This is a genomic window from Mucilaginibacter sp., from assembly GCF_025359345.1.
GTDB lineage: Bacteria > Bacteroidota > Bacteroidia > Sphingobacteriales > Sphingobacteriaceae > Mucilaginibacter.
Window position 1 is genome coordinate 1 of record NZ_JANYGQ010000027.1, and the last position, 57,671, is coordinate 57,671.

Consider the following 57,671-nt stretch of genomic DNA (forward strand, 5'->3'; position numbering starts at 1 on the left):
CATCCTTATCTGACCCAATGGGCGGCGATTTTAATTACACTGAAGCTTTTAATAGCCTTGATCTTGAAGCAGTAAAAACAGACCTGCATGCCCTTATGACCGATTCGCAGGATTGGTGGCCGGCAGATTTTGGGCATTACGGCGGCCTGTTCATCAGGATGGCATGGCACAGTTCCGGTACTTATCGTATTACAGATGGCCGTGGTGGTGGCGGCGCGGGCCTGCAACGTTTTGCGCCGCTTAACAGCTGGCCCGACAATGCGAACCTCGATAAGGCACGCCTGCTGCTTTGGCCGATAAAAAAGAAATATGGTAAGAAACTTTCGTGGGCCGATTTGATGATACTTGCGGGTAATTGCGCACTGGAGTCGATGGGGTTTGAGACCTTTGGTTTTGGTGGTGGACGCGCGGATGTTTGGGAGCCATCGGAAGATGTGTACTGGGGTGCTGAAACGGAATGGCTGGGCGATAAGCGTTATACCAGTAACCGGGAGTTGGAAAACCCACTTGCTGCTGTGCAGATGGGCTTGATTTACGTTAACCCGGAGGGACCCAACGGAAACCCCGACCCACTGGCATCAGCCCGCGACATCCGCGAAACGTTTGGCCGCATGGCGATGGACGACGAAGAAACCGTAGCACTGATTGCGGGCGGACACAGTTTTGGTAAAACCCACGGCGCTGCTGATCCAGGTAAATATGTTGACAAAGAACCCGCAGGTGCAGGTATAGTTGAGCAAGGCCTCGGCTGGAAAAACAGCTACGGCAGCGGTAATGCAGGCGATACCATAACCAGTGGCTTAGAAGGTGCATGGACTACCACACCTACAAAGTGGAGTAATAACTATTTTGAAAACTTATTTGGTTTTGAATGGGAACTAACGAAGAGCCCTGCCGGTGCAAATCAATGGAAACCGAAGGATAATGCAGGATCAGGTACCGTTCCTGATGCTCACGACCCGGCAAAGCGCCACGCACCGTTTATGCTTACTACAGATATTGCCTTACGGGTAGATCCTACTTACGAACAGATATCGCGTCGTTTTCTGGCGAACCCCGACCAGTTTGCAGATGCTTTTGCCCGCGCATGGTTTAAACTAACGCACCGCGATATGGGGCCACGTGCCCGCTACCTTGGTCCGGAAGTGCCTGCGGAAGAACTGATCTGGCAGGACCCGATCCCGGCAGTTACGCATGAACTAATTGATGAACAGGATATAGCTGCACTGAAAAGTAAGATATTGGCCTCGGGACTTTCGGTATCTCAGCTCGTGTCAACCGCATGGGCTTCGGCATCAACCTTCCGTGGGTCTGATAAACGCGGCGGCGCAAATGGGGCACGCATCCGCCTCGACCCGCAGAGGGATTGGGAAGTAAACAACCCGGGCCAACTGGCCAAAGTGTTAGGAGCACTTGAAGGTATTCAAAATGAATTTAACAGCGCACAGCAAGGCGGTAAGCGCGTATCGCTGGCTGATTTGATTGTTTTGGGCGGATCCGCTGGAGTTGAACAAGCTGCAAAGAATGCCGGGCATGACGTGAGCGTGCCGTTCACACCGGGGCGTACAGATGCATCGCAGGAGCAAACGGATGTTGAGTCGTTCGGTGTAATGGAACCGGGTGCAGATGGGTTCCGCAATTATTTGAAGAACCACCATATTGCAGCATCAGAGGCTATGCTGGTTGATAAAGCACAGCTTTTGACCCTAACAGCACCCGAAATGACGGTGCTGGTTGGCGGTATGCGCGTACTGGGTACAAATTTCAACCAATCTCAACACGGCGTATTCACTAAACGCCCGGGTGCGCTTACTAACGACTTTTTTGCGAATCTGATAGATTTTAACACGAAGTGGAGCGCAATATCTGACGCGCAGGACTTTTTTGAAGGACACGACCGTAAGACAAATGAACTGAAATGGATAGGCACCCGTGCCGACCTGATCTTCGGTTCAAACTCCGAGCTTCGCGCCCTGGCCGAGGTTTATGCGTGCGACGATTCGCAGGAGCAGTTTGTAAACGATTTTGTTGCTGCATGGGTTAAAGTGATGAACCTTGACCGCTTTGACCTTGCTTAATTTAAGCAGCGGTTTATAAAATTATAATAGGTGGCCTGGCAACGGGGCACCTATTTTGTATATGGCAGATAGTGTAAGTTGACCTGTCCATTCCATTACCTGATACGTTAAAACCACTTAGCGACTATCAGCGGGATATTTGTTTTGTTACGATATTGTTAAATTTTAAAAGGCAGATTTACAGACCGGGTTTATTTATTATTTTTAGGTTTTAAACGGCTTTGGTCCTCACCCCTGGCCACGCGCTATCAGCATGTGGCAACGTCCAACACCATTTGTATTGATTAACAAGGATTTATATAATCCATTATTTACAAGCCGAAACGAATCTTTATTTTTTAATTAACATAAACAAATCTACCAATGAGCACAATCAAAGTAAAAGACGGAACCGAAATTTATTATAAGGATTGGGGAACCGGGCAACCGCTATTTTTTCATCATGGCTGGCCGCTATCTGGCGATGACTGGGATGCGCAAATGATGTTTTTCCTTGCGCAGGGTTTCAGGGTTATTGCCCATGATCGCCGCGGGCACGGCAGATCAAGTCAAACGGCCGAGGGACATGACATGGATACCTACGCAGCTGATGTAGCTGAGCTTACCCATGCGCTCGATTTAAAAGATGCGGTGCACATTGGCCACTCTACTGGCGGTGGTGAAGTTATCCGTTATGTTGCAAAGCATGGAAAGGGCCGCGTAGCCAAAGCAGTTCTGATTAGTGCAGTTACCCCAATAATGGCTAAAACTGAAAGCAACCCTGACGGTATCCCAATGTCGATATTCGACGAAATACGCGAAGGCACAGCATCGCACCGCCCGCAATATTTCCAGGATTTTACCATGCCATTTTATGGATTTAACCGTGAAGGAGCGAAAGTATCGCAGGGAATTAGAGATAACTGGTGGCGCCAGGGCATGATGGGCGCTATAAAAGCACATTATGATTGTATTAAGGCTTTTTCGGAAACCGATTTTACAGAAGACCTTAAAAGCGTAGATATCCCTGTATTGGTTATGCACGGCGAGGATGACCAGATCGTTCCCTTCCCGCTTACAGGCGTAAAAGCAGCGAAGCTTTTGAAGAATGGGAAACTTATTTCCTACCCGGGCTTTCCTCATGGAATGCCGACAACAGAAGCTGCAACCATAAATAAAGATCTTTTGGCTTTTATTAAATCATAGTAATAAGAAAATTACCGTTCCGGATAACGAGGGTAATAAGCGCTTTTGTTAACGGGTAAAAATTAACGCCTTGAAAATTATATTTCAAGGCGTTATGTATTTTCTATAAACAGCGGATACATAAAAGCAGTTGGTCAATCTATCGGCCCGGCTTTATTGCGCCCGTTGATACTAACAGCCTGTTAGTTGAAAATAAACCCATTTACATTGAAGCAATTTGTAGCATGATAAAATAAGCTGCATCTTTATTTGAGATAAGCCTGGTGTATTAATTAAAAGCTTTAGAACGCAACATGTATTTTACCGCTATTCCGGACCATTCCAAACCGGGTTTTGATGAACAATTGCATTTCAGCAAGTTCAAAAAGCATAACATAATTTTCAATGCGCTCAGTAGTTATGGACATTGCGACAAACACGTGGGTTGCCTGTCGTTTAAAACCGTATTAACCGGCGAAGAATGGTATGGTGTAAACAATAACCGGCTTGCTATCAGGCCGGGGCAATTTCTTGTTTTAAACGATGACCAAACTTACTCCTGTAATATAGCCGGCAACGAAAAAGTGAGAAGTTTTTCGGTCTTTTTTGAAAATGAATTTGCTGCATCGGTGCTTCAGGATACCCTTACCAGTGAAGGTGGGCTGCTGGATAATTATGCCCTTACCAACTCAACACTGCCCGAGTTTTTTCAAACGCTTAATAATTTCGACCTGGAATTGCAGCAACATTTGTCGGGCCTTATTGCATCCCTCGAAAACTTTGGATACGTTGCTGCAATGATGGATGAATCCCTTGTTTTTTTGTTACGTTATTTGCTGCGTGTACACAATAAAGATAGGAGTCGTTCAAATCATGTGCAGGCAATTAAATCGAGTACAAAAACGGAGTTGTACAAACGGCTATGTATTGCCAAAGATATCCTGCATTCATCGTTTATGGAAAACCCCGGCCTTGATTTTATAGGTGCTTCGGCTTGTTTATCAGTTCCCCAGCTGGTAAGGCAGTTTAAGGCTGTTTTTCACGTTACCCCCTATCAATATCTTATCCGCATCAAACTTGAGCACGCGGCCCGTTTGCTGAAACATACCAACAATCCTATTCATTCGGTCACCTGGATGTGCGGCTTCGAAGATACCAGCGCTTTTTGCCGGGCATTTAAATCGCAATATGGCCTTAGTCCCGTTGGTTTCAGAACACAGGTTTGATAAATTGAGCATCCCGGCACACTTCTCAAGCTACTTCAAATATAGTTGATGATTGCAAAATACTTTTTCTCTCATCTATATCGCGTTAAACAAGACACTGCTCAATTAAGACCAGCGCTCTGCATCCGACTAGTCTTTTTCTATCGACGTTCGCCCGGCAAACCATAGCTTAGTGTATTTTATGTGTTTTTGGAAAATTGTTTTAGCTGAACGATAAAAAATATTAATTGCCGCGAAATAAATACAGGCTCCAGGAAATTTTTGTGGGAATTAGCACATTTAAAGCTAGATATGTAAAATATCAGCGCAGCACTTCGACATTATTTAAAAAGATAAAAGGGTTCGCGGAAGGCCCGGGTGACATGTTTGCGGTATGGTTAAAATAGGGTAAGTGTAAATAGCATAAAAAAAATAATTTTATAGATGAATTTTTTTTGTGGTTGACAAACAAATTTTTGCATAGCTTTAGCAAACCAATTTCCGGACCTAATGTGTTATAAAACTCTCACCGATACTCAGTTGGCCGACCTTCTTCACGAAGGCGACGAAGGGGCATTTAACGAGATTTATAAGCGTTTTTGGAAGAAAATTTACAACGAATCGTATAAGCGTTTAAAGGATGCTGAATTAGCCGAAGATGTTGTACAAGATGTTTTTGCCGACCTTTGGATAAAAAGAGCGGGCAGGAATATTGAAAACTTAGCGGCCTATCTGGTTAGTGCAACGCGCTACCAGGTATTTATGCTGTATAAAAAGAATAATAATCAGCCATTTTTTGAGTGTCCGTTAGAATATTTGAACCATCCGTCCCTTTTTGCCGACTCTGTTTATGAAGTTCGGGAATTGAAAGATTGTATAAACGAATGGATGAGTATGCAGCCTGAAAAAAGACGGGAAGTTTTCCGGTTAAAATTTATCGAAGACAAGTCGACAAAAGAAATTGGCGAAGTATTAAATATCTCTCAAAAAACTGTTCAAAATCAGTATACAACTTCCTTGCATAGCCTGCGGTCAACCTTAAGTAAATTACTATTGGTACTATTGTTTTTATTTGCCCGGTAAGGTATCTCCCCTTACTAATTAAAAAAAGTTTTTCGGACATGGGATATTGTACCGGTTTTATATACTGTTATATATAGTTAGTGTTTTCAATATTGTATGCTATCAATGCATATGACACTAAAATTTAAGTTTTGCACTGTAATACGTGAGATATATTGCAGGTTTAGTTGATTGATTAACACGAGGGGCTGCTTATGCGGCCCCTTGTTTGTTTAAAACGACTTTATATTAAAGTTAACTTAACAGTTTGGTAATATTTTTTTGGGCTTGGGATATTTTCCGGTATTTATATACTGTATTGTATAGAGTTGATAAACTATGTCTTCACAACTGACAAAAGAATTCCTGAAATTAAAAAAGAAGTTTCTGAACGGAACGGCTTCGCCTGCTGAAATTGAATTGCTTGAGCAATATTATGAGCTCTTTGCCAATGAAGAGGAAGCAACCAGCCAACTAACCGAACCGGAAATAGTAAGGCTGGAAGAGTCTTTGAAAGAAGGCATCGCCTATCGTATTGCAGCAAACGCCAGGCAATCAATCCCATTTTATAAACGGACTTTAACACGTGCCGCTGCAATATTGGTTTTTGCGTCTGTTGGGTTGTATTTATTATATAATCATTATCCCGGGCGCCCGCAGCAGATCGTAAATAATAAGATATACAAGAACGACATAGCCCCCGGTGGCAATAAGGCAATTTTAACACTTGCAGACGGATCAAAACTGGTATTAAATAATAGTAAGAATGGCGCCCTTGCAACACAGGCTGGTATACAGATAGTTAAACAGGACAGTACGCTTTCGTACAAAGCAACGGCCGGGAGTAAAAGCCAGGCCGCTTATAATACCATCACTACCCCTTATGGTGGGCAATATCAACTGGTACTTGCCGATGGAACAAAAGTTTGGTTAAATGCAGCCTCGTCCTTAAGATACCCAACTTCATTTACCGGTAAAGACAGAAGTGTCGAACTGACCGGTGAAGCCTATTTTGAAGTAGCTAAAAATAAGAATCAGCCGTTTAATGTAAAAACAGCCACGCAGACTGTGCAGGTATTAGGCACACATTTTAACGTAAATGCCTACAGCGACGAAAAGGCCGTTAAAACCACCCTGCTGGAAGGCAGTGTTAAAGTTTCTTCGGCTACCGCGAATGTAATGATCAGTCCTGGCCAGCAATCGGCCCTTGCCAAAAACGGGTTATTTTTGATAGACAAAGATTTGGATACCGACGAAATAGTGGCCTGGAAGAATGGCGTATTTCAGTTTAACGAGGCCGACATTCAAACTATTATGCGGCAGATTGCCCGGTGGTATAATATTGATGTTGAATTTAAAGGAACTATACCTGCAAACACCTATCACGGAAAAATATCGCGCAATTCAAATGTGTCGCAGGTGCTAAAAATACTTGAATTGAGCGGAATTAATTTTACTATAGAAGGGAGGAAGATTACCGTAAAATCATAACTGGTAAAACATAAAGCTAGCGGCCAGGTCCGATAGCTTTTGCCAGCAAAAAAGCCGAAAGTGTTCGAGCACTTCCGGCAGTCCGGCTGGGAAATTTAAATGATATTTTGCTACTCATTATCTAACCCAAAACCAAACAAATGTATGGAAATTTCTACTATTTATCCGTTGCGGTGTAACTACCCACGGCTTAAAAAGCTCATGTTGGTTATGAAACTAACTATTACCCTAATTATTGCAGCGTGTCTTCATCTAAGTGCAAGTACTTTCGGCCAGAACATAACGATAGCCGAGAAAAACACGAAGCTCGAGAAAGTCCTCAATCAAATTGAGAAACAAAGTGGCTATACTTTTTGGTATAACACCGAACTGATCAAAAAGTCGCCCAAAATTTCCCTGGACGTAAAAAATGCTACGCTAGACCAAGCCTTAACCTTGTGCCTTAAAAACCTACCGTTAACCTATGCAATTGTTCAAAACACAATTGTGATTAAGGCAAAGCAGGTCAATAGTCTTGTTGCTGTCACGGAGCAGGTGGCGCCGGCAAAAATCACCGGGACGGTGGTTGACGAAAAAGGTATGCCCTTACCCGGGGCATCGGTAAAAGTAAAAGGGACAAATGCAGGGACCGTTACTGATGTAAAAGGTGTATTTAATATCGACGCACAGGATAATAGTGTTTTGGTTGTAAGCTACATTGGCTATAAAACCAAAGAAGTAACCCTTGCCGGCAATACATCATTAACTATTACGCTTACACCTTCAGATGGATTGAGTGAAGTGGTAGTAACTGCACTTGGCATCAAACGCGAAGCCAGGTCATTAGGATATTCGGATCAAAAAGTTTCCGGAGCAGATATCATCAAGGCCGATCCGCCAAATATTTCCGGCGGGCTTATCGGAAAAGTTTCGGGCCTGAATATTTCGGTACCCAATGGCGTAGAAGGCAGTTCCAGCCGTATAATTATCCGTGGTAATAACAATTTATTGGGCAACAACCAGCCGTTGATTGTGGTAGACGGGGTAATGATTGACAACGAAACTATTTTGCCCGGTGGTGTCAATATGAGTACAGAAAACCTGTTGGGACGGCGTAATGACGTTAGTCAAAGCCAACCGGTAGATTATGGTTCCTTTTTGAACACGGTTAATCCAAACGATTTGGAAAGTGTTAACGTGTTGAAAGGGCCTACTGCTGCGGCATTATACGGTGCAAGAGGTGCTAACGGTGTAATCTTGATTACCACCAAAAAAGGTTCCAAGCAAAAAGGCCTTGGGCTATCCTATAACTTTACCGACCGCTGGAACGATCCGTACCGTTTTGTAAAACTGCAGGACGAATATGGCAGCGGTATGACGCAGGCCTTATATTCGGCCGATGCTCCGTTTTTGAAAGACGCTAATGGCAACAACCGGCAGTTTAACGAAAACGACCAGTACGGCTCTGACTATGGTAATATTCCTGGCGGCGGTGCTTTTTATAATTATATCGGCTTCCCGGGCGATGGCGCTTCATGGGGCCCTAAAATGTCGGGCCAGCCATTGGTTTGGTGGGATGGTGTTACAAGACCTTATACCGGTAATTCCAACATTTTTAAAAGTTATTATAAAACAGGCCAAACAAGAACACACAATTTGTCTTTTTCGGGTGGTGGTGATATAGGTACGCTGCGCGTTTCTTACACGCGTACTGACAATGATGCGATAACTTATAACAGCAATTCAGCTCAAAATGCATTTAACATCGGATCATCTATTAATGTAAGTAACAAGGTAAAAGTAGAGGCAACGGTAAGCTATACAAATGTAAGCCGGTTAAATGCCCCCAATATTTACGGTGAGCCGAATGGTGTGGGATATATTACCACTTACGGATTGCCTGCTGATTACAAGCCACTGGAAAGAGGTTTAACCTTTAACCCGGATGGGTCACAAAACCAGCTGGTGCTTAATAATGCACCTTACCCAAGCCAGGGTGTACAAAACTACTGGTGGAACACACTTGAAAACAATACCACATTTACCCAAAATCAATTGATAGGTTCGGTGAGATTAATTGCTGACATCCTTCCCTGGTTAAATGCTACAGCGCACACTGGTATTAATTATTACACCAACCAGTTTGAAACCAAAAATACCCCAACCGATGTAACAGGATTAAATGGCAAGTACTCCAATGATTTATCAAATGTAAAAACGGTAAATACGGATGCGTTGTTAACTGCACATAAGAAAGATCTGTTTAAAGATATTGACGGCAGCATAAGCGTAGGCGCCAGTAATTATCACAACCAGATGTATGATCTATCTGCATATAATAATGGCCCGTTTGCCGTACCTTTCCTTTATAACCTGTCTAACTATACGGGCTCAAATGTTTATAAGCCAACTGAAAACAGGCTTGAAAGCGAGATCAATTCAGTATATGGTCTCCTGAACCTATCCTATAAAAAATACTTGTTTTTAGAAGTTACTGAAAGAAACGATTGGTCCTCTACGTTGCCTGCCTCAAACAGGTCTTTTTCGTACCCGTCGGCCAGCTTGAGTTTTGTATTTACCGATGCATTTAAAATGGATGCTGTAAAAAACTGGTTAAGTTTTGGAAAGATACGTATTGCTGATGCATCAAGCGCCAATGGCACAGTACCTTATCAAACCGTTTTTAACTATAATCAATCCACATTTGGTGGGCAATCTACCCTCACCGTTCCTGGCATTTTGCCAACGCCGGTGGCACCGCAAACGTCCAAATCAGTCGAGGTTGGGGCAGAGCTTGGGTTTTTTGATAACAGGATAGACTTAAACGTTAGCTATTATAATATCAGCTCTTATAACCAGATATTGCCGATCAATGTTGCCAATTCTTCGGGTGCAGGAGGTATCACTATTAATACAGGCTCGCTGCAAAACCGCGGTATTGAGTTTACGATAAACGCCAAAGCAATAAGTTCAAAAAACTTTAGCTGGGATATTGGCTTAAACGGTGCGCACAACAGCAATAAAGTGGTTTCACTTTCTCCTGGTGTCGACCAGATTCCGTTGGGTACCTGGTTTGGTGGCAATGGCGTTAATATGAATGCACACGTAGGCGATCAATATGGTACCATTTATGGTTACGATTATAAATATTTAAATGGCCAGAAAGTAGTTAATTTGATTTATGGTGATGGGACCAATACTGGTAACGGCCCTGTAATTGGTGCACAATATGCGACTACGCCCAACTATGTAAAAATAGGCAATGCAACGCCTACACTTACCGGTGGTTTATCCAACACATTTCAATACAAAAACTTCAGCCTGTATGTGCTTGCCGATTTCAAAATTGGGGGACAGATATGGTCGGCTGATTATTCCTCGTTTATGGGCCAGGGCCAGGCGCCCGAAACTCTTGTGGAGCGTAACGGCGGCGGATTACCAATCACTTATCCCGATGGAACCAAAGGGAATAACGGTGTGATACTGCAAGGTGTTACCCCTAACGGCCAAGCCAACACCGCTGTTGTAAATTCATGGTGGAAATATGCCGGTAATTATCAGTCGTGGAGCAACATACCTATGGTAAGGAGCAATGGTATATTTACCAACAGCTGGGCGAAAATGCGGGAGGTGAACCTTTCCTACAGGGTGCCTGAAAGCGTCATCAAACACACCAAAATATTGCAGGGCTTAACGCTGTCATTAATAGGCCGTGATTTGTTTTACATCTTCACCAAGTTGCCTGATAACTTGAACCCGGAAAGCTTGACCGGTACCGGCAATATGCAGGGTATCCAATGGAACCAATTGCCAGGTGTAAGGTCTTTCGCTTTCTCCATAAAATCTAATTTTTAATAAAAGAATTTACTTATCAACTTAATAATAATTGATATGAATCGTAAAAGAAATATTATATTGAAAGGGATGGGTTTTATCATGATGCTTGTTGCAGTTAGCTCCTGTACCAAAAAATTTGATACCATCAATACGCCGCCATTTGGCTCACCTATAGCCAATGTGCAGCAGTTATTTACCGGCTTTGAATCGAACCTGCAACTGGGCGACCCCCAGGTTAGCTACAACAGCTGGGTATATCCTATTACCCAGCAGGGCGTGGTGTATACCAAGGCCGATTATGTATATGGCACAGACGGGAGCGAAAACTGGAATTCGTTTTACAATAACCTGTCTAACTACAATTCCCTGATGGGGGTAATTGCTGCCAGTAAAGACCCTGCTATTTACACTAATGTAACAGCAATGGCAAAAGTATTAAAGGCATACCAGGCCGTTAAACTGTCAAATATGTACGGTGCTATGCCATATTCGGAAGCTGGCAAGGCGCTTTACTACAGCCCGACCAACAAAGGGGTGCTAACACCTAAATATGATAGCCAGCAAGCAGTATACCTTTCCTGCCTGGCCGATCTTAAGTGGGCTGTTGATCATTTAAGCGCTACAGATGCTAACCAATATTCTATGGGAAGTGGCGATGTATTGCTGCAGAATAATATAAGCCAGTGGATTGAATTTGCTAATTCACTCCGCCTGCGTGTGGCGCTCACCATGTATGATAAGGACCAGGCAGATGCCGCACCGCAGATTACCGAGGCGTTAAACAAACCTTTGTTGGATGCAGATAACATCAATGTGGGTTTCTATCCGGGTACCAATGTGCCTAATATGAACCTGGAGGCCAGGCAATATTCTTTTGGCACCGAATGCCGCCTGCGCATGGGCACTACCATGTGGCAATTGATGAGCAGTACCAATGCTACCGATGGCAGCGGTATATTTGACCCAAGATGCAGCATATTTTTTGAGCCAAATAATGCCGGGGAATGGAACCCGTTTCCACAAAATCCAACAACTTCAACGCCGCACGAATTTGGATCGCCGTATAATTCAACAAGGGATAATGACTGGTTGGATAAAGATAATGGTACAACCAACCTGTATGCAAACTTTAATTATTTTTGGGCCAGGGATGTAACTATGCCGGAGTTGTTTATGACAACTTCAGAAGTGCATTTCATGAAGGCAGAAGCTTATTTACGGGGCATAGGCACAACCGTTAATGTGGGGACGGCTATGAACGAATATATTGCCGGCATCAAGTCATCAGTAACGTTCTGGACAGATAAGGCTATCTATGCTACTCATAACAATGCAAGTATTGCGTCGATCGGTGCACATCCATGGGCTACCAGCCAACCAAGCGATGCAGCTATGAGTGCCTTTTTAGCCAATCCGGTAGTTGCTTTTGATGCGGGCAGCAGTGCCCACGCGCTAAAACAAATTTATGCGCAGGAGTGGATCGATATGTTCCGCCAGCCATGGGAAGCATGGACGCTGATGAAAAGGACCGGCCAAACACCTGCTGATCCTAATAACGCTGCGGGATATACGACTACCTATGGCAGCTATAACCGCTACCAGTACCCCAGCACTGAGCAAACCTATAATTTTGCTAACTGGCAGGCAGCAACGAGCGGCGGCGACCTAATCAGCACCAAAGTATGGATAGCGAAATAAGAAACCCGTAATAGATTGACATTTTTGTCTGTCAATTTTTTAAGAATTAATTAAATAAAAAAACCAGCCCGGGAAATTTCCCCGGCTGGTTTTTTTGTGGGCGGGTTAAGTGATTAGGCGGTTGTTTTTTAAAACAATTTAGCTAAATTTATTTCAAATAAACCTTGTCGTGAAAAAACCAATCCTTATCCTGCTCCTGGCGTTATTCAGTTTAAATTTGCTGGCAGAAACGTCCGCAATAAAACCTGATACCGTAATTGATGTTTACCTTGATGGCAACAAAAAAGAAAAATCCGCAGCAATAAGCGATATCCTTGTTGTAAGCATTGCGCATGTAAACGGGCTGTTAGCCACGCAAAATGGTGTAAAACAAGTGAGGCTGTTTATCAATAGCATCGAGATAGAAGGCTCGGTGCCTGTCGGCTGGTATTTGCACGGCGATGGCGCCGAGCTTAAGTTCTTGCTTAAGCGCACCGATTTGAACAATAAAACATGGAACATGTTGCTCGGTTATCCTGCGATCGGCGGCCAGTTTTTCAGGCTGCCATTGAGTATCAGTATAGGCCTTACCGGGCAAAGCGCGCAGGCAACCAAAATCGATTCTTTCCAGTTTGTACGCATCGACCGGGGTTGGTTTTGGACATGCCTGGCTGTAATACTCATCTATTTTGGGGTGCTGTTAAGATTTGCAACCGCGACACCCATGTTGCGCGATACCCCTGCGGACCTTACCCCGCTGGGCATTCCGGGCTTATCTGCCGGCAATGCACCTTACAGCCTTGGGAAGGTGCAGATGGCCTTTTGGTTTTCCATCGTGTTAGCCTCCTATATTTTTATCTGGCTGATAACCGACAATTATGAGCTGATAACCTCCGGAACCCTGGTGCTGATTGGCATTGGCGCTGGTACCGGGCTGGGTGCTGTAGGCATTAACAATAACAAGGCGGATAAGACAATAAAACACATACAGGATTTACAGGCACAGCAGGCCGACTTAAGGCAAGCGACGGATTTGTTGAAAGCAGCGCTGCCCGCTGCGGGGGTAGAGGCAATGATCGGGTACAATAATTTCCTGGATTGCCAGCTGACATCAAATATCAACAATCTCATAGATGGCCTGAAAACAGGTAAAGAGAATTTTATCAGCGATATACTTACCGACGAGAATGGCGTGAGCTTTCACCGCCTGCAGATGGTTGTTTTTACAACCGTGCTGGGCTTTGTATTCGTTTACACTGTTTATGCAACCCTCACTATGCCCGACTTTTCGGCGACGTTACTGACCATGCAGGGTATAACCGCAGGGACTTATCTTGGGTTTAAGATACCGGAGAAGCAGGGGTGAGGGGTGGATAATTGCCAAAAAACGTTGCTGTTCACAGTGAAACATATAGAACAGGGTGGAACAGCAAATAGTCAATACCTATTGGTAAAAAGTGCATTTACAATGCGATATGCTGGTTTTTACGTTAAAACCCACCACTAAAAATGTAAAAAGTGCTGACAAAACAGTGTCAGCATTCCATCGTTTTTAATGCCGAACTTTGCATTTTCACGGATACATGTTGGTTGAAGATTGCCGTAGGAATGTCGCCAACGGTGGTAAGGAACTGGCGGGTTTGCGAGCTATACTAATCTTCATGCCTCCTCTTCCAAAAAACCGACTCTTTCCAACGCATTTCCTGGCGGTAAAAGGTTTTTTTGTGGTTGATATAATGGCTCCAAATTTGGTCGATCTGGTATGTATAAGCATTTTGGAAATGGGCCATGTTTTTTGAACCGGGGGTTTCTATCAGCCCGAACACGATCAGCATCTCTGCGAGTTGCATAGCACCGGCCATTGCATTAAACATCCCCTGTGAAGATAGCGGGTCGAAACTTATGGCGGCATCGCCCAATGCCGCCCATTGTTGCCCCGCAACCTGGTTTAAGCGCGTTGAATTGGCAGCAACGGTTTGATGAAATTCAATATCGCCCTGGTTCCTTTCAATAATTTTCGCCATTTCGCTATTGGCTTGTGCGAGCTTAATAAATTGGCTTACATTTTTTATTTCCCGGCGGTCGATTAAGTCCGAATCGGTTTGCAGGGCAAGCATCCGCTTGTTATTGGGTAAAGGCGCGCTATACCACCATCCCAGTTCGCCCGCTGAAATTGTACTCATTTTATTTTGCTCAAAATCGGGCAACGTGGCCCAACAAGCGATCAGTTTATCGAAGTGCTGGCGCTGAATACCTAATTTTCTCGCAAAATGAGATTGCCGGCCACTTGCGTCAATTAAAAATTTTGCCCTGTAACAGTAGTCCTTAGATTTTGATGCTTCACCAACGGGTTCAGCAGTGATATGCCAGCGAAGGTTTTCATAATGCGCGTCATGTAACTTAGCCGGCCAAACACAATTTACGCCCCTGTTTAATGCTGCTTTACGCAGATAGGTTTCAAAGGCCCGGCGGTCCAAATGCCAGCCAAAGCCATCCGGGTTTCGCAAATGGTCTGCAATTTGGACTTGCTCTTTCCCCCAGTAAGATCGTGTCCCGATATTTTTCAGATGTGGGCTTTGCCTGCCAGGCAGAATGGCGTTTTCCAAACCTTCCAATAAGTCGAGCTGTTTGAGGATCCTGCGGGCCGCAGGAGGCAGGCATTCTCCAATTCGCTCAACAGGCTGGTCCAGCTTATCAATCAGCACCACGTGATACGATTTGGCGAGGGCGATAGCGGCAATACAGCCAGCCACACCCCCGCCAATAATCACAACATCAACATCGTTGTTTATTTCGGTATTCATAAAAATTACGGGTATGCCCCGTTTTTATTTAGGTATGTACCTCGAAAAACGGTTTAGTTTCTCTGTTACGCCTATATTCGCCCCTGTAACTACATGATGTTTCATGGCTAAAGGTTTCGCGGCTTTTGGAGCCTTGGAACCTAATAAGGTCAGCAGTTTTTGAACGGTTGGCGTCAACTTGAAATCATCGCTCAGTTCCTGTTCAACCAATGAAATTAAGTTACTTTTTGCACTGATTATTAAGTCTTGTTCGTTCAGCAAGTCCTTATGCGATAGATCGCTAACTGCTGTATGCAAAAGATGCTGTAAGTTTTTGCCAAGCGATTCTTTACTGTTTAATATACCTTCCAGTTCTTTCAGCGCCGCAGTAAGCAATGCAGCTTCCTGTTTTGCATTTGGTGTTATACCCACCTGCATTTTTGGCGGAAAGTTCGGATCGTTGGGCACCCCCGGACGGGGTTGAACCACGGCAAGTTTGTCAAAGTACTTCACCATACTGTTAATCTGGTTCGTGTAATTAGGGTCTTCCCCGTCCAGCGGCAAATCATCAAGCCATTCTTTACGGTAGGCAAATGCCTGTTTACGGGTTTCTTCCGATAAGGCGGGGTCTATTGATTCTTTGTAACGTTCTTCACTTAAGATATTATTAGGTACCCTGGCCGGCCAGAATGTTGGCAGGTACGGATCGTAGGCAGACGTATACCCGTCCCGGCAACTCGCCGTATCCGTTTGCCACGGAATGGCCATCCATCGTGTAATGCCACCGGCAACTTGTCCGCCCAGTAAAGGGCCCTTTGCCAAAGTAAACACATCGCTGTTCATAACCAGCCCGTAATAAGACGAATTTACAGGCGGTGTTTTCGGGGCATGTTTAAGCCGGAAGGCCGACATATACATACCGGCAGTCCGCATCGGCCAAGTCATTTCACATCCCGGGTGGAAGGCGTCTGCCAGGCAAAATTCCATCGCTGCTCTCGTAAGCATATCCGGTTGCTCGGCTACAGGTAATTTATCAATGGTAACAGGTTCCGGAACATGAGGGCAACCGGTCATGTCCACAAAGTCTGCGTCAAAGTCGCCTTTAACCCACTGATCAATAAATTCCAGTTGCAATTTGGATAATGTTGAATGCTGCCTTACCGACCCCATGGAAGGGATACTGATAGCATCACCATACATCCATGGCCACAGCTGCGGCGCCTCGGCACCCGAAACTTCGTACCGACGGAAGTTATTCGAGATCGTACGCCGCATCTCCATATTGGCAGGGGAGGGGTCGTTTAATTTCACCATCCATTTTGCCGTTGTATAATCAAATTGACCACCCCAGCCAAAAGCTGCCCCGAACCCGGCATTAACCCATTGAAGGTTCGTCATTCGCTGAAAAATAGGCAGGATATCTTTTGTAAAGGAAGGCCGGGCCGGCCTGTGAAGCATTCCGGCGTTAATCGCTACATCTCTCATTAAATCCCACATGGTACGAACCGATTTCTGCATGGGCGCATAATCAGGTGGCGCGCAAATTACCCACGCAGGGTCGACCTTAAGCTTAACGCCATTGTACTCAACCTCTGCAGTAACGGGGCCATCAGAAATATCGTCATACCACCCTTCATTATTTGCGAAGGTAATAGCGATATCTCCGTCTATATTTTTTGATACCCCGTGGCCACCCAGCATAACCAGGCGTCCCTTTTCATCCGTACGCATCTCCCCGAGATAAACAGTCTCTTCCTGGAACTTGCCCACAAAAGGATGCCCGCTATCAACATTCGGCTGGCCGATTAGCTGGTTCCCCCCATCGATAATAAGCGAATTCCTGTCGGCAACATTAATATTCCGCAGCATGGAGGGCGGAGCCGTGACAGCATCCGGAATATCCAGGGCCATTTGAAATTGGTACCACGATGACTTTTGGTTTGCCAAATGAGCATGCCAAACAATTTTAGCGTTATCGGCAGTCAATTCTTTTATTGCTTTTCCTGCCGCATTAAAACCGTAAATCCTAAACTGGGCTGCCTGGCGCTTTAGGGCCCCTGTTTGGTCCCTGTAAGCATAATCGTCCATTTTTTGTTCGGGCTCTGTAACAAGGGGGCCGATGAAATATTCTTCATCGCTATTCCCAACCCGCATCACCCCGATAGGAGGGTATATCCCCGCCGTAACAATGCAGTCGCCGTTTTCGTCTGTATTTCCTTCAAAAGGCACGTTAATGATAAGGGGCTCCTGTAGTTGCTGGCCGTTGGCCTGGTGGCGAGCTTCAGAGCTTGCAGCATAAACTTCTTTACGGGTTTGGGCAATCGACCCAAGCGGTTCATGCTGAGGCAATGTCCTCCAGATATTAAACGCCAGGATACTTCCAAATTCAGCCTGCCCTATGGCACAGATATCCTGTTTTGGGAATTCCAGTTCGGCAATACATATATAAGGGCTTTCTTCCACGCTCCATACATCCTGGGCATCATTAAGGGGCATGGTTGCATCATTTGTGCGCAGTTGTATCTCAAATCGAAACCTTGCAGCCTTGCTGCGCAGCCGTTGTTGTAAATCAAGGGCCAGGTAATTGTTATCATTAAAAGGCGTTCCACGATCCTCATCTTCCGGAACCAGGCGGTATTTAACAATATTTTCCTCACCCAATTTAAAAGGAAGAATTGCCCAATAGCCTGCGCTTAAACAACTCGCTTCAACTTTTGTCATCGCGTTTAGAATATTCGAGAGTTTCGGATGCTTATTGATGTAAGAATCGTAGTCGTGGTCAATTACGCCGGCGGTTGTAAAGCTGCACATCTGCTGCGCGTCGCGGGCAAAAAAGCGGTCGATGTTTTGGAAGATAAAATCTGCGTTAGTGCCATCGCCGAATAATTTGGGGCCTTCAACACCAAATAATTTTAGGCCGAGTCCCAGTGTGGAGTGCAAGTCGGGCGATGTTGGGGTGGTATCACTCGAAAAACGTACGGCACATTCGTAAGCGTCACCGGCAAAAATTCCAACCTTAAATTCGGGCCTTATATCTTTTTTTATCCTGAACGTGCCGTAAGCGATGCCATGTTGCTTACGGAAAACCGCCCGTTCAGCAGGCTTTTGCCCATTTTCGATTTTTGTTTTTTGCCCCATTTCAACAAACATCTCTTTGAGGCGCTGGGTAACAATTTTTATATCACCATCGCTGTCCCAACAGGTAACATCATTTGCCGTGGATCCGCTGTTTGCAGCTTTAACTTTATGCTTGTCTGATGCACCGGCGTCCGGCGTACTGGTCTTTTTGGGGTTGTTTGATTTTTCAGTCATGTGATTGCTTATTTAGTTTAGGGTTTATAATTTGTGTACAAGGTTTTCAGTCAAAAATATATGCACGCGGATCGCCTGTTTAATGCCAGCCGGGGTTATTAAAAATGTAAATCATGGTCTTGTTTTAAAAGACAACTTCCGGCCGTTTAGAACTTAATTTATCATACAGGAGCATAAAAATTACACCAGCCTGAGATGATATTTATAAGAAATAAAATGCGCGAAATTTGTGATTTATGTGATTTTTAAGGTTTAGATTTTACTTTATAAATGTAGAAAAATTATTGACAAGAACAATGCTGCAAATTAAATCCTCTCAAAAAAATCTTAGGACTTCGACTAAGAATTTCGCGGGATGGAACGTACATGCGACGGCCTGCATTCGCATAGACGGCGGCGATTCAAAAAGGTCGCATTTTAATTTACTGTTGCGCCAAATCCAACAAGTTATGGTTTACCGCGTAATCATGCTGCTGTTTTGTAAGGTAAATTACATCGTTCGAGTATCGAAGTTGGTAGAACTTTCCCGGTAAACTATTTTCATCGCCTAAATTTTTCATGAATGCCGGAAAACCGGGATCAAACCATCCGTTTGCAGAGTGGAATATATGCGAATGAATTTTACCCTTAGATAGATATTGCAATTTTACCGTGCCGTTGATTTTTCTTTGGCTGATTTTTGTTGGAGCAAATGCGCCATGCGTAATTTGGGCCAGGTGGTTTAGTAAATTAACATAAGGGTGACGCGGATTCATAAAAGAGGAATATAAAGGATAAACTACTCCCGGAAAATTGACCAGCAATTCATCGATCGAATATAGATCATCAGCCTCAGCATTATCAATTGCTTTGCTGATTTGCTCGTCTGAAAGATGTGCAAAAAGGCCAATCTTTCGCCATTGGGTTATGGTACTATCTACCTTTGCCGATGTTAGCGTGGTATCATGGCTGTCCATGCTTACAAACATGTAAGACAAAACAGGCTCCTTCATGAATATTTCAGCTTGTTCTCCGCTTAGGGCGATAAGGGCGAAGTGGTGAAAATCGTCGCCAGGGTTGCTGCCGGCGCTAAACATGACACTGTGCAGTCGGAGTGGTGATTGCTGATCGGTTAAGATTTTATTAAAGATACGGTAAAAGTCTGCTATGAAAATGTCCTTAGGGCTGATTTTTGCCTGCTTGTTTTTGAATGTATTAATTGGGAGGCTTGTGTGTTTATAAGTTCGCCCGTTGCAAACTAAACTGACTTTCAACCGGACTCCGGGTATGGAAAATGAGGTGTCCGGAATTGTGGTATAGCTAAAATTAGTAAAATTAAGGCCGGGTACTATTGATGCGATGTCGCGGTGCATTTGCTCCAGCCAAACGTCCGGGTCGTCAGGATATTTTGACGGATCAAACACCCGGTCCAATTTGCAATAGTTATTCAACTGCAATGCCGACTCTATTTTGCCATTTTTGATGTCGTTCTTCAATCGCGTAAAAGACGAATCAGCAATGATGCCATTTTTGTGCAAATCTTCGGCAACCGGCAACAATTTGTCGGGCGCCAGCCATTCCAGGCGGGCACTCATTTCTGTCAGCGTACCGATCAACTGCATTTCAGCCACGTACCGGCCACTATCGATGCCTTTTAACGTGTAAGCATAAACCCGGTCTGTAAGCAACCCAGCCTTTTTGATTTTCTCGAGTAAGTGGCGGAGCGATGTGTTGACGCTATCCTGGTTTTTTTTCGTGAGATTACTTTCACTATAGGAATACATTATACCGGTCCTACGCGGATTTATATGAAACGTCTTTTGTATCATAATGCTTTCCAATCCCCTGAGGATTGCAACACGATCAGAAGCGTGGCCAGAATATTTGAATGCTTTTTGGAGCGCAGGTCGCTGGTTGGCGGACATAACACCATATTTAACAAGGCTGTCGATAATTGCCTTGCGCGACTGCCCGCAAACCCTGTTAAACAGGATACAAAAACAGATCAGGACGATAAGGTAACGTTTCATAGCAGCAATGAAGATAAACATTGTCGTGCGATTTATCAATGAACAGGCCGCTTCACGAATGAAATTTACTGCGTCGTCGTGCAGTTGTTCGGACATATCGATAAGTATTGACCGGTCAACTAAAATGGGGTGACGGGGTTATAGCGGTGGCTGGTAAATTATTTGCTCGTGATAGTTCCCATTTTTGCGTATTCTACGTCATTGGGTTCCCACAATTCTATCTTGTTACCTTCCGGATCCATCAGGTGTACAAAACTGCCGTAACTGGCTTTTTCCACCGAGTCCGTGGTCATAATACCTGCGGCTTTCAGCTTCACTAAAAGTTGAGCCAGCCCCTCCACCCGGTAATTAATCATGAATTGCTTTTCTGAGGGCTGGAAGTATTTGGTGGTTTCCTTAAAGGGCGCCCATAATGTGAACCCTTTTTTCGTGCTGTCGGTACCCTGGTGCCATTCAAAATTGGTACCGCTTTGCACCATGCGCATACCCAGGTTTTTCTCATACCATGTTTTTAACGCAGCCGGATCTTTAGCTTTAAAAAAGATTCCGCCGATGCCGGTTACCCGCGGACCGGTGTTTGGCGGAGAGGTTATGCCTCTGAAACCATAACCCAGCAGAAATGCAACCAGCAAAAATAACGCAAGGATTAATTTTTTCATGATATGTTGATTTAAAGCCTAAATATAATCATTTCATTTATTCCGAATCAGCAGTACCGGAAAAGTCAAAGCTTCGTGATATAGCGCGAAATTTATTTCAAAATGAGACTAAAATAGCTATTGTAGGCAACTGGTATCTCTTCGCAATATTTTTGTTGCAAGGTCTAATTCTCCTACCGCTTCATCGCTAAATCGCTTCAAGGCTTCTGTCTTCAAATTTGATAACTCAGCTTTACCAAGGGTCTTAATATAGTCTCCTTCTTCCTGGCTTAATTTGCTATGTGCCATAACTTCCTTAGCAAATTTCCTGACGTCTTTGCTTAAAGATTTGTCGTCAATTGCCGCTTTAATTAATTCATCCCCTTTGCAACTGTAAACAAACCATAAGGTGAAAAGTATTGATCGTTGAGCAGTGGGGCTTGATGTCTTAAAAACCGAGATTAAATCGTCCACATAAGATGTCGTCTTTTGCGGCAGCAGCATATAGGTAAGTGCGTATCCCTGGTCGAAAGTAAAGACATGTTGCGGGAGAAAAAATAAAAATTTATCATCATTTAAAATCTTTAAAGCCGCAGCGGTTACGTTAGTCCCTTCGTTAGCCAGTTGGTTTAACATCCTGATATACATTTCGGGGTTTAAATCTTCCAGGTCGGCTTTCACGATTGCCTGGGCAATTAAATTTCTGTCGGCGCTTTTATCAGACAGGGCCAACAAAAGGGAACAGCCGTCATAATAAAAATATGGATTGTGTCCGTTTGCAGCCAATTCACTCCGCAGTTGAGGTAAATATTGTGCAGTATCATTTTTAATTTTATCAAAAAGTTTGTCCATCACCGGGAATTTTGCTTGTTGTTCGGCTTTGGAAAGCTTGCTTGGTTTGAAATTATAGGTGTTATCAATTTCTACCTTAAGCGATTGTCCTAACGCAAATGTGTTAATGAAGATAAAACCCAACAATAGTTTGATGCGCATATAGTTAACAATTATTTCGACTGGTGAAAAGGTAGCCGGGATATCCAAAAATAAGAAAAAGCTCAGCTATCACAAGGCTGGATATCTCGCGGCCGCGAAAAGGAAATGCTTGCACAGCCGTTGAGCAATCCTTTGCATAATGTCGCAGTATAGTTAGCGTTAACATGTGATATGCCGGTTGATAGCCTAACCCTTGTAAAAGATAAATTTCTGTTTATGCAGAGGGATCAATCACAGGACTTCCGGAATTTGCAGGGTATCAACATATTAAATCCTGATTAATTTATACCCAATGCAAAAAACTCTTAAATTTAGCATCTTCTTAATACATAAATATAGGTATGCCGATATTCATGGATGTTCATATTGTTCCGGGTGTAAAAGCAAAAGACGTTGCTGAGGCGCACCGGCTGGACTTGTTTCACCAGCACGAACATGGCTGCAACTGCATGACCTATTGGATTGATGAAGCCCGTGAAAGTATTTTCTGCCTTATCGAGGCGCCGGATAAAGATGCAGTGGTCGAAATGCATAGCAAAGCACATGGCCTTACCCCCAATAAAATTATTGAAGTGGATAGTAACCTGGTTGAAGCTTTCCTGGGGCGTATCTATGACCCTTCCGATGCAGCGGTCACAAATGAAGGGTTAAAAGTTTTTGCCGACCCATCTTTCCGGATATTATTGGTTACAAAAATGATTGATCCTGTTTTGCTGAAGCATCAATTCGGCGATGAAATAGCGGGCGAATTGTTAAGCACGCATTCCGCAATTATCCGGAAAAATATTTCACAACATGGTGGACGGGAAGTTGAATATGAAGGGAGCGGTTTTGTGGTTTCATTTTCTTCAGCTTCCCAAGCGGTGGCGTGTGCGTTGTCAATCCGTAAAGAAATGCCGGATTCCATTTCAAAACCAATTGATTTGAAGTTAGCGGTAAACGCAGGTGAACCGGTTGAGCACAGCGACCACCTGTTTGGCGAAACCATTCAATTCGCATCAAACATGTGCCGTATTGCAAAAGAAGGAACGATAGCCATAGCATCAGCTGTAAAAGAATTGATCGCGGATGACCTTTTCCGGAAAGATCGAAAGTATTTCCTGAACCTTTTGCCGCAGGATGAGCATTTATTGAAATTATTGTTCAGCAAGCTGGAAGAGAACTGGCAGGACGCAGATTTTAATATTTCGGACTACTGTACGGCAACTGCCATGAGTGCCTCGCAATTGTACCGGAAAACAGTAGCCCTCACAAGCCTGCCGCCCAATTCGCTTGTACAGGATTTTAGGTTGCATAAAGCAAAAGAACTGATGCGGAAACGGAATTACAACATTGCACAGGTAACTTTCGATTCTGGCTTTACCAGTGCTTCTTATTTCACCAAGTGTTTTAAAAAGAAATACGGGCTCCTGCCCATGACCTATCTCGAGCGGCTATCGTAAAATCCCACCCCCGATTAAATTTTACCACTTATTGACGGATTTGTTTCATACAGATTGCCATTTATTGAATGATTTGTTATAGCCCCCGCTTTTTGCCGGCAATATCTTTGATTATTCATTAATCCTTAAATCTAAATGTTATGAAACACATCAAAAACAACATCCTGCTTCTAGCCATTGTCCTGCTTAGCAGCATGACCGCCATGGCACAAACAACCACAGTAACAGACGCTTCATCAAAACCAAATTCAACAAAAATGAAAACTTATCTTATCGAACGCGACATCCCTAACGCAGGGAAATTAACCCCTGAACAGTTAAAAGCTATTTCACAAAAATCATGTAGTGTGCTACAAAACATGGGCCCAAAAATTCAATGGTTACAGAGCTATGTAACCGGCGACAAGATCTTCTGTGTTTACAAAGCAGAGAACGAGGACCTCATCCGCGAACATGCTAAAGAGGGAGGATTTCCTGCCAATGTGATTACCGAAATTAATACAACCATCAGCCCGGCAACGGCTAAAGAGTAATTAAACCGCAGCAATAATTTTTAAGACCCGCCTCGTGCGGGTTTTTATTTTATATGGTATTCGGTTTTAACTTCCACCCCTTTGGCAAGCGTCTGATATACCACGCAATATCTTTCGGTGAGTTTTTTGAGCGCCGTAATTTGCTCTTCGCCAGCATCTGTATCCAGGTCAAATTCCAGGCGTATGGTTTTAAAACCCACAGGGGCTTCTTTACTTACACCTAAAGTGCCTCTGAAATCCAGGTCGCCTTCTGCCCGCACGGTCCCGCTTTTTATGTTCACTTCAATGGCTGTTGCCACTGCCTGCAGGGTAACACCTGCACAAGCCACCAGAGCTTCCAGCAGCATGTCGCCCGAGCATGCAAGCATACCTGTGCCACCTGTGGCGGGATGCAGCCCCGCTTCCACAATAGCTTTGCCGGTTTCTACTTTACAGGAAATCCCTTCGCCGATTTTGCCTTCTGCTTTTAAGGTGATGATTGCCGACTCCGGCTGCTCACGATATTTATCTTTGAGCGGGGCCTGCAGGTTTTTGAGTTCTGTTACATTCATAATTACAAGTTTAATAAAAAACCAGTAAGCTGCATTGTAAAATATGCCAGGCTGCGCCGGCCTCAATTTTTGTTATACTATTTTTCATAAGGAAACTCCCCAATATAGTTACCCGCAGGGGCATAGTTGGCCACCACGTAGATGTCGCCATTTGAGGCAATTGCCACGCCCAGGCCAACCTGGGTTGTGTTTTTCCAGATCATTTGGGTGTAGTGGCCCACCCCGCCGCTGCCGGTGAACTTACCGTATTTATAATCTTTTATTTCGCTGTACCAGCTCAAAGAGGCATCCATAGGGGTGTAGCTGCCGGAGCCCATAAAAATATTCTCGCCGTTTTGGTTATTTGGCCGGTGCGAAAAGGTATTTGTGCTGGCCAGATGATCGGCCCATTGCTGGGCGTAGGCGGCAAGTTCTTTGCTCCAGGTAAGCGGAGGCACGCCTACTTCTTTTCGTACCAGGTTATGGTGGTCCAGTACTTTTTGGGCATCGGCCGAAGATATTTTGGAGCCGGTGGTGTCTATTTTGCTTTGGGCGTAGGAGAGGGTTGAGATCAGGAGGAAAGCTACAAGGATGAGTTTGTTCATGGGAGATGTTTTTTGAAGTTTTGTAATTAAAGATAGTGATTTTGAGGCTGATGGCAACGTGAGGAATTTTAAGCGGCGGTGGTTTTTTTCGCAAAGCGTTCCATTTTTACACGCGGAACACCAGGAACGCTGTGGAACATGCTGATTATCAGAGTTTTTAATTTCTGCCCTTGTTGGTGTTATCACCACGGGTGTTGGGAAGACTCATTTTGTCATTCTGAGCAGAGCGAAGAATCTTCTACGGGCGATATAAACGCGGGACAGGTATAGCGGCGACCTATCAACTTTATAAGATTCTTCACTACGTTCAGAATGACAAAAGGTTTTTTTTAAATCTTCCCAACACCTATGGTATTGTCACCAACAAGCAGGATGAATATTGTGGCGTATTTGCGCCGCCCAGTTTACGGTTTTTTACTCAATACCAATTGCGGCATAAACCTTTGACCAATTTGATAGGAAAATTTACCAAAATCAAATACAAGCGTATTGTCTTCTCCCGGTACCCCTTTTTGCGCCCCCGATGCTATCTGGTTGAAAACCGCTGCGGCTTTAATTACCAGGGCCGGATCTGCGATTGGAAGATTATGTGCGGGTAATACACGTTTCGACATAGCAGCAAAGTGCGACATGATGTTTATGCTTTTTTTATAGGCTTTCAAATCTGTGCTATCGCCCGACAGTAAAATAGGGCCCTCATAAAAGCTGTCGCCGCACCAAAAATCGCCGGCTTGTTTATCGTAAAGGCAAATCGCGTCGGGGGTATGCCCGGGTGTGGCTATCACCTGTAATTTTCGTGAACCAAGGTCTATCATATAGCCGTCACTAATAAACTTCGAAACTTTAAAGGGCTTGATAGAATAATGAGCGGTATCTGCACGGGGCAGGCGGGACAAGCAAAATGAAGCCGGGCGTACTTCCCATTTTACTTCCTGGTGCTGATATCCCCTGGCCGAGTTGTTGCGCGTGTAGTTGGTATTCATGGCCAAAACATGGCCGAACTCGCTGTTGCCGCCGATATGGTCGGGGTGGGTATGCGAATTAAGCACCGTTACGGGTAGTTTGGTTAGTTCCTTTACCACAAACGATATCGAGTCGAGCCCCATGCCCGTATCGAATAATAAGGCTTTATCTTTACCTAAAATCAGGTAGCCAATGGTTTCCTCCCAATTATACGGTTCGTCAATGGCGTAAGTGTTGTGCCCAACGTTGTAAACCTTAAACCAGGGCCTCGATGTTTTGATCTCCGCTAATTTTTCAAGTCCGCGCCGCAGGGGCCGGTCGCACCAGCTTTCAGCAGGCGGTGCTTTGTGGCTAAATATATTAAAGCTGAACGCCGGAACAATGAAAATCAAAAGCGTGATTATGACCAGGGGATGGTAAGTGTTTTTAGTCGTCATAGCTACCAAATATAATATTTTATACTGCTGTTTAATTATTTCAATGCCTTAACTTTCTCATTTTGAGCTTTCTTTTGGCCTGCCCGCGCCAGGGGGTAGCACAGTAAAATTTTGATGACATATTCGTAAATTCTCTGCAAACTATTGTAAATTTGATAAGAACAACAATTATTCAGTCAAAACCATCCGCCATGTTAAAGAAATATTATTGCTTATCTGTTTTAATTTTCAGCTTTTTACTCCTGGTAGCCCGGTCGGGCTTTGCCCAATCGACAATGTTGTCAAAAGGAGATGCAGCGCCCGTATTTAACGCCCAGGCCAGCCTGGCCGGCAGTGCCTTTGATTTTTCATTAAAAACAGCCCTTGCGAAAGGGGCCGTTGTCATTTATTTCTATCCTTCTGCGTATACCGGCGGGTGCGATGCGGAAGCACATGCCTTCGCCGAACTCAGCGATAAATTTGCCGCAGCTAAAGCTACCATTATCGGTGTATCTGCCGACGATATCCAGCGGCTGAATACATTTTCTTCCGATCCGAATTACTGTGCTGGCAAGTTCGCCGTAGCTTCAGACGCCGAAGGCAAAATTGCGGCATCATACGGCCTTACAATGGGAGCGGCAAAGCTCGGGATCAAAGACGTGCGCGGCATGGATCTTACACACGGTTTCATCCCGCGGACCACTTTTGTCATTGATAAAAGTGGTAAAGTTGTAGCTGTCTTTTCCTCACAAACCGATCACATTTCAGCTACCGACCATGTTGAAAAGTCGCTGGCGATTGTAAAAGGGCTATAATTAATATCATTAAGTTAAGCTTTTTAGTTAGCCCTCTTTACGCGCAGCGAAGAGAGGGCAGCTCCAGCGAAGCGTCGAGCGGGTGAGTCCTCTTGAAGCGGCGTTAACGCCAATGCATTAGCGCCAATGCATTGACTGCAATTTTTGCTTAAGTTAATGGCATTTGGATTATAATACGCAGTGCTTATTTTTTGCTTTTCGAAAAAGCCAATAAAAAGTTGCTGCCCTCTTTCCTTGAATAGCGTACCAGCAACGCGCTTATAATGGCCACTACACACAAAGCAAGCATTAATTCCAAACCGCTGCTAAAGCTTCCGGTTGCCTTTCGCAAGGTACCCAGCACGATCATTCCGGCGCTGCCTGCCAGTTCGTCAATCATAATTACTATGCCTAAAACCGAGCCGTAGCGTTTGCCGCAATAAATACTGGCAACCCACACCTGTATGATGGTGAACGCCCCGCCAAAACCAAACCCCGCAATTAAGGCAAACGCCTTCAATAAAAAGATACTTGCGGTTAAAGTGTTCAGCATAAAAAAACCGGCAGCCATAATGCAAATAGCCGACACCATGATATACTCTTTTGTGATCCTGTCGCTCAGGTAGCCAAAAAACAATTTGCCGGCTATCGCCATCACCGAAAAATACCCCAGCAATGCTGCCGCCGTGGCGGGAGTTTGCCCCAGATCTTTCATAACAAACCCGTGATTTTGAAGATATCCTTTTATACAAAACCACAATATGGCGGTTACTATAAGTACCAGGTAAAACGTATGGGAACGAAAAGCGTCGCTGAGGGACAGGTCGGGTTTACCGGGTAGTGTATTGGGCCTTTCGGGGAAATGGGCTCCATCGGGAACAGTGCCGATTGCAGCAGGTTCCGCTTTGATTAATAATAATGGGGGGAGCAGGAGTATTGCCGACATAATGCCCAAAAACATGCAGGCCTTTTGCCATTCGGAACCCGCCGTTACCGCAATGCGGGGGAAAATGATGCCGCCCAGGCTCGACCCTAATATCACAATGCCGGTGGCCAGGCCTTTGTAATGATGAAACCATTTATTTACCAGGTACATGAAAGAAATAATACCGGCCAGCGACATACAAATGCCGTATAATACATAAAACACGCACAATGCGCTATAGCTGGTAATATAGGCCTGCAAAAATATTAACCCCGTAGCCCCGAAAGCGCCAATCGCAATAATTGTACGCGGGTTCCACCTGTCGAGCAGCCAGCCGACAAAGGGCGAAGTAACGGCGATGGTTACAAACATGAGCGTAGGCAGGAACGCAGCGCTCTGCGGATCGAGGCCAAAGGATTTGATTTGCAGGGGCCGCATTACCGTTAAAGCATAAGCACCCACACCATTGGTCGTAGCGTACATCAGCGTCAAACCCGCCAGCATGAACCAGCCGTAGAAAACATTTTTCATAGGTGCTAAAAAAAATTTAATGAGATTTGAGCCCTAAGATAGGATTTAGGGCGAGCTTTAGCTGTGCTAAATTAAATCATTCAGGTTGTTTAAAGAGGTGTCGGAGGGTTGAGGGGGATTATGAGCTTAAGAAGCATTCCCTGCCGGCAAAGCGTTCCATTTTTACACGCGGAACACCCGGAAATACTGTGGAACATGCTGATTATCAGAAGTATTTAGTTTTAGCTGTTTATAATATGTTGATAGTCAGACTTTTAATTTAGGGTTTACAGACAGGGTTAACAGTATACCCCGGCACATTGGTAAATGCCTGATATCCAAAATATTATAAAAATAAAGGGCTTTACACCTGTAAACCCGCCGCTCCCGCCGGCGTTTTCTTTTTGCGCTGCCGCCCCGATCTATCGGGGTGGCCCGCTGACAGGTAACAAAGCGACAGGTTGTCAACAGGCTAATCAGCAATACTTGAAAATTACAAATTCAACATCATAAAAGTAGCCCGCCTTTTAACAAAGCGGGCTACTTTTATATCGCACCAGGGAGAGGAACCGAAAGTGACCCCAATATTTTGTTCGCCCGGTGCGCCTGTTATACTTTTTACTGGTTAAGCAGGTGTAACAACTCCGGTAATCAAGTCGACTAAGTAAGACGCTCCCGGGGTAAAGGTAACCTTAGCCTTATGTTTGCCTAAGTAAACAATAGTGCCGTAATAGGTTGCAACCTGTTCTTGATAGTTTGTCTGCGGGCCATACAACTTAGTGGTTGTTTTGAAACTCGTGGTTCCGGTGGTAATGTCGGCCGCTCCTGAAGCAAAGTTTACTTTAAGGCCTGCCAAATAATAAACCGAAGTTGTGGACATTGTTGAGGGCGCTTCAATATTCTTTGTTTCAACAAACGCGCTTAGCGAACCATCCATAGAGACAAGCTTATAGGTTTGGTCAAGCGCTTTCACCGCGTAGTATTGCGTGATGGCGTAAGTATCAAAAACGAAAAAACTATGGTTTGCCACATTTACCAGGCTGTCGCGAACCTGGTACCCGTTAACCTGTCCTGCATCGCAGGTGAAAGTAAAATGAAGATTTTCGAAATGTGTTTTAATAGTATCAGTGATGGGGTTTGTACCGGTTTTTGTATTGTAGGTGGTATCGATAACAGTACCACATAAAGCAGGTATGCTGTTGAGCACCCTGTTGTTTCCGCCGGCATGGGTAATATAAGGTGAAGTTATACCTTTGTTTACATCGGCCCCGCCGTATTGCCCGGTAATCGACTTATAAAATTGCGTGCCTATAGTGCTGCTCAGCGTTTTGTAATCGGTAGCATCTTTAGTGGTGTTGCCTGCCGAAGGAACACCCTGCTTTTTACACGATGCGTAGAAAAACACGACAGCCGACAATACAAATAATGTGCGTAGAAATTTTAGTTTCATATCCAGGGTATTAAGGGGCTAATTTCCCCGTGCAATGGTAGTCAATTTAAAGCGCATTATTTTAAAAAAGCCGGTTGTTGGTGCTGTTAGCGCAACATTCCACTAAAAAGTGCATTTATTTTTTAGCCAAGGCAATCCCCCCTCAGGCGCGAGTATGCCGCGCAGGCCTTAGAGGTGGGGTACTCGTGACTCGATGAATATTAGGTTTACATTACCTGCGGTAAAAATTAAAAGAACGCCTATCAAACTTTGCTATCAATTTGCCTGATGAGCTAAAGCTACATTTTTTGTTTGCGTTAATAAAATGGTTTAAATAAAAAAAGCCCGCCTTGTTTGTAAAGCGGGCTATATAAACGCTGGCTACCTAAACGCGGGGCACGAGTACGCCACCTCCATTGGCCATTGCGCGGCATACTCGCGCCTGAATGGGGGCAAGCTGACTACCTAAACGCAGGGCACTAGTACGCCACCTCTTTTGGCCTTCGCTGCATACTAGCGCCAGAGGAGGAAAGGCTGGATTTTAAATAAATGAATAGTCTGCAGCTAACGGGATTGCTGTTTATCTGGTGATTTTTTCAGAACTTGCGTATTCAATAAACTTGAGTATGCCTCAATCTGTACCACAGTTCAAGCTTTTCATTTCCTGTCCCGGCGATGTCGATAAGGAACGGAAACGCATTGTAGATTTTCTGAAAAATTCCGAGGCCGGGCTCGACCGCCGCCGGAAACCGGCCATGCTGGTGCCCTTGTTCTGGAAAAACATTGTGGCGCCCTTTGACCGTGTGCGTCCGCAAAGCGTGATCAACGTGAACTTTAACGACTATGATTTTTATATCGGGATATTGGGGCTGCGTTTCGGTACGCCTACGATGGATGAGAATGGCAATGCTTTTGGCTCAGGAACGGAAGAAGAATTTACAATCGCAGTACAAAAGAAAGATGAAGGGGCGGACATAGAGATGTATATGTTCTTTAAGAGGGTAAGGACACCTTCAGACGCCGCAAAAAAAGAAGATTATGATAAAGTAGTCGCTTTTAAGCGGAGAATCCAGCCGTCAGGCTGGGTGAATAGTTATAAAAACCCGGTTGATCTGACCGATCAGCTGGATCGCGAAATGATCCCGCTGATTGAGGAAAAGATCGAAGCTTTCAATAAGGGTCTGAAAGATATGTTCCTAGCTAAAGTGGCGGCACCGCCTGAAGTAGGACCGGCCATCGCCTTGGCGGTGCTAACCGAGGACTTTCCGGAAGTGGAGCGGCCGATCCCGCGGACGGTAAGCTTGGAAGATCCCGACCCAATCGCGAACCTATTTTTCGGCGACTGGGACAAAAAAGCCTTAACCCAATTGGTGCTGGAAGAAAAAAGATTGGTGGTCTTAGGGAACGCAGGATCGGGTAAATCCACCGAGCTGGGCAAGCTGGTGGATCATTACCTCGACCCCGGCACTTCGCTCATCCCGGTCTTTAAACGGCTGAACCAATACCAGGGAGAAGCTATGGAAGATTTTCTGCCGGTTGAATTTCAGAGCCTGCCTGAGCCAGTGGCGTTGGTGGTGCTGGACGGGCTGGATGAGGTCGAACCTGAATTTTTTAAGGACGCGGTGCGGCAGATCAACCTATTCTCGGAACAATATCCCGAAAGCTCGATCGTGGTGTCCTGCCGCACCAATTTTTACGAACTGGCAGAAGGCGCCGGCTCGGGTTTACTGGCAGGTTTCGGGCTCAGCCATATTAATGGCATTAGCTATCAGGATATTGTGCGCACATTAAATGAGCAGGACCAAAACGGCGAAGCCTTTTACCGGGAGGCCTATGACAATGGCTATCAGGACCTGTTGACCAAACCGTTCTTCCTGAATATTTTGGCGGCGGTCTATGCCAAAGAAAAGAGCCTGCAGGCCGGAAGGGCAGAAGTATTCCGCGAAGCCATCCGACTTAAAATCGAAAATGCACCGGTGACCTCCGGGGGGCAGCCGGATGACCAGGAGGCGATCTTCAGGCTACTGACTAGACTTGCTTTGGTCATGGAGTTTCTGGGCCGCAATTACCTGACGGATGCCGAAATGGAACAAACCATATCGGAATCAGCGAACCGAAACCTGCTGGAAAATACTTTTATCGTGCTGCGGCATAAAGGCAACTGGTCATTTGAGCATAATAATATCCAAGAGTATTTCGCGGCTAATGGGATGACCGGCCTGCGATTGGAGCAGGTAAAAGCGCTGGTCGCTTTTTACCCCGATTATTTGCAGGTTAAACCTGGGTGGTTAAATACTCTGTCCTTCCTGATCAGTGTCGCGGGTGAGGAGCAGCGCAAGGAGTTACTTGACTGGCTAATCGCCATAGAGCCTGATGCGCTGATAAAATTTGAAGGCGAACGGGTAGACGACGCCACGCGGTTTCGCGTGTTTTCGACGATTTTTGAGCACTTTCAAATAAATGGGCTGCACGTGCGTTCAAACAAATTCACTGAAGCAGAACTCGGGCATTTCGGAGACACGCCGGCCTCACTCGAACTGCTGAAAAGCGTGATTGCAGACGTATCAAAAAGCTTGGTCAACCGGCTGAGCGCACTGGGTCTGCTGGACCATTTTAAGCTGTCGCCTGCAGAACAGGCAGCGGTAAGGCAATTGATCCTTGCCTTTATTTACGAGGTTGACGAAAACGGAGAAGCCGTATATGCCACGATTCATGTGCTAGCCAACCTTGGGCTCGCCGATGCAGCGACGGTAAGGATCCTGGTTGATAAATTCAGGGAGCGCAAGGAGCCTTATTTTCGGGCATCGCTGTATGTACTATTGAACAAATCCGGCTTTACGGAAAATTATATCGATGTCTTCCTGGAAGGCGTCCGCATTGCGGGCAGTCGAACGGAGACGGCTAACCGCAGTTCGCTGTGGGACGAAACAGCCCAGCTAAAAGCGGGCCTGCTAAAAATGCACCAGTCAGCTGGCATCCGGACGGTTCTGGAATTCTTCCGCGAGCCGCATGACCCGAATTACCGCTATTACAGCGACAAAAAGGAAGTGCTGCAAAGCGCGGTGCAGCGGGCCGCCAATTTGTATGAACAGGATGTCAGCCTGTTCGACCTAATACTGCAACTATATGTCAATTACAGTAAATCGGGTGGGACAGATTACTTGAAAATATTCCGGGAATTCTTTGAGCGGACAGAAACCTTGTTCGCCGCCTTTAAGGCTGTTTACCAGAAAGATATCACATCTAACTTTGAACGGGAATTGCTGCTGAGCTTCCTGATCGACGAAGAATCGGCGGAATTCATCACCGAACAGTTTATTACAGGACAGCTGACCGAAAAGGCTTTACGCAGCTTTCACCATTCGGCGGAATATCATAGCCGGCAGAGCGGGCATGAAGATAGTGTGGAGGCGTTTACAGGACTATTGCTGGAAAAGGCGCAACTCACGATGCATACCGGGCCGGACCTGGAGCGTCAGCGCAAAAGGGACCAGCATGAACAGGACAGCTTTGATCTGCTATTTGATGAAGCCGGCATGAAAGCCGGGCTTGAACGCTTCTGGAAGGAGATCGGTAAAGAAGAGGTAAATTTTAACCAAGTCTGGGATTTTGCCAATCAGTATGAAAAAGATTCTGATTTGTACTTTCCGAAAAGCGTCACCGATGTGGTAGCCGACCTGCTGCGCGACTACCAGTTTGGCGCGGTAAGCGCAGAGGATGTAAAGACTTTCCTGACGGAAACTCCCGGATTTGAAGATTACCGCATAGAGGCGATCTATGGAGAATTAAAGAACCGCCGCCCGGTAAAGTTGAGCGATGCGCAACTGGCTATCATTACAGAATGGGTGAACCGCAAGGTTACTGAGCGCCCGATAGGTAAGGCGATCCATCCCAATGGAAATATCGATACGCACGTTTTGATCATGTGGTATTTTATTAAGACGCTGGGTATTATCCTGCCGGATGAAAAATTGCTGGAATTTACGTTGTTCGCCGACTATAGCCAGGGCGACAATGAGGAACCTTTTAGGCCGATTGAAAAGCAAGCAGGCCTAGAGGCGACGGAAAAAAAGGTGCAAAACAACTTAGCAAACGGCATTACCATTGAGCAGGTGTGGTCTAACAATGCAGCTTACGCCATTAGCCATAGCCTTAGCGGCATTTATGAAGCCATCAAAAACGACTTGGTACGGCTGAATGACATGCAATCGGCGGGCACGGTTATCGCCGGTAAATACCTTGAGGCGACGGATGATCAGGAAGGTCTGATGGAAGTGTTTCGCCAACTCGGTGACCAGCCTATGCGCTGGGACCTAGCCGACCTATTAAAGAGTGGCCGTTTACAAACAGAACTGGTGGTCGCCTTGCATGCCATCCAGCACTCCAAAGAAGATCCAAAAGAAAAGATACAGGCCGCCAGACGGCTAACTGAAATGGGCAGCCTGGAAGGATTTGTTTATTACGCGAATAGCATATTAAGCAAACCACGCGTGGCTGACCGTCATGACGGCTGGTTCCGGCATTTAAACAATCTGTCCGACCTCGCCTATTTACCAAAGCTGATGGAACTGCTGGAATACAGTTTGCTTCCGGAAAATACAATGGACGTGTTCAACCGGATCGATGGTGCCATATTGGACGCACTCTTCTACCTTTCCCTTTATTCGTCGGAAAACCTGGAAGTGGTAAGATCCGCTCTACAGACGAAAATTGATGCGCATGCTCCGGACTGGAATTACCTGCTGTATATGATAGAGAAAATGGATTTCCAATATAAGGTCAACCGTTCGCGCGAGGTCAGTCTGGATTCAGCCATCTCGACCGTCAGCGCATTGGGTTTCTAGAATGATCTTGTTTACCCGCTCATCCAAGCGTCCCCGCTTGGATGAGTACCTTTGCGAGCGTCTTCGCTCGCGATCCAGACCACTAATTGTCGAATCAATCCAAATTCCTAAAAAACCTTCAAATTAGGGGGCAACCTCCTTTCGTTAGCGAAGACGCTCATAACGTCATTCAGTCAAGTGTGGGCACTTGCCCGGGCGGGGTAGGGCCATAAGTGTTAGCGCAGGGACGGATTGCAAGTTTTTCCGCTAAGCCTTCTTACAGCAACGCAGGCTCTATATGGGAGCCTGCGCCATACTCGCTTACGCGAGTCTGATCTGCCAGGTTCGCATCTAAATGTTCAGTTAACTTTCGTTAGTACCATATTTGCCGGTACTGAAAATGTAGGGTCAAAATGTTCATTCCCAACGACAATATGTTCAGTATTGCTCAACGTCCACTTGGCTTTATTGGAATCGCCCTCCAATAACTCAAATAGCACTTTACAGCTTTTAGAGTCTCTCCCTAAATCTAAAAAGGAAAATGTAATCGCTTTAAGCGATTTGTTTTTATCAACCAAATGACCGCTCCTTATCGTCGTATCCTTACTTGAAGACTGAATAACTTTCCCATCTTTCGTGAGCGTATAATTGCCACGAATCATGTCCATGTAAAGGTCGGCACCCTTAACAAAAAACTTTTCCTTCATCAGGGTTATTTTAAAGATTGTACTTCCATTAGTATAAACCCATTCCCCGACAAATTTATTCAAATTAACCTCGGTGTAGTACTTCCTTTGTGGTTGGGCTTTTAAGCAGAATGTTGTCATTAACAACAGTATAACGGCGAAATATTTTTTCATGTTGGTGGTTTCTTAATTGTTAATTACAGGTGGTGACGACGATTGCGTTGCCGGTATTTGATTCAGTATTCCAGGTTGTGAACGTACTATTACCCTTTAATAGTGTAATGCCGGAATCTTTTAAGACCGTCAGTAACGCCAACTCATAGGATGTTACAAAATCTTTGCCCAATACATGTTGGTTTGCAGCCTGGCTGTTCAAGTAATAATATTGAAAATTTTGAAATTTCGCAGCGGTACTAAAGTTCGTAGCAGCAAAGGCCGCAAATTTAGTCGGGTCGTTTATTTTCATGATATAGGAGCCGGTCGGGGTAACCACTGCGGCGGTAAATTTTGAAATATCCGCTACCTTACCTAGTTGCTGTAAATCGTATATCGCCTTCACGTCGGTTCCTGAAAAAGTTGGAAAGTTATCGGTTCCGCCATAATGCGAGTGTAAAAAGCCGGCAAGCGGAGTGGTTGGATTTAAGTCAATATAGGCTTGCCCATCTACCCCCTCCTTGTAGGTGTAGGTTCCGTCTGCATTAATCATATAGCCCACTTCCTTTGCCAATCCGGTTTTCGATTGCAAATCGGCCATTTCTGACTTAAACTTCGCATCTAATGCAAGGGCTTTTGCCTGCGCACACGGGTCAGGCGGGCAGGGCTTAGCTGGTGCATCTACCACGCACGGTGTTTGTGATGGCGGAGGCGGCATTCCATCAGGCGGAGGCGCGGGTATATTGTTAATTTTTAGTCCATCGTTGATTGACTCCACCGCCTGCACCGTGCATGGGTGTACCACTGGCGGCCCCGTATGGCTGCCGGGAGGGCATGGCGGCGGAGGCGGAGGAGGACTTCCACCATTGCCACCGCCGGGCGTGGTATTGCCGTCATCGACACTTTTACAGGTTGTCGTCAAATAGGTGGCATACTGGAAGACGCCATCGGTGAAATAAGCGATGTACCAATCAGTACATACTTGAACCATAGTATTTGGCGTCAACTTCCCGGAACTAATGCTTTGCACTTTCTGAACTGCGTCTGTCCCGGCATCTGTGGTGGGAGTTATGATTTGCCCATTTTTATAGGCATATCCTCCCAAATAGGCTCCCGTCGGTGTGAAATATAGCACGCTACCACTAAAATCCGGATCGTGCTTGCGATACGTATTGTGTGTTAATTTACTAACGTCATTGTTTACATAGCTTGAATCGGCGATTATGGTTAGGACGTAGGCGTTGTATTTCTGACCGTCATTTATAAGCAGGAAATAACTGCGGCTATAGATCGGGTCCACACGCCTCGTACCGAATTGCAGGGTTAGTCCAAACTTTGCACTTGGTTCAATCGGCAATTCTATAACACTCTTGCCTAACCGTGTATACATTTCAACATGCTGCCAGTCCGGCTTAATCCATTGGCTTAAGTCATGGTGTTCTCCTGCACTCTGGGTTAATAGTTTGCCGCTTGTGCTACCGTTAGCAGGATAAGTATTTTCATACCAGGCTTTGGCCGCAGCAATTTCGGGCATTGACGGTGAATCGTGTTTGTTTTCTTTTCGGCAACTATGAACTATCAACGCTACAGCAAGAATAGCGGTCACAGCACACAATTTAACGAATAAAGGCCTAGTGTGTTTTTTTCTCATACAGTGTGTTATAAGGTTTAGAATGTCGCCAAGCTACGGGTAAAAGATTAGTCGATATGTAACAAAAGTGTTACATTTTGACAACTAATTCTGTGTTTATTTTGTATAGCCGCCATAATATTTGCCTTATAACAGATCGCCTGAGATGTACAGTATTAATACTTTTCAAATCCTCTAAAGGTTCGACATTTCGCGCGTCTTCAACCTTATTAATCTAAAAAGCCTTAGATTGAGCATTTAGTTTTCTATAGATCCATCTACGGCATATTTGAGGCTCTTCACTATAAAAAATCTTTACTATGCAGCCGCGGGCATCCGTTTTGGCTAATTTAATCGTGAAACTTAAAATCAGCCATCAATTTTTCGATATGCTCACCTTTGCCTATTTTAGGGCGTATGCATGCAAAACATAAAACAATTATGAAATTGAATAAACTCGCCATTATCGGGGGCGGGCCATCGGGTTTAGCGGCGCTAAAATGGGCGTTATACGATGGATTCGATGTTACGCTTTTTGAGCAGGGAAAGGAAACAGGCGGACAGTGGACACAGGCCCCCGGGCTAAGCGGCGTGTGGGATAGCCTGCATACCAACTCCAGCAAATACCTTACGGCCTTCTCGGATATGCCTTTCCCGGAAGATACCGAGCTCTACCCATCACATGCGGTGGTAAAGCAGTACCTCGATGATTACCGGGAAAATTTCGGCCTGTTGCCCTGCATTAAACTCAACACTACTGTAAACCAGCTTGAATGCCTTGCCGGCAAAGGGTATAAGCTTACTTACACCCCCAAACAAAACGGGCCCCGGTCAGAAATATTCGACCGGGTAATTGTGGCTTCGGGCCGTTTCAATAAACCGCATATACCGCAGGCGGCCGGGCTTGATAAATTTACCGGGCGGGTATCGCATGCCTTCAACTACCGCAGCAATGCCGACTTCGGCGGCAGGCGTGTGCTGGTAGTAGGCAACCGGGTAACAGGCTCCGACCTGGCGGCCGATCTGTCGTTAAATGAATCGGTAACGGTAATATCTTCGTGCCGGAAGCCCAAATATGTGGTAACCAAATTGATAAACGGCGAACCGGGAGACCATCAGCTATATACGCGCTTCAGAAGTTTAGCGGCAAATGCATTCCCTCCCGGTGCAGGCGCCCAAAGGCTTAAAGAGTTTATCATTAAATCGTGCGGCAATCCCGCAGATTTTGATGGCCTTAAACCAGCCGAAAATATCCTGGAAGCCGGCGTAACCGTATCTGACGGGTACCTGGCGCAGGTACAAAAAAAACGCATTACGCAAAAGCTGAATGTGGACCATTTTAATGCACGCAGTGTAGTATTTGCCGATGGAACGGAAGAAGAGATAGATGATGTAATTTTTGCTACAGGCTATGAGCTGAACCTTCCTTTTCTGAGCTCCGAAATATACCAGGCTATCAACACCGGCGATCAGCACCTCGATCTGTATAAATATACTTTCCACCCCTCATTCCCTAACCTTGCTTTTATAGGCCAGTATTTACAATCAGGCTCGTTCTTTCCCTCGCTCGAATTGCAGGCGCGGTGGATCACGGGCACCTGGAGTAACCATATCCCGGCAGCAAGTGCGGCTGAGATGCTTGATTGGATAGCTGGTTTCAAGACGATAAAAGACCGGGGAATGCCCGGCCTGCATGAAATGGCTGGCCTGGTGGCAAATGCCGCCGGTTTTGAACCCGACCTTAATGCCTTCCCCGACCTTGCAGGCTCGCTCCTTTTTGGCCCGCTGCTGCCATTGCAATTCAGGTTGCAGGGCCACGGCAGCATGCCTGGTGCCAAAGCGGTTTATTTGAAAAACAACGCCGGTAAAGTTAACAGCATCAGCGATTTGAGTGATGAGCAATTAAACCAGCTGAAAGCCGTAGCCGGTGTTTTAAAAGAAAACACGGGACTGCAGCAGCTTATTGAAAATATTTAATGGCGGTATTTTTTCATGCGCTGCATGCTTTTAATACCTTTGCCCCCATGACCCCACAGGAACTAATAACCTATTTCGAAACCGCCACATTACCCGAAACCCTTCGCCTCGACCGCGCCTCCACCCAACTGGATGTAGCGGAAGCCGTAAAGCGGAACATTGAAACCATGTTATTGAACAGCGATGGCGGCAGGGCAATGCACCGCCTCACCCGAATAAAGAACGCGCTGGAAACTCCCTATAGCGGCCAGCCGATCCCCAAATTATAATTTTCAACCAAAATGCCGGAAACAAAAAAAGCGTTCTTACGAACGCTTCAATCCCATTGGTAGATGGTTTTAATAATATTTTTTGATACTAAGCTCCAATCAGCTGCAGGAATGCAGCTTGCCGCACATTTGCATCTTCAATTTTCCTGATATCTTTTCTAAGGATCGCTCTCAATTGCTGATCGATTGATTTTAGTAAGTCGGTGGTTTTAGTTGATTTCGCTTTCATAGTTTAAATGTTTTGCTGAACTATACATAGTAAATATAGTGCCAATTCTAAAATGAGCACATCCATCGGCCAAACGGGGTTCGGTATGTATATTTTAGTATACAAGACGTACTAAGCGAAAAAAAATTGCTGGTAATGCTATTAAAAAAATGAGTTAAGCGGGGCGATTTTACTTACCTAACAAAAAACGCTCAACTATATTGATATAGGTTTGTGGTTCCTCAAACGTTGGTGCATGCCCGGAATATTCCATCTCAACAAATGTCGCATCTTTAATTAGCGAGGCCACTTCCTTTCCGTCGGCCGGTGGGTTCAGCCCGTCATATTTTCCACTAATTACCAGCGTTTTTGCTGTTATTTTTGAGAGCAGGTTTCTGAAATCGAAAGCACCTATAGCTTTGTTGGCAGCGGCGAACTGTTCGGGGCTTAGTGTGGTCTCAAATATCTCCAAATGATTTTTCATCAGCTCAGGATCATACACCATATATTTCAAAAGCTTCAAAATGGTTGCGTGCATATCCAGGCCTTCAATCTCTTTTTCGTTTTCTTTGAATAAGCGCTGAATAGACGAGGTGAGTCCGTTTGATTTGGTAACTGTTAATATCAGCTTATCGATACGTCCCGGGGTGGTAATGGCAACCAGTTGGGCAATATAACTACCCATGGAGACGCCCAGCAAATGCGCTTTTTCGAGTCCGAAATGATCCATGATTCCCAAAACATCGTTCACATGGTCTTCTATGGTATACTCTAACGGTTTGTCTGATTGCCCGTGACCACGACAATCAAACGCAATAGTTTTAAAGGTTTTCGACAGCGGCCCAATTACATTTCTTAAATGTGCCTGGTGGTTTCCACCCACGCCATGTATTAATATAATTGGGAACCCAGCCCCTTTAACTTCAACAAAAAGCTGAATACCATTAATTTTTATAAGTCCCATGCTGATCTTTTGAGGTGCAAAGGTAAAGAAGGTATCAGGATGCTAAAAGTATCTGCTGGTCTAAAATTTTCTCAATAGCATATCCCACCGTGCCCATTATAGCTGCATCCTGCCCGAGTTTTGATAAAACAACATCAACCTTTTCCCGCATCTGCGTCATGCAATACGTGTTAATTGATTGTTGGATCGGGATAGTTATATATTGCTTTGCTTCAGCCATTTTTCCACCCAGTATAATCAGCTCCGGGTTAAATAGTTGAATCAGGATAGCTATACCCCGGCCCAGTTTTATGCCGATATCAGCCAATATACTAATGGCATACTGATCGCCGCGGTTTGCCGCATCAATAACCAATTGCGGTTCTATTTTGTCTATTTCCTGGTCCGATAGTTTATCCAAAATTGAGTTCTGGCCAGATTTTATACCCTCCTTGGCCATTTTTGCCAGTGCAATGCCCGAGGCCACCGTTTCCAGGCATCCGCGTTTGCCGCAATAACATAAGGCGCCATCTTCAACAAAAGGGATATGCCCAAATTCGCCTGAAAAGCCTGAGGTTCCGTTTTGCAATTTTCCGCCCATAATTACACCTAAACCAACACCCCAGTCCATTAACAGCACCAACACATCCTTTTTATTATTAGCCAGCCCAAAACGCGACTCTGCAAGCGTTGCGCTCTTAACATCATTTTGAATGAAAACCGGTTTATTGAACTTTTCTTCTAAGGTATCTTTCAGGCTTTTAGATTCTTTTCCCGAAAATAGGTAGGTATAATTCTCGCCCAGCGCTGTATCAACCAGGCCCGGCATGTCGACCCCTATCCCGATCAATTTAGACTGATCGATCTTCGAGGCCTTCATCAGATCCTGCGCAATATTATAAAGCTGGTTTACGGCAGTTACCTCTTGTGTTATTGGGAATGTAAAGCTTTGTACACCGGTAATATTGTTATTGTTATTATCGAAAATGGCCATCTTGATCTTAAATCGTTCCATATCGATACAAAGGATATAGAATGAATTATCCTTTAGCGCATACAGATCAGGCTTTCTTCCGCCAACAGATTCACCTCTTCCTTTTCTTTCTATTAAATCCTCCTCAATAAGTTCGTTTATCAGCGTTATTGAAGTGGGTAAGCTTAAATTCAGAAAATTACTCAAACTGGCGTTCGATTGTGGGCCCTCGGCATGTATATATTTTAAAAACTTAACCTTTTGCAAATATTTTTTCCGCTCAATATTACTCAGCTCGTCTAAATAAGTTTTATCTACGAGTATCGACTTAAGGGGGCTTGAATTCATAGTATGCATGTGCAATTTAGTAGTACTACCGGTTATTTTAAAAGTACTTTTATAAAAATTTTAGTAAAGTTAAATATATTTATATAAATAATTACATTTTAATAATTTGTTTTGATTATTTTTTATATAATTGATTTTTATTTTCTTAAAAAATGCATTTAAGAAAATTTTACCAACTAAAACTAAATTAAACCAAACATGAAAAATCAATTTAAGTTAACGGTAGCGTTAGCGGTGGTTATTGCTTCCCTGGCATTTACTGTCTCTAAAACCAAAACCCCTGCATCGAACAAAAAAAGCGGCTGGATAAGTCTTTTCGATGGCAAAACCTTAAATGGCTGGCATGGCTACAATAAAACAACACCCGTTAAAAACTGGGATATTGAAGATGGCGCCCTGGTATGCCTGGGTGCCGCAAAAGATGCATCGGGAGGTGATATAGTTACTGATAAGAAGTTTGCTAATTTTGAATTGAAATGGGAGTGGAAAGTGAGCAAGGGCAGCAATAGCGGTGTAATGTATCATGTGCAGGAAGGTGCGAAATATCATGCTCCGTACGAAACAGGCCCCGAATACCAGGTTATAGATGATGTTAATTTTCCGCAGAAGCTGGAAGAATGGCAACAAGCAGGCGCCGACTATGCCATGCATGTTGCAAACAGCAATAAAAAGCTAAAGCCGGTAGGTGAGTGGAACACCAGCAGCATCATTTTTAACAACGGCCATGTGGAACATTGGTTGAACGGCAAAAAGATAGTTGAGTTTGAGGCCTGGACCGACGACTGGAACAAAAAGCGTACTGAAGGTAAATGGAAGGATTACCCGGATTATGGTAAAGCCAAAACCGGCGAGATTGCTTTGCAGGATCATGGTGATAAAGCTTTTTACAGGCACATCATGATCAGGGAGTTGTAATCCTGTTAAGTCTGTGAAATAAAAATGATATATTTTTTATAAAACCATTACTTACCCATTAATAACCATGAAAGAACCAATAATAAATACCCGGCGCGATTTCATAAAAAAGTCGGCTATCGCGGCGGCAGCATTTACTATAGTGCCGCGCTTTGTTTTGGGCAAAGGTTATCTTGCTCCAAGCGATCACCTGACTAAAGGCATCATCGGCGTTGGCGGCATGGGCCGCAACCATATCCCTTACGGCGGCACTAAAGTGGTTGCCATTTGCGATGTCGACAAAAACCACTTGCAGGAAGTTGCCGGCATGCTGAATAACGGCGCTAAAACAATGAGCGATTACCGCGAGCTTATTCAAATGCCGGAAGTTGATATTGTACACGTTGCTACCCCGCCGCACTGGCATGGCATTATAGCCGCCGATGCAGCAAGGGCAGGAAAGGATATTTGGTGCGAGAAGCCAATGACACATACCATAGGCGAAGGAAAGCGCCTGATGGAAGCAGTGCAGCAGCATGGCCGCATTTTCAGGCTGAACACATGGTTTCGTTTTGAAGATAATTTTTACGGCATGGGAACTACCGTAAAGCCTATAAAAAAATTGGTAGAAAGCGGAATGCTGGGCTGGCCATTGACGGTAACCGTTGGTCGCCATACCGGTTTCGACTGGAAGTTTTACTGGGTTGGCAAAACCAATTTGCCCGCAATGCCCGTTCCTCCCGAACTGGATTATGAAACATGGCTGGGCCCTGCGCCTTATAAGCCTTACCACCCGCACCGCGTGCACCAGACATTTAGAGGTTATTGGGATTATGATGGCGGTGGCCTGAGCGATATGGGGCAGCATTATTTAGATCCCGTTCAATACTTTTTAGGGAAGGATAATACCAGCCCGATAAGTGTTGAAATAGATGCCCCGCAGCAAAATATGGATGCCGTAGGCACCTGGAGGAAAATAACCTACACTTATGCTGATGGCTGTAAAATTATATTGGATGGTGAAGGAACAGTTGATAACGTGCCATACATAGAAGGACCCAAAGGAAAGCTATATCCCGGGTTTAAATCTGACATCCCTGACCTGGAGCGGAAACTGTCTGAATTTCCCGACCCCGAGCCACAGGTTACCGATTTTATTGATGCGGTAAAGACCCGGAAAAAATTTGCATTGAATGAGGAAAACGGTTACCGCTCATGCACCATCATTAATATGGGGCTGGTAGCGCTGCGTTTAGGTCGTTCGTTAAAATTTGACCCTGTGAAGCAGGAGTTTATTGATGATGAAGGCGCAAACCGCTTGATCTTTCCACCACTTCGCGGCCCCTGGACCATTTAATGTTTAACGATTTTAAACCACAATCATGAGGAAAATATTTATCACAATAGCCTTTTTGCTGCCGTTTGTTGCTTCGGTACAGGCGCAGCAATCTATACTTGATAAGGAACCGGCAAACAATGCATCTGAATTAAATGCTAATGCTGTTGCAACTGCGCAGCTTGGAGAAGCGGGCATAGTAAATATGTTGGGCATGCTGCAGCCAACAGGGCAGGCAGATAATACCAAGATATTCGATGCCATCAGCGGCTTTTCGTTCTATGTTACGCAACCGGGTAAAGAGCTGTGGCGCGCCATGGCGGTAAAAGCCTATGGCAAAGCGCTGGCTAAATCGGCCGACAAAGAAAACCAGGCATTTATCATCAGCCAGTTACAGGTTACAGGTAAGGATGATGCTATTCTCATCCTTAAAAAATACCTGGGCGATGAACGCCTTTGCGATCCTGCTGCGCGTGCTTTGGTAAAGATCGGTTCGCCAGCGGCGAAAGGGACTTTATTGTTGGCCTTAAGAGGTTCGCAGGGCGCATGCAGGTTATCACTAGTAGAGGCCCTGGGCGATATCCGGAATGCTGACGCCGTAAAAAGTATATCAGAACTGATAGGCAAAGACAAAAAGCAGGATAAGGTGGCGCTATACGCATTGGCTAATATAGCCGACCCGGTATCGATCAACCTGATGGCTAATGCAGCCCAGAAGGCCGGGTTTACTTACGATGAAACCAACGCCACATCTGCCTACCTGTTGTACATCAAAAATTTAGCAAAAAAGAATGTGGTAGTTGCAGCCCGCCTGGCTAAGACCCTGTCGTCAAAAGCAGGCTTGGCTAACCAGGAGCAAACGCATACAGCCGCTTTGAAATTACTGGCCGACATGCAGGGAGCCAAAAGCACCCCATTGCTGATCGATGCCGCGAGGAACAATAATCCGCAATACCGGGAAGCCGCTTTAAAATTTGCGGCGCCCTACCTCAACCCAACTAATACTGCTTTATGGGCAAAAGAATTAAGCATAGCTAACGACGGGGAAAAAGCTGCCATCATTAAAATGCTGGGCGATAATAAGGCCGCTTCGGCATTGCCTGCAATATTAGCGCAATTAAACAGTAAGGATAGCGGGGTGGTGGTTGCTGCTATTACGGCAACAGGTAAAATAGGGCAGGACAGGTACCTCAGCAATTTATTGCAGGTAATGAAAACCGGCAACGCCGCAGAAATTACCGCGGTACAAAACGCGCTCCTGATTATGAAGGGAACCACTGTTGTTGCCAAAGTAGCGAACGTTTTGCCCGAGATGCCTGCCGATGTACAGGTAGCGCTTATTAACGTATTGGCTGCGCGGGGCGCTCATGATAAGATAGACGGAATAATACTATTATTAAATAGTAGCGATCCTAAAGTTCGCGCGGCGGCTTATGCATCCTTAAAGCAACTGGCAGGTGAAGATAACTTGAATCAATTATTTGTTTTACTTTCTTCGTCAACCCAGGCAAATGAAACATCAGATATATCTGCAGCCATTATTGCGGCTATCGGGCAGATGAAGGATAAGTCGGTAGAAAGCCCCGTAGTATTGGAGCAAATGAGCAAAGCTGCGGCGGATAAGAAACAGGTATACTTTAACATCCTGGCAAGCATAGGTGATAAAAGGTCGCTTGCTGCTATCTCAAAAGCTTTCGACCAGGGTGATGCTTCCACCAAACATGCGGCTATCGCGGCCCTGTCGGCATGGTCTGATGTAAGTGCCGCGCCCGAATTGTTTACGATTGCCAAAGAAACGAATGACCCTGGGGTGAAAAACCGGGCTATTATCGGCTATGTGGCTACGATCAGCAAATCCGGTTACCCGGCAGATGAGAAGGTGATTTACCTGCGCAATGCTATGCAACTGGCACAAACCGTTCCGCAGAAAAAACTCGTACTGGAAAAATTGGCAGATAATAAAACCTTCCCGGCACTGCTATATTTAAGCAAATACCTTGACGATCCGGAATTGAAGGATGATGTGGCCAACTATGTCTCAAATATCGGGCTGTCTGATAAGAATTTTTATGGCAGCGAGGTGAAGCAATGGCTTGAAAAAACGCTGCAGATAAAAAAAGGCGGCGACAGCGATTACGAAAAAGTAGCCATTCGTAAGTTTATCGCCGAGATGCCTGCAGATGCCGGCCTTGTACCATTGTTTAACAATAAAGACCTTACCGGCTGGAAAGGGTTGGTTGGCAACCCGATAGAGCGCAGCAAAATGGATACCCAGACGCTGGCAAAAGAGCAACAAAAGGCGGATGATATTATGCGCAAAGGTTGGTACGTAAAGGACAGCGTACTTAATTTTAGCGGCGAGGGCGAAAATATATGTACCACCAAACAGTACCGCAACTTTGAAATGTATGTGGATTGGAAAATAGAAAAAGAAGGTGATGCAGGTATTTACCTGCGTGGGTCGCCACAAGTGCAGATATGGGATACATCAAGGGTAAGTGTTGGTGCACAAGTGGGTTCTGGCGGATTATACAATAACCAGGCGCATCAAAGCAAACCACTCAAACTGGCTGATAATGCCATTAATGACTGGAACAACTTCCATATCATTATGAAAGGGGAGAACGTTACCGTTTACTTAAACGGTGTGCTGGTTGTTGACAATGTAGTAATGGATAATTACTGGGACCGTAAACAACCTATCTTCGCTAAAGAGCAAATAGAACTGCAGGCGCATGGAACACATGTGTATTACCGCGATATTTACATTCGTGAATTGCCTGAATAAAATAAAAAATCAATTACAAAAGAATAGTCATGCCCGAGGATAAAGAACAATCAATAACTCAAAACTCAAGGAGAGGTTTTATTAAAACAACTGCGCTTGCAGCAGCCGGATTTATGATAGTGCCCCGCCATGTACTTGGGGGCAAAGGATTTTTGGCGCCGAGCGACCGGTTGCAACTTGCCGGCATAGGGGCCGGCGGAAAAGGCGAGAGCGATATTGGCGGCATAGTGAAAGGCGGAAAGACCGATGTAGCATTTTTATGCGATGTTGACGACCGGAGCGCGGCCACATCAGTCAAAAACTTTCCCAAAGCAAAATACTATAAAGACTACCGTGAACTGCTAGACAAGGAAGCTAAGCACATTGACGCAGTAACTGTTTCGACACCCGATCATAACCACGCCATGATTGCCATGGCGGCCATGCAGTTGGGAAAGCACGTATATGTACAAAAGCCCTTAACCCACGATATTTATGAAGCGCGCATGCTCACTGAAGCGGCAAAACGCTACAAGGTGGTGACTCAAATGGGTAACCAGGGTGCTTCGGGCGATGGCGTAAGGCGATTGCAGGAATGGTATAATGCTGGTAAGATTGGCAAAGTACACACCGTATATTGCTGGACCGACCGCCCGGTTTGGCCACAGGGAATAGCATGGCCAACAGGCAAAACCGAAATTCCTAAAGAATTAAATTGGGACTTGTGGCTGGGAAGCGCCCCCGAAAAGGATTATATTGATAACCTGGTGCCCTTTAACTGGCGCGGCTGGTGGAACTTTGGCACCGGTGCTTTAGGCGATATGGGCTGCCACCTGGTTGAACCACCTTTCAGGGTGTTGGATCTGGATACGCCGATTGCTGTAGAATGTAGTGTAGGAAGTGTATATGTAGGCGAATTTAACCGCGGTTATTTTCCTGAAAGCTGTCCCCCTTCAAGTCACGTTATCCTTACTTTTGCTAAAACGGATAAAACAAAAGGCGAAGTAAAGGTACACTGGATGGACGGTGGAATAAAGCCGGAGCGCCCGGAAGAACTGGGCCCTGATGAAAGATTTGGGGATAATGGGGTGTTGTTTATCGGCACCAAAGGAAAGATGATTTGCGAAACTTATGGCAAAAACCCAAGACTTCTTCCTTTGTCGCGCAATAGTGAAGATAATACCGCCATTACTATTCCACGCGTTGTTGGGCAGGAAGACGGGCACTACACGATGTTTGCCGAAGCAGCGATGGCCGGTTATGGCAAGATTCAGCTGAGCTCTCCTTTTGAGATCGCTGGTCCGCTTACCGAAACATTGTTGATCGCCAACCTCGCAATAAGGGGTACCGATGTGCAACGCAAGGATGCAAACGGTGGTATAAGTTATCCGGGTCGGGACATGAAAATGTTGTGGGATAAAACTAACATGAACGTTACCAACTTTGACGACGTAAATCAATTTGTAAAACGCCAGTACCGCAAAGGCTGGAGTTTAGGCGTATAAAAGCAAAACATGTCTGTACAGAACAATATAAAGGTGTTGGTGGTAGGCTGCGGCAATATGGGGTCATCTCATGCTGTGGCTTACCATACTTTACCCGGCTTTGAAATATGCGGGCTGGTATCTACCGGGAAAAGCAAAGAGGTGCTTAATCAAAATTTGGGCGGCGGCTATCCGTTGTTTGATGATTTTTATGAAGCCCTTGACGCAACGAAGCCGGATGCCGTTTGTATTTCTACCTATCCGGATACACATGAGCCCTACGCTATCAAATCGTTTGAGCAAGGCTGCCATGTGTTTATAGAAAAGCCATTGGCTGATTCTGTGGAGGGAGCGATAAGGGTTGCAGCGGCTGCGGAAGAGGTAAATAAAAAGCTGTTGGTAGGGTATATTCTTAGGTATCACCCATCCTGGGAAAAGTTTACCGAACTGGCAAGAGAAATGGGTAAGCCGCTGGTGATGCGTATGAACCTGAATCAGCAGAGCCATGGTCACAAATGGACTATTCATCGCAATTTGATGAAAAGCCTGAGCCCGATCGTAGATTGTGCAGTACATTATATTGACGTGATGTGCCAGATGACGAGATCTCGTCCAATACAGGTGAGTGCCATTGGTGCAAGGCTTACAGATGATATCCCCGAGTGGAATTATAACTATGGCCATCTGCAGATCCGTTTTGAAGATGGTTCTGTGGGCTGGTATGAAGCCGGCTGGGGCCCAATGGTAAGCGACAACGCATTTTTCATCAAGGATGTATTCGGACCTAAAGGAGCGGTTTCTATTGTCGCCAAAAATGCCGCATCGGCCGGTAATTCAGACAATATCAGGGCGCATACCAAAACCGAATCAATCAAGGTGCATTACGCAGACCTCGATGCGGACGACGAGTTTACCAGGGAAAATGAGTGGATAGATTTGAAAGACGAACCCGACCACCAGGAATTGTGTAATCGTGAACAGCGCCATTTTTTAAAGGCCATATTGGAAGATATCGACCTTTCAGAACCTGCTGCCGACGCGGTAAATAGCCTGAAAATTGCCTTTGCCTGCGATGAATCGGTGAAAACGGGAAAGATGATCGACCTGTAAGATGGTGTGCCTTCCTCTGCCGCGTTATAACATTTACCGGCAATATTAACCTCACGTTATGAAACAAATTATATTAACAAGTATTGGCTGGTTGGGTGTGGTTTTATGCACCCTGGGCTATTTATTGTTAAGCTTAAAAGTAATAAAGGCCGAATCGCGGACTTTTCAGGTATTGAACATATTGGGCGGGTTGTGTTTGGTAGCTACAGCAATTGATAATAGCGATATGCCAAATGCAGTAGCCAACTTGTTATGGATGTTTATTGGGGTATTTGCCTTAGGTCGCCAGTTACGTATCCAGGGTGCTTCCAGGGCTGAATGAGTTACCTATCCCCAAAATTTCGTAAGCTTTATTCTTATAATATTCAAGGCGCTCGGCATATGCTTTTTTATCATTTTCTAACGAAAGATAAAAATATGCGCCATCTACCAGTACGAAAATTAAGTCAGCCGCTGTTTTTGGGGTTGGAACGTTTATTAAACGCTTTTCATTGCATTGCTCTATCATTGAGGCAAGTGCAAGGCGAAGGGAATCAAGTATAGCCTTATATTTTGTTTTAATTTTTTTCTCCCTGAAGGCCAAAGCATAAAAAGTATAAAACAGGCCATCGTCAAATAGCAAATTCCATTTTTTTGAAAAAAGCATTTCAATCGTTTTTTGCAAATCAGCCAGCGTAACCTCTTCCTTATTTTTAATCGTGTAGATCAACAAATATCTTTCGAGTATATAATCTATCAGCGCAAAAGTAAGATCCTCCTTTGTTTCAAAATAATGACTGACAAGGCTTGGATTAATATCCATCACTTTCGCTATTTTGGCGATAGAAGTATTCTCATAACCTTCTTTTTTAGCAACCTTGTAAAAGGTCTTTATAATTTCTAATTGTCTTATCTCTTTAAGGCTCTTTCTACCCATGCTAATAATATCTGAAACGACTAAACTACTCAAAAGTAATCTTATTTCTGAAATTTTATAAATTGATTGGTTATTCAATTAATTTACTGCTTTTTAATGATCGATATTTCATAGGCTTGCGAATTGGCAGAATAGAAATATTTAAAATCCGGATGATAGCTTATTTATATGAGCTTTTGGCCTATAAACCCCAATATCGCTTAATAATAGGGTAATAACGTAAAACTTTTATTGCTTATAAATTCTTTCTTTGTGAATTATAAATTGATTGGTTGTTCAATTAATTTATTAATTTTTCGATAACCAATTGATAACATAAGAACCAGACCTTAGCCGCGCTTTAGATAACGCGGTGAATGAAAATTAAACTGTTAAATATTAACCCAATTATGAAAAAAAACTACTATTGATCTGCTTCATGTTCTTTGCAGCAAAGGGTTTCGCTCAAAACATCACCGTTAGCGGTGTGGTTTTTGACGCCGACGCCAAAGGCCCCCTGCCATCGGTAAACATCAGGGTAAAAGGAACAACCCAGGGTACTGCCACAAATTTACAGGGCAGCTATTCCCTTGTTAATGTAAACCCAAATGCCACGCTTGTTTTTTCCTTTATGGGGTTTAAGCAGCAGGAAATCAGCCTTAACGGGCGAACCCAATTGGACGTAACACTATCGCCTGACTATGGTAACCTTAACGAGGTTGTAGTTGTGGGTTTCGGCGCCAAGAAAAAAATAAATATTGCGGGAGCCATCGATCAAATTTCGGGCAAACAGCTCGAATCGCGGCCGATAGCAAACGTAATGCAGGGTTTGCAGGGCCTTAGTCCAGGCCTTAATATTACCTACCCCGGTGGATCGCCCGGTACCGTCCCGACAATCAATATCAGGGGTTTTACTTCTATAAATGGAGGCTCGCCGTTAATTGTAATTGACGGCATCCCGGCATCGAGCAACGACGATATGTTGCGCTTAACCCCATCAGATATTTCATCTATTTCCGTATTGCGTGATGCCGCATCGGCAGCTATTTATGGGGCAAGGGCGGCATTTGGTGTAATACTTATCACAACCAAACAAGGCAGTGCAGGTCATCAGCTCATTAGTTACAATGCGTTGTCGTCGTGGGGTAAGCCTACTATTTTACCGCAGCCTGTAACCGACCCCTACATCTACTCAAAGGTGCTCGAAACATCTACAAATAATACGCCCTGGGACTACGTGAATTACAGCGATGAGCATTACAAATGGGCCAGGGAAAGATCTGACAATCCATCTATTGCTGATACCAGGCTAAATCCATCTGATCCTACGAAATGGGATTACATGGGAAGCAACAATTGGTATAAATATTTTTTTAATGATGCGAGCTTGTCACAAAACCATACGCTGACACTTTCGGGAGGCGCCAATATAAACAGCACACCTTTAACTTATTACCTGTCTGCAGATTATACCAAAGAAAATGGCCTGAATAAACTTTCAGACGATTTCTGGAACCGCTATGGCTTGAGATCGAGGTTGGGATTTTCGCCTTTAAAGTGGCTTAAAATAGATAATAACCTCAGTATTTATGAAACTAAACGGGCCCAGCCGGCAAGCAGCATAACCGATATTTATTATTTGCAACCAACCGACGTAGCCAAAAACCCGGATGGTACCTGGGCCAATACCGGGGCAGGAAGGCTTGGAGCCAGGCTGGTTGATGGCGGCAATAACCTCCAAACTATGTTTGGTTTTCAAAATATTGCCAGCGCAACAGCTACATTCTTAAATGGCGATTTAACGGTAAATGGCGATGCCTCGTTTAAAAGAGAATTGTGGAAATACCACGCCGACGCAAATTCGTATAATATTGGCTATGGGCCGAATGATGTGCGGCAGGAAGGCGGTACAGGTGGTGTAACCGAGAATAACGGCTACCTATATAATAACGCCTTCAATTTATATACCACGTATAAAAAAACCATCGGCGACCATTTTTTTAGCGCTATGGTTGGCTATAACTCCGAAGATTATAACTATTCAACTATAGGTGCCTCGAAGGACGGGCTTATATCATCTTCATTGCCTTACCTGGCACTAACCAACGGTACCTCATCGGTTAACGCAAGCTATTCGGCCTATGCCACAGCCAGCGAATTTGGCCGCCTAAACTATACCTATAAAGGACGTTACATTTTAGAGGGCACCGGCCGCTACGATGGATCATCACGTTTCCCTACAAAAAGTCGTTACGGCTTTTTTCCATCGGCATCAGCAGCGTGGATAGCGAGCGCCGAAGATTTTTTTAAGCCTTTGGCCCCTGTAGTGTCTACGTTTAAGTTGCGCACGTCATACGGCGACCTTGGCAACCAAAACGTTAGCGATTTTGGTTATATACAATCACTGCGAACAGGTGTTTCGGGTTATTTAATAGGCGGCAATAACCAAAGCCCGATTATTACAGGCGCCCCCGGGTTAACCGTCGACCCTAATACCTATACATGGGAAAGGGTATCCACATTTAACGTAGGTACTGATATCGGCCTTCTTAATGATAAATTCCTGGTTGGATTTGATTATTATATCCGCAATACCAAGGGGATGCTTACCGCTGGCCAGGAATTGCCGGGCGTACTCGGTACCGCAGTTCCAATGCAAAATGCAGCTGACTTAAGAACTAAAGGCTGGGAATTATCTGTAACCTACCAGGACAGGTTTACGCTGGCTTCTAAACCTTTCAGTTTTTCAACCAAAGTATTCCTTTCCAATTCTGATGCTGAGATCACAAGATTTAAGAACGATCAGAATCTTTTTTCGAGCTACCGGGTAGGGCAAAAAATTGGGGAGATATGGGGGCTGGAAAATAATGGCTTATTCCAGAACCAGGCCCAGATAAATGCGCTTGATGAGTCGGGCATTATACCATGGGGTGCTTTAAGTATTGTACCGGGCTGGCCCCAGTACAAAGACCTGGATGGGAACCATAAAATTGAAAAAGGTTTAAGTGCAAATGATCCAAAAGACTTAAAAGTTATTGGTAACAGCGCCGATCATTATAGTGTTGGCGCCAATATAAATATGAATTGGAATGGCATTGATCTTTCCGTATTCATGCAGGGCGTATTAAAAAGAGATTTTTACCCGCACCATTATTTGTTTTGGGGACCATATCAGCAGCCCTATGCCAACGTATATCCATGGAACCTTAATTACTACCGCGCCACACCCGAGACGGCTGCGCAAAGAGCCCAGGATTCGAAATCTTATTTGGCAGCAGGCCTTGCCGATGCCAATACAAACTCTTACTACCCTGTACTGCAAGCATGGCTGGCCGATGCCAATTATGGCGCCGGATTGGATATCCCGCAAACAAAGTACCTGTTAAACGGCGCTTATTTACGAATTAAAAATGTTTCATTGGGTTATACCTTACCCGCCCATTTAACAAAAAGAGCAGGTATAAGCCGCCTTCGCATTTTTGTAACCGGCGATAACCTTTACGAGTTCTCGGCTATAAAGAAATATATCGATCCTGAGGCTGTAAACCAAGGGTCAAGCGCATGGGCGTATCCATTCCAGCGAAAATATGCAATCGGCTTAAACTTAGATCTTTAATTTTTAAATGATTTAATAATTATCAAAAAAATCAGTCATGAAGAAATATACCATATACATCCTGTTTATTGCAATTGCATTTACTGCATGCAAAAAAAGCGGACTCGACCGTTTCCCCCAAACGGCTATCTCACCAAATCTTTTCTTTAATACAGAAAATGACCTGTCATTATACGTTAACGGCCTGCTGTCAATGCCCGACAGGTATAGCTACCTGAATGATCAAAGTAGTGATAATGTTGCAACTACCGCTAACGTAGAAGTGAAGAATGTAATGGCCGGCAGCGCCAATTCACAAAATATCACCTCGGGTTGGGACTGGAGCCGGTTACGCGATGTGAATTACTTTTTAGAAAACTATAGTAAGGCAAAAGTTAGTGCCGACATAAAAAATCATTATGCCGGACTGGCCAGGTATTATCGTGCCTTATTTTATATGGATAAAGTTAAACGCTTTTCGGATGTGCCCTGGTACTCTGGGACTTTGAGCCCGGGCGATAAAGCTTTATACAAGGCACGCGACCCAAGGGCGTCGGTTATGGATAGCGTGATGGCCGACCTTGATTTTGCCTATCAGCACGTAAGGGAAAGCGTTCCCGCAGGTACACCCGGGAAATGGGCGGTAGCTGCATTTTATACCCGCACGGTGCTTTATGAAGGTACTTACCGTAAATATCATCCCGAATTAAATTTAGGGGGCAGTGCAAATACTTTTCTTCAAACCGCCGTTAAAATAGCCGGTGATATAATGACCTCGGGTAATTTCGCAGTTTACAATACCGGGAAACCCGACCAGGATTATGCAACTTTATTCAACAGCCAGGATCTGACTGCAAATAAGGAGGTTATTTTGGCCAATATTTTTGACTACGGTAAGAAACGGAGCGAGAATGTAAATGGGGTGGTTTTTGGCGACTATGAGCAGGCCCCTGCTAAAGACCTGATCCAAACCTACCTGATGAAAGACGGCAGCCGTTTTGCCGACCAGCCAAACCACGACAAAATGAGTTTTGTACAGGAGTTCCAGAACCGCGACCCCCGGCTTGCTCAAACCATAGCATACCCGGGATGGATCAGGGTACCGGATACAAAGCCGTATATCCAGAGTTTAAACAAAAACTTTACAGGCTACCACCAATTAAAAGGGTACATAAACAGCACCGATGCCAGTACCGTAAATGGCGTTGATTTCCCTGTATACCGCTATGCTGAAGTGTTGCTAAGCTATGCAGAGGCACTTGCCGAACTGGGTACCTTAACGCAACCCCAGCTTGATGCTTCGGTGAACCTTCTCAGGAGACGGGCAGGTTTGCCTGATCTTAATATGGCACTGGCAAATTCAGCTCCCGACGCATTATTACAACAACAATTTCCTAACATTGCGTCGAACGCCGGGGTGATATTAGAGATAAGAAGAGAGCGCAGGGTGGAGTTTGCGTTTGAAAATACCAGGTATGACGACCTGATGCGGTGGAAGGCTGGGAAGCTGTTAGCAAAAAGTCCGGAAGGGATGTATTTCGCAGGTTTAGGAAAATATGATCTAACCGGCGATGGTGTAGAGGATATTATTTTGATAGACGCATCTTCAACCATACCGGCAGAAGATCAAAAGGAAAAGAACTCATTGGGGGTGCCGTTAATTTATTACCGCACAGGCACAATCGGTTCTGATGCTACTGTATATTTAAAAAATGTTAATGCCGGTAGTTTCATCGTAACCGAATCAGTAACCCGCGATTTCCAGGAACCTAAATATTATTATCGCCCTATACCACAGCAGCAGGTAATATTGAACCAGGCCCTTAAACAAATATTCGGCTGGTAACGGGAAGTAAAACAGTTCTTATTTGATAATGAAAAATGAAACGATGAAACTAAACAGGAGATCTTTATTAAAAGCAGCGGGACTGGCCACCGGCGTGATGGTAACCGGTGGGCTGCCCGCCCTGGCTTCCATAAATAACGGTGAAGGAAAAAAAGGTAAAAAGTTAGCGCTCACTGTGGCACATATTACCGATGTGCACATCAGGGAGGGGGATAACGCGCCGGAAAGGTTTAAAAGTTGCTTAACACACATTATAACAAAACATAAGCCTGATTTCTTCTTAAACGGGGGCGATTCTATTAATGATGCATCTTATGATAATGTAAAGCACGACCTGGTTATACAGCAATGGCGTATCTGGGATGAATGCACGGCGTTGCTTGATAAATATGAAGTACACAGCTGCATAGGTAATCACGACCCATGGTGGAAGGCTCCTTCAAAGGAAGATGAAATGTACGGGAAAGAATATGTAGTTAAACGGCTGAAAATCCCTTACCGGTACTATAGCTTCACCAAAAAGAACTGGCATTTTATTGTGCTTGACGGGAACAACAGCAATATTTCGCTGGATCAGGAACAATACAACTGGTTACAGGGCGAACTGGAAAAAATACCGGCGTCAGCTCCTGTATTATTGATGTCGCATTATCCAATTTTAGGTACCACGCAGGTGCTGGTTGGTGGCGGCCATTCCGATTGTAAAAAGTTAAAAGACCTGTTTTACAAACACCGCGACAAAGTAAAAATTTGCTTAAGCGGGCACAACCATTTATCCGATCAAACAGAATATAATAATGTTTTATACTGCTGCAACGGGGCTATGAGTGGTTTCTGGTGGGGTAAAGGCGATGCGGAATCGGCCGGGCCGGGTTATTACCTGGAAACCCCGCCGGGTTATGCAATATTAAGTCTGTATGATGATGGAACTGTTGAAAATGAATACTTCCCGCATTCTTATTAACAAACAGGCAATATACTGGTTACTTTTACAATTTATATTTGTTCTTCAGCATCAGAAATGCTCTTTATAAGGTATAATACTCAAGGCGAAATTAAATTTGCCTTGAGTAAAGTATCGATATAAAAAGTGACTTAATATTGTAGTTATGAGAAATTGTTTTTTGGGACTTATCTGCGGCGGTCTTTTGCTACTAAGCAACCAGCTTATTGCGCAAAGGGTTCAACTTCCAAATGGCTGGTCCCTTTCACCCGCCGGAAACTCAATCCCGTTAAGCAGCGATCTGCCGCTCAATATGGCCATTGCGCCCGACGGAATCCATGCGGCAGTAACCAACAATGGTAATGGGCGCCCAACGATTGATCTGATCAATCTGCAGGAACAAAAGTTAGTGGCTA

40 protein-coding genes (1 of these 40 running past the window's edge) are annotated in these 57,671 nt (G+C 44.8%); 24 read left to right on the plus strand and 16 right to left on the minus strand.

Annotation, left to right across the window (positions count from 1 at the left end; genetic code table 11):
• The 8 genes from katG to Q0R52_RS18260 all read left to right on the plus strand — a co-directional run.
• On the plus strand, window positions 1–2,078 hold a 2,078-nt coding region (gene katG / locus Q0R52_RS18225; protein WP_295796799.1), incomplete at its 5' end, for a catalase/peroxidase HPI.
• A gap of 363 nt (window positions 2,079–2,441) precedes the next feature.
• A complete protein-coding gene (locus Q0R52_RS18230; protein ID WP_295796801.1) occupies window positions 2,442–3,263 on the plus strand; it encodes an alpha/beta hydrolase in 822 nt (273 codons plus the stop codon).
• Window positions 3,264–3,556: 293 nt separating this feature from the next.
• Window positions 3,557–4,468, plus strand: coding sequence for an AraC family transcriptional regulator (locus Q0R52_RS18235; RefSeq protein ID WP_295796803.1), 912 nt, complete (start codon window positions 3,557–3,559; stop codon window positions 4,466–4,468).
• Between the two features lie 489 nt (window positions 4,469–4,957).
• The gene (locus Q0R52_RS18240) at window positions 4,958–5,530 is read left to right on the plus strand and encodes a sigma-70 family RNA polymerase sigma factor (RefSeq protein ID WP_295796805.1); all 573 of its coding nucleotides are present in this window, start codon (window positions 4,958–4,960) and stop codon (window positions 5,528–5,530) included.
• 318 nt (window positions 5,531–5,848) lie between these two features.
• Entirely contained in the window at window positions 5,849–7,000 is a 1,152-nt protein-coding gene (locus Q0R52_RS18245) for a FecR family protein (RefSeq protein ID WP_295796807.1), read from the plus strand.
• 210 nt (window positions 7,001–7,210) lie between these two features.
• On the plus strand, window positions 7,211–10,834 hold the full coding sequence (locus Q0R52_RS18250; protein WP_295796809.1) for a SusC/RagA family TonB-linked outer membrane protein: 3,624 nt from the start codon (window positions 7,211–7,213) through the stop codon (window positions 10,832–10,834).
• Between the two features lie 36 nt (window positions 10,835–10,870).
• The gene (locus Q0R52_RS18255; protein WP_295796810.1) at window positions 10,871–12,514 is read left to right on the plus strand and encodes a SusD/RagB family nutrient-binding outer membrane lipoprotein; all 1,644 of its coding nucleotides are present in this window, start codon (window positions 10,871–10,873) and stop codon (window positions 12,512–12,514) included.
• 169 nt (window positions 12,515–12,683) lie between these two features.
• Window positions 12,684–13,859: a hypothetical protein gene (locus Q0R52_RS18260; protein WP_295796812.1), complete on the plus strand. Its 1,176-nt coding sequence runs from the start codon at window positions 12,684–12,686 to the stop codon at window positions 13,857–13,859.
• Window positions 13,860–14,145: 286 nt separating this feature from the next.
• Here the strand turns inward: Q0R52_RS18260 and Q0R52_RS18265 are convergent, their stop codons facing one another.
• The 5 genes from Q0R52_RS18265 to Q0R52_RS18285 all read right to left on the minus strand — a co-directional run bounded on the left by Q0R52_RS18265 (window position 14,146) and on the right by Q0R52_RS18285 (window position 22,228).
• The gene (locus tag Q0R52_RS18265; RefSeq protein WP_295796813.1) at window positions 14,146–15,297 is read right to left on the minus strand and encodes an NAD(P)/FAD-dependent oxidoreductase; all 1,152 of its coding nucleotides are present in this window, start codon (window positions 15,295–15,297) and stop codon (window positions 14,146–14,148) included.
• Between the two features lie 24 nt (window positions 15,298–15,321).
• Window positions 15,322–18,588: a LodA/GoxA family CTQ-dependent oxidase gene (locus Q0R52_RS18270; RefSeq protein ID WP_295796815.1), complete on the minus strand. Its 3,267-nt coding sequence runs from the start codon at window positions 18,586–18,588 to the stop codon at window positions 15,322–15,324.
• Between the two features lie 422 nt (window positions 18,589–19,010).
• Entirely contained in the window at window positions 19,011–20,597 is a 1,587-nt protein-coding gene (locus Q0R52_RS18275) for a hypothetical protein (RefSeq protein ID WP_295796818.1), read from the minus strand.
• Between the two features lie 158 nt (window positions 20,598–20,755).
• Window positions 20,756–21,256, minus strand: coding sequence for a VOC family protein (locus Q0R52_RS18280; RefSeq protein WP_295796820.1), 501 nt, complete (start codon window positions 21,254–21,256; stop codon window positions 20,756–20,758).
• A 117-nt stretch (window positions 21,257–21,373) separates the two neighbouring features.
• On the minus strand, window positions 21,374–22,228 hold the full coding sequence (locus Q0R52_RS18285) for a hypothetical protein (protein ID WP_295796822.1): 855 nt from the start codon (window positions 22,226–22,228) through the stop codon (window positions 21,374–21,376).
• A 341-nt stretch (window positions 22,229–22,569) separates the two neighbouring features.
• Here Q0R52_RS18285 and Q0R52_RS18290 point away from each other — a divergent pair, with 341 nt between their 5' ends.
• Entirely contained in the window at window positions 22,570–23,670 is a 1,101-nt protein-coding gene (locus tag Q0R52_RS18290; RefSeq protein ID WP_295796823.1) for a nickel-binding protein, read from the plus strand.
• 140 nt (window positions 23,671–23,810) lie between these two features.
• Window positions 23,811–24,203 carry a DUF4242 domain-containing protein gene (locus Q0R52_RS18295; protein ID WP_295796825.1) on the plus strand — a complete coding sequence of 131 codons (393 nt, stop codon included), beginning with the start codon at window positions 23,811–23,813 and terminating at the stop codon, window positions 24,201–24,203.
• A 44-nt stretch (window positions 24,204–24,247) separates the two neighbouring features.
• On the opposite strand, the gene Q0R52_RS18300 is transcribed toward Q0R52_RS18295, so the two are convergent.
• From Q0R52_RS18300 to Q0R52_RS18310, 3 genes are all read right to left on the minus strand, one after another.
• The gene (locus tag Q0R52_RS18300) at window positions 24,248–24,754 is read right to left on the minus strand and encodes an OsmC family protein (protein WP_295796828.1); all 507 of its coding nucleotides are present in this window, start codon (window positions 24,752–24,754) and stop codon (window positions 24,248–24,250) included.
• 77 nt (window positions 24,755–24,831) lie between these two features.
• Complete coding sequence (locus Q0R52_RS18305) at window positions 24,832–25,338, minus strand: CAP family protein (RefSeq protein WP_295796830.1); 507 nt, start codon at window positions 25,336–25,338, stop codon at window positions 24,832–24,834.
• Between the two features lie 404 nt (window positions 25,339–25,742).
• Window positions 25,743–26,738, minus strand: a complete 996-nt coding sequence (locus tag Q0R52_RS18310) for an MBL fold metallo-hydrolase (RefSeq protein ID WP_295796832.1) — start codon at window positions 26,736–26,738, stop codon at window positions 25,743–25,745.
• Between the two features lie 191 nt (window positions 26,739–26,929).
• Between Q0R52_RS18310 and Q0R52_RS18315 the strand changes: the two genes are divergently transcribed.
• Window positions 26,930–27,532 carry a peroxiredoxin gene (locus Q0R52_RS18315; RefSeq protein WP_295796834.1) on the plus strand — a complete coding sequence of 201 codons (603 nt, stop codon included), beginning with the start codon at window positions 26,930–26,932 and terminating at the stop codon, window positions 27,530–27,532.
• Window positions 27,533–27,716: 184 nt separating this feature from the next.
• Here Q0R52_RS18315 and Q0R52_RS18320 read toward each other — a convergent pair whose 3' ends face one another.
• Both Q0R52_RS18320 and Q0R52_RS18325 read right to left on the minus strand, forming a co-directional pair.
• On the minus strand, window positions 27,717–28,967 hold the full coding sequence (locus Q0R52_RS18320) for an MFS transporter (protein ID WP_295796835.1): 1,251 nt from the start codon (window positions 28,965–28,967) through the stop codon (window positions 27,717–27,719).
• Window positions 28,968–29,571: 604 nt separating this feature from the next.
• Window positions 29,572–30,396: a hypothetical protein gene (locus Q0R52_RS18325; RefSeq protein ID WP_295796837.1), complete on the minus strand. Its 825-nt coding sequence runs from the start codon at window positions 30,394–30,396 to the stop codon at window positions 29,572–29,574.
• Between the two features lie 605 nt (window positions 30,397–31,001).
• On the opposite strand from Q0R52_RS18325, the gene Q0R52_RS18330 reads away from it, so the two are divergent.
• Window positions 31,002–35,219 carry a hypothetical protein gene (locus tag Q0R52_RS18330; protein WP_295796838.1) on the plus strand — a complete coding sequence of 1,406 codons (4,218 nt, stop codon included), beginning with the start codon at window positions 31,002–31,004 and terminating at the stop codon, window positions 35,217–35,219.
• 338 nt (window positions 35,220–35,557) lie between these two features.
• Here Q0R52_RS18330 and Q0R52_RS18335 read toward each other — a convergent pair whose 3' ends face one another.
• Together Q0R52_RS18335 and Q0R52_RS18340 are read right to left on the minus strand one after the other, a co-directional pair.
• Window positions 35,558–36,058, minus strand: a complete 501-nt coding sequence (locus Q0R52_RS18335) for a DUF6705 family protein (RefSeq protein WP_366520917.1) — start codon at window positions 36,056–36,058, stop codon at window positions 35,558–35,560.
• Window positions 36,059–36,077: 19 nt separating this feature from the next.
• Entirely contained in the window at window positions 36,078–37,643 is a 1,566-nt protein-coding gene (locus Q0R52_RS18340; protein WP_295796841.1) for a hypothetical protein, read from the minus strand.
• 465 nt (window positions 37,644–38,108) lie between these two features.
• On the opposite strand from Q0R52_RS18340, the gene Q0R52_RS18345 reads away from it, so the two are divergent.
• Both Q0R52_RS18345 and Q0R52_RS18350 read left to right on the plus strand, forming a co-directional pair.
• Window positions 38,109–39,644 (plus strand): NAD(P)-binding domain-containing protein, encoded by a 1,536-nt coding sequence (locus Q0R52_RS18345; protein ID WP_295796842.1) that lies wholly within the window; start codon window positions 38,109–38,111, stop codon window positions 39,642–39,644.
• Entirely contained in the window at window positions 39,644–39,913 is a 270-nt protein-coding gene (locus tag Q0R52_RS18350) for a hypothetical protein (protein WP_295796843.1), read from the plus strand. Before Q0R52_RS18345 ends, Q0R52_RS18350 begins: the two co-directional genes overlap by 1 nt.
• Window positions 39,914–40,001: 88 nt before the next feature.
• Here the strand turns inward: Q0R52_RS18350 and Q0R52_RS18355 are convergent, their stop codons facing one another.
• From Q0R52_RS18355 to Q0R52_RS18365, 3 genes are all read right to left on the minus strand, one after another.
• The gene (locus Q0R52_RS18355; RefSeq protein WP_252791293.1) at window positions 40,002–40,142 is read right to left on the minus strand and encodes a hypothetical protein; all 141 of its coding nucleotides are present in this window, start codon (window positions 40,140–40,142) and stop codon (window positions 40,002–40,004) included.
• Window positions 40,143–40,311: 169 nt separating this feature from the next.
• Window positions 40,312–41,085 (minus strand): alpha/beta hydrolase, encoded by a 774-nt coding sequence (locus Q0R52_RS18360; protein ID WP_295796846.1) that lies wholly within the window; start codon window positions 41,083–41,085, stop codon window positions 40,312–40,314.
• A 34-nt stretch (window positions 41,086–41,119) separates the two neighbouring features.
• Window positions 41,120–42,385 (minus strand): ROK family protein, encoded by a 1,266-nt coding sequence (locus Q0R52_RS18365; protein ID WP_295796847.1) that lies wholly within the window; start codon window positions 42,383–42,385, stop codon window positions 41,120–41,122.
• A 198-nt stretch (window positions 42,386–42,583) separates the two neighbouring features.
• Between Q0R52_RS18365 and Q0R52_RS18370 the strand changes: the two genes are divergently transcribed.
• The 6 genes from Q0R52_RS18370 to Q0R52_RS18395 all read left to right on the plus strand — a co-directional run bounded on the left by Q0R52_RS18370 (window position 42,584) and on the right by Q0R52_RS18395 (window position 50,298).
• The gene (locus Q0R52_RS18370) at window positions 42,584–43,300 is read left to right on the plus strand and encodes a DUF1080 domain-containing protein (protein ID WP_295796848.1); all 717 of its coding nucleotides are present in this window, start codon (window positions 42,584–42,586) and stop codon (window positions 43,298–43,300) included.
• 67 nt (window positions 43,301–43,367) lie between these two features.
• Window positions 43,368–44,636, plus strand: coding sequence for a Gfo/Idh/MocA family oxidoreductase (locus tag Q0R52_RS18375; protein ID WP_295796849.1), 1,269 nt, complete (start codon window positions 43,368–43,370; stop codon window positions 44,634–44,636).
• Between the two features lie 25 nt (window positions 44,637–44,661).
• Complete coding sequence (locus Q0R52_RS18380) at window positions 44,662–47,403, plus strand: family 16 glycoside hydrolase (protein ID WP_295796850.1); 2,742 nt, start codon at window positions 44,662–44,664, stop codon at window positions 47,401–47,403.
• Window positions 47,404–47,432: 29 nt separating this feature from the next.
• Window positions 47,433–48,887, plus strand: a complete 1,455-nt coding sequence (locus tag Q0R52_RS18385; protein ID WP_295796852.1) for a Gfo/Idh/MocA family oxidoreductase — start codon at window positions 47,433–47,435, stop codon at window positions 48,885–48,887.
• A 9-nt stretch (window positions 48,888–48,896) separates the two neighbouring features.
• A complete protein-coding gene (locus Q0R52_RS18390; RefSeq protein ID WP_295796854.1) occupies window positions 48,897–49,976 on the plus strand; it encodes a Gfo/Idh/MocA family oxidoreductase in 1,080 nt (359 codons plus the stop codon).
• A gap of 58 nt (window positions 49,977–50,034) precedes the next feature.
• On the plus strand, window positions 50,035–50,298 hold the full coding sequence (locus Q0R52_RS18395) for a hypothetical protein (RefSeq protein ID WP_295796855.1): 264 nt from the start codon (window positions 50,035–50,037) through the stop codon (window positions 50,296–50,298).
• Here the strand turns inward: Q0R52_RS18395 and Q0R52_RS18400 are convergent.
• Window positions 50,266–50,970, minus strand: a complete 705-nt coding sequence (locus Q0R52_RS18400) for a TetR family transcriptional regulator (RefSeq protein ID WP_295796857.1) — start codon at window positions 50,968–50,970, stop codon at window positions 50,266–50,268. The two genes, Q0R52_RS18395 and Q0R52_RS18400, sit on opposite strands and share 33 nt — an antisense overlap.
• Before the next feature lie 340 nt (window positions 50,971–51,310).
• Here Q0R52_RS18400 and Q0R52_RS18405 point away from each other — a divergent pair, with 340 nt between their 5' ends.
• The 4 genes from Q0R52_RS18405 to Q0R52_RS18420 form a co-directional block, all read left to right on the plus strand.
• Window positions 51,311–54,487 carry a TonB-dependent receptor gene (locus Q0R52_RS18405; protein WP_295796858.1) on the plus strand — a complete coding sequence of 1,059 codons (3,177 nt, stop codon included), beginning with the start codon at window positions 51,311–51,313 and terminating at the stop codon, window positions 54,485–54,487.
• 37 nt (window positions 54,488–54,524) lie between these two features.
• Window positions 54,525–56,312, plus strand: coding sequence for a RagB/SusD family nutrient uptake outer membrane protein (locus Q0R52_RS18410; protein WP_295796859.1), 1,788 nt, complete (start codon window positions 54,525–54,527; stop codon window positions 56,310–56,312).
• A gap of 28 nt (window positions 56,313–56,340) precedes the next feature.
• Window positions 56,341–57,276: a metallophosphoesterase gene (locus Q0R52_RS18415; RefSeq protein ID WP_295796861.1), complete on the plus strand. Its 936-nt coding sequence runs from the start codon at window positions 56,341–56,343 to the stop codon at window positions 57,274–57,276.
• 145 nt (window positions 57,277–57,421) lie between these two features.
• Window positions 57,422–57,671: the start of a bifunctional YncE family protein/alkaline phosphatase family protein gene (locus tag Q0R52_RS18420; protein WP_295796862.1), read on the plus strand. It continues 2,183 nt past the right edge of the window; the window shows 250 of its 2,433 coding nt (coding positions 1–250); its start codon is at window positions 57,422–57,424; its stop codon lies beyond the right edge, outside the window.

Excerpts from the sequence above, each read along its gene's own strand:
- Q0R52_RS18385 (WP_295796852.1), top strand. The coding sequence starts at position 47,433 with ATGCCCGAGGATAAAGAACAATCAATAACTCAAAACTCAAGGAGAGGT.
- Q0R52_RS18305 (WP_295796830.1), bottom strand. The coding sequence starts at position 25,338 with ATGAACAAACTCATCCTTGTAGCTTTCCTCCTGATCTCAACCCTCTCC.
- Q0R52_RS18240 (WP_295796805.1), top strand. The coding sequence starts at position 4,958 with ATGTGTTATAAAACTCTCACCGATACTCAGTTGGCCGACCTTCTTCAC.
- Q0R52_RS18235 (WP_295796803.1), top strand. The coding sequence starts at position 3,557 with ATGTATTTTACCGCTATTCCGGACCATTCCAAACCGGGTTTTGATGAA.
- Q0R52_RS18375 (WP_295796849.1), top strand. The coding sequence starts at position 43,368 with ATGAAAGAACCAATAATAAATACCCGGCGCGATTTCATAAAAAAGTCG.
- Q0R52_RS18335 (WP_366520917.1), bottom strand. The coding sequence starts at position 36,058 with ATGAAAAAATATTTCGCCGTTATACTGTTGTTAATGACAACATTCTGC.
- Q0R52_RS18410 (WP_295796859.1), top strand. The coding sequence starts at position 54,525 with ATGAAGAAATATACCATATACATCCTGTTTATTGCAATTGCATTTACT.
- Q0R52_RS18290 (WP_295796823.1), top strand. The coding sequence starts at position 22,570 with ATGCCGATATTCATGGATGTTCATATTGTTCCGGGTGTAAAAGCAAAA.
- Q0R52_RS18230 (WP_295796801.1), top strand. The coding sequence starts at position 2,442 with ATGAGCACAATCAAAGTAAAAGACGGAACCGAAATTTATTATAAGGAT.
- Q0R52_RS18355 (WP_252791293.1), bottom strand. The coding sequence starts at position 40,142 with ATGAAAGCGAAATCAACTAAAACCACCGACTTACTAAAATCAATCGAT.
- Q0R52_RS18250 (WP_295796809.1), top strand. The coding sequence starts at position 7,211 with ATGAAACTAACTATTACCCTAATTATTGCAGCGTGTCTTCATCTAAGT.
- Q0R52_RS18330 (WP_295796838.1), top strand. The coding sequence starts at position 31,002 with ATGCCTCAATCTGTACCACAGTTCAAGCTTTTCATTTCCTGTCCCGGC.
- Q0R52_RS18365 (WP_295796847.1), bottom strand. The coding sequence starts at position 42,385 with ATGAATTCAAGCCCCCTTAAGTCGATACTCGTAGATAAAACTTATTTA.
- Q0R52_RS18310 (WP_295796832.1), bottom strand. The coding sequence starts at position 26,738 with ATGACGACTAAAAACACTTACCATCCCCTGGTCATAATCACGCTTTTG.
- Q0R52_RS18320 (WP_295796835.1), bottom strand. The coding sequence starts at position 28,967 with ATGAAAAATGTTTTCTACGGCTGGTTCATGCTGGCGGGTTTGACGCTG.
- Q0R52_RS18325 (WP_295796837.1), bottom strand. The coding sequence starts at position 30,396 with ATGAAACTAAAATTTCTACGCACATTATTTGTATTGTCGGCTGTCGTG.
- Q0R52_RS18280 (WP_295796820.1), bottom strand. The coding sequence starts at position 21,256 with ATGAAAAAATTAATCCTTGCGTTATTTTTGCTGGTTGCATTTCTGCTG.
- Q0R52_RS18245 (WP_295796807.1), top strand. The coding sequence starts at position 5,849 with ATGTCTTCACAACTGACAAAAGAATTCCTGAAATTAAAAAAGAAGTTT.
- Q0R52_RS18395 (WP_295796855.1), top strand. The coding sequence starts at position 50,035 with ATGAAACAAATTATATTAACAAGTATTGGCTGGTTGGGTGTGGTTTTA.
- Q0R52_RS18295 (WP_295796825.1), top strand. The coding sequence starts at position 23,811 with ATGAAACACATCAAAAACAACATCCTGCTTCTAGCCATTGTCCTGCTT.
- Q0R52_RS18360 (WP_295796846.1), bottom strand. The coding sequence starts at position 41,085 with ATGGGACTTATAAAAATTAATGGTATTCAGCTTTTTGTTGAAGTTAAA.
- Q0R52_RS18285 (WP_295796822.1), bottom strand. The coding sequence starts at position 22,228 with ATGCGCATCAAACTATTGTTGGGTTTTATCTTCATTAACACATTTGCG.
- Q0R52_RS18345 (WP_295796842.1), top strand. The coding sequence starts at position 38,109 with ATGAAATTGAATAAACTCGCCATTATCGGGGGCGGGCCATCGGGTTTA.
- Q0R52_RS18255 (WP_295796810.1), top strand. The coding sequence starts at position 10,871 with ATGAATCGTAAAAGAAATATTATATTGAAAGGGATGGGTTTTATCATG.
- Q0R52_RS18370 (WP_295796848.1), top strand. The coding sequence starts at position 42,584 with ATGAAAAATCAATTTAAGTTAACGGTAGCGTTAGCGGTGGTTATTGCT.
- Q0R52_RS18390 (WP_295796854.1), top strand. The coding sequence starts at position 48,897 with ATGTCTGTACAGAACAATATAAAGGTGTTGGTGGTAGGCTGCGGCAAT.
- Q0R52_RS18350 (WP_295796843.1), top strand. The coding sequence starts at position 39,644 with ATGGCGGTATTTTTTCATGCGCTGCATGCTTTTAATACCTTTGCCCCC.
- Q0R52_RS18270 (WP_295796815.1), bottom strand. The coding sequence starts at position 18,588 with ATGACTGAAAAATCAAACAACCCCAAAAAGACCAGTACGCCGGACGCC.
- Q0R52_RS18415 (WP_295796861.1), top strand. The coding sequence starts at position 56,341 with ATGAAAAATGAAACGATGAAACTAAACAGGAGATCTTTATTAAAAGCA.
- Q0R52_RS18405 (WP_295796858.1), top strand. The coding sequence starts at position 51,311 with ATGTTCTTTGCAGCAAAGGGTTTCGCTCAAAACATCACCGTTAGCGGT.
- Q0R52_RS18275 (WP_295796818.1), bottom strand. The coding sequence starts at position 20,597 with ATGAAACGTTACCTTATCGTCCTGATCTGTTTTTGTATCCTGTTTAAC.
- Q0R52_RS18300 (WP_295796828.1), bottom strand. The coding sequence starts at position 24,754 with ATGAATGTAACAGAACTCAAAAACCTGCAGGCCCCGCTCAAAGATAAA.
- Q0R52_RS18380 (WP_295796850.1), top strand. The coding sequence starts at position 44,662 with ATGAGGAAAATATTTATCACAATAGCCTTTTTGCTGCCGTTTGTTGCT.
- Q0R52_RS18315 (WP_295796834.1), top strand. The coding sequence starts at position 26,930 with ATGTTAAAGAAATATTATTGCTTATCTGTTTTAATTTTCAGCTTTTTA.
- Q0R52_RS18265 (WP_295796813.1), bottom strand. The coding sequence starts at position 15,297 with ATGAATACCGAAATAAACAACGATGTTGATGTTGTGATTATTGGCGGG.